This window comes from Burkholderia sp. Ax-1724 (assembly GCF_011752995.1).
GTDB lineage: Bacteria > Pseudomonadota > Gammaproteobacteria > Burkholderiales > Burkholderiaceae > Paraburkholderia.
Genome location: NZ_VWWL01000030.1, coordinates 1 through 57,671, shown reverse-complemented (window position 1 = coordinate 57,671; position 57,671 = coordinate 1). Strand labels below are relative to the sequence as shown.

Genomic DNA, 57,671 nt, shown 5'->3' with positions numbered 1-57,671 from the left:
TCCTGCGCCACGCGCTGACCTTCCGGCGTCGCCAGATCGACGATCACGCTGCGCTTGTTGCGGTTCAATGTCAGGAAATACACCGCGTCATCGCCGAGAAAAGTTTCACCGGTCAGACGCATCGTATCGCCAACCGGCGGCTCGACCTTGATCACGTCCGCCCCGAAATCCGCGAGCAGCATCGTGCCGAAAGGACCATTCATCATCTGAGTAAAGTCGAGGACTTTCATGCCCTCAAGTGCACTGCCCATCTTCCCCTCCTGTTTTCCGTGTGTCCCTGGATGCCATCCCGCTCAAAACCGGTCGCTTCATCATGTGTTCATTTCAATTTATCATTGGATGAACCTTTGACAAATACTGCTCGCTTTGATTCTGTCTGTCAAGGATGGGTAAATCCCTGCTGCGGGGCATCTCACTTCACGGCACAGTTCGTCAAAACCAGCCCGTTGATCCATGGAGAAGACATGAGCATCGATAAACGACATCATCTGCTGCATCCAAGAACCCGGTTTGCACTCGCACATACGATCCAGGCGGTCGGCGACTGGCTCTTCGACGGTCTGGCCTGGACTTCCGCAGCCTGCCATCTGGCGAACTCCATAGGATTCTCCGCCGACGAAGAGCTTGTAGAACGCTATCTGGCAATGCCAGGCTGGAACGACGAGCAATCTCCAGCCCGAACTCACCAGGACAATAGTCGGGGTAAGGCAAGCTAGATTCATGCTTGCAACGCGGCGATACGCTCACCTCAAAACAATAGGATTCCGAATCGCATCCATCGTCATCACGACCCGATGGATACGCTGCGATGCCGCCGTGAACGCAAGCACGCCGCGTGCTTGACGAATGATGAAGCGAACAGGTGTTATCCGGAACGCAAAGTTGGCGGGTTAACGCCGGGCGGAAAAATGCGCCAGGATCCATCGTCATGCTGGAAAAGCATGAACGAAGGTGCCTTCAATACACGCCGGACTCCCGCACATACGCAGCGCGCTTCCCTGCGACTCACGCGCAAGACACGGCTAATCGCCAAAGGCGACAATCCGATCCAGTTATCGATCAAGCCACGCAAACCTCTTTGACGGTTGTCCATCTGAACGCGCCTCACATGCCGGGGACTCGACTCTCCGGTGTGGCGCGGGCACACTGCGATGCTCGCCTTATTTTTTATTTGGTCCATTGACCAATAATAGTGGTCAAAAGACCAATTAACAAGATTTTCGGCGAAGGGGTAAACGATAGGATCACCGCCTTAAAATGCCATGCTGCACCGCATCCAAGCGGTAAGGCCGGCGACATTGGCAAATGAAAGCGGACCTGTCGGTGCTATCTATAATTGGTTTATTGACCAACAAAGTGACGCTCCCTGGAACGATACGAACGCGCTCTCGACCAGCATGCGTGCGTAGCCGGCAATTGAAGAGGATTTGTAATATGAAAGATTTGAAAATTAGTTCAGAGGACCTTGGTGCGAAGGAAGCCGACACCACGCCGAAGCGACGCGGCAATCGGACCACCCGCGTCCCTGATATCCTCGAGACTGCCATCAAGGTATTTGCCGCAGAAGGCAATGCGGGCTTCACGCAACGACGCGTGGCGGCGGATGCCGGCATCCGGCTCGCCACGCTGCAGCATTACTTCGGTAGCCGCGAGTTGCTGCTGCACTCGACGATAGAGGAACTGGCCAAGCGTTATCTGCAACGCTACCGCTTGCTCGCCGCGGATAAAAGCATGGCTCCCGAGGCACGGCTTGAGGCAATTCTGGACGAGACCTTCGCCGCGCTCACCGATCCGAAAAATGTAGTCAGCTCTTTTGCACTCGAATGCTGGTGTCTCGCGGAACATATGGAGTCGGTCAGCGAGTTGATGATGCACGTTAGCGGCGAGTTTCTGAACATATTCGGCGGACTCGTTGCACAGATCAACACCGAGTTGTCTCAGGAAGAATGTCATCTGCGAGGTTCGCTAATCTATTCGCACTGGCAAGGATTGATCGTGTTCCTGCGCCGTGCCAAAGAAAACGCACCTGAGCCAGCGGCGTTCCGCACCGCCACCAAAGTAGTGTGGAAAGCGTTGAGCAAGGCTCCTCATTAATCGGAGGACGATCTGAATGTCAAATTCGACGACTGTGTTGCCTTCGCCAACAGGCGTATTAGTCTGCGCAAGAATTCACTTTTCGACACTCGGCGAGTCACATCCCGGGTTCTTCAGGTACTACGCGTTCGCGTCAACTGCGAGTGGCTTCGATATATGCTGAGCCAGACGCAGTGGCAAACCGAATCTACCGCTACAGCGACACATCCCTATTCCACCGATTTATGCCAGTGCAATATCGAACTGGTGCGGCTGACAGGATGTCTGGCACCGGAATTACAGGGTCAACTCCACGGCCCGACCATTTGCAACGTATGCCGACGTTTCGTCGAACTGTGTCGCGAACTGAAACTCCTGAATCGGATGACTGCTACGAGGTGTGGATTCAACCGAGGGCAGTAAGATCGTTGACGACACAGGACTGTGCCTCTGCTTTATGGCGGCGAAGTCTGAGGGATAGTCTTTGGAAGGACAAGTGCAGCCGCCGCGAAGCCTATCGCTCCGACATCTCCGAACGCAACCCACGTTTCGAGCGATGTTGCGTTCAAAATCAGCCAACTGCCCGCGTAGTATCCCGCTGCGCCACCCAGTGCCCCTGCGGCACTGAACAAGCCAAAGAACGTAGCCTGACTTCCCTCAATAGCCAGCGAGCCCGTCATCGTTTCCAGTGCCGGAAGCATGACTGTTTCAATAACCGTATATCCGGCGATGAACACAAGAAACCCTGCGAGGTTATCGACCGCAGCTACGCTGGTGAAGGCAATTGCAGCCGCCAGATAGGCATACGTGGTCGAGATTGCAGGATTTATCCGGACAAGCCAGCGTTTCGCGGACAGCATGAATACCAGTCCGATTACGCCATTCACAACGTAGACAGCCGATGCCGCGTGCGGACCCGCGAGACGCCCGGCATACAGGGGAAATGCGACATAAAGCTGCGGGAACAGAAAGAACCAGGGAAAGGAAACTACAATCAAGCGCCATAAACCGCGGTGAGTCGCAGCCATGCCCAAGTTTGCCAAAACCGCACGGCGACCCGATGTTTCGAAAGATTCGACCGTTAGCCGCAACACGGTCGCACCCAGCAGGCCAAACAAAAGAGCACTTCCAGCGAATGCGAAACGGGCATCCGGAAAAGGCCCGTCAATACCCCGCTCCTGAGCGAAGCCGCTTCATCGGAACAGTACGGAATCCGGCAGATCGACCCGGAATAGAAGAAATAGTTTTGGGCGTCGTGCATGAGCAACGATCAGGACTGGACGTCCCGCAGACAGCCGACGAACCGAAGCAGACAGTCACCGCGGCCACACCGACACGGGTCGTATCAGAAATCGCCATCGGGGCCAGCCGGATGTGCCTTATACCCTCACGGAATATTTTTCGTATCCGGCAGACTCGCACCTGGTCACCCGCACATCGCCAGAACGACCGCACTGATTCCGCGAACATGAAGGACTGGTGGAACAGCAGGCGTCTCATGGACTCAGGACATGAAATTACCGAACGGAATCGGCCAGCCTTGCCGACTCCCGACAGTCAGCCATCCGCCACGACCGGACCATCGCACAGAATCGTTCCATACCGCGTGCAGACTCGATCCATCTATCTCACAGACTATGTGGCGTCGCTCGCGAACACCCGGACTCCCCGGTGCAGACATATCTGATCAAGCTCGCCGAAAGCGTTTACCGAGGGACATCAGAAACGATATAAAAACAAGGAATCGAATATCAGGGACTTTCGAGTCGGTAGTGGCACGCGCAAACTGGCGCGCACAACGGCGCGCAACGCGGCGTGCCGTTTTCTCCCGAACGACGAGGTGAACCATGAACAGTCCCATCACGATCGGCATCGATCTGGCCAAGGAAGTCTTCGCGATCTGTGTGCTCGACGAGCGCGGTGCTGTCCGCGAGCGACGGGTCTTGCGCCGGGCGGCATTCGAGCGCTGGGCCGCGCAGGCTCCCAGTGGCACCATCGCGATGGAATCGTGCAGCTCCGCCCATCACTGGGGGCGCTGGTTCTCCGCACGCGGCCACACCGTACGCCTGATCGCACCCGAATTCGTCGCCCCGTTTCGCAAAGGCGGCAAGAACGATGCCGCAGATGCCGAAGCTATCGCAGTTGCAGCCCGTCAACCCACGATGCGGTTCGTCACCATCAAGACGGTCGAGCAGCAGGCCATCCTGAGCTGGCATCGTGCCCGCCTGGGATGGATTGAGGAGCGCACCGCACTGATCAATCGCCTGCGGAGACTACTCGCCGAATTTGGCATCGCGCTCGGCCGCTCCCGATCGACACTGCGAGCTGCATTACCCCGACTCACCGACGATGCGCGACTGCCCGCGTCAATCCGGGCACTTCTGCTGGAAGCACGCGAGCAATTCGCAGCGCTCGAGGCCCGCGTCACGCGCTGTGATGCCGAGATTGCCGCGCATCTCGTCGACAATGCCCCGGCCCGGCGCCTGCGGGAACTGCTCGGCATCGGACCGCTTACCGCCAGTGCGCTGGTGGCCACCGTCTCCAATGCGTCCAGCTTCAGGAACGGCCGGCAGTTTGGTGCCTGGCTCGGCCTGACGCCCCAGCAGCACAGCTCCGGTGGCAAGTCCCGACTGGGCAAGGTGACCCGGCACGGTGATGGTTATCTGCGCAGCCTGCTGGTGCAGGGAGCGCGCAGCGCCCTGCAGTCGGCCCTGCGCTGCCTGCCCGACAGGCTCTCCCGTCTCGGGCGCTGGATCGTCGACCTGTTTCACCGCAAGGGCTATCACAGGACGCTTGTCGCGATCGCCAACAAACACGCCCGCATGCTGTGGGCGATGCTGGCTCACGACGAAGCCTACATGCCGAGAAGACGTAGCCAATATGGGGATTGGCGGAAAATCATGACAACCGGAAAAAACTGATTGCGATTGCCCTTTCGATGCCAGGCGCGCACGCAAGTCTTGCACAATTGCATCCGACAGTCTTGGCGTTCCACGCTCATGTTGAGGAGCCACAAAATACGCTGCTCGATCGGCCAAGGATAAATCCGGCTCCCCAGAAGAAACTGCTGCTTGTTGGTACGAAGGATAGCCGCATGGAAATCTGGTTTGAGATGACTTATGTCACGCAAGCGGGGGCGTGTCAGAACCAGACCCTTCTTGCGCGTATCGCGGGAGCACCGACAGTCCCACAGGTGATTTACGACTCTGTTCGGGTGCCGGCAGGACAGACAAATTTTCAGTGCCTCTGGTTCTTGACCGGTATATTCCTAGTCGATGCGGCTGGCAACCGTCGGCGATTCTCCACGCGGAATTTGAACCTGACATTAGTCTTGGGCCAACAGTAAAAAGCGGTGTGGTAGGGATTCGCTCGCAAGGAAGGCGCAATGTTAAGGTTGCGTGGGTTTGTCGGCAATCGGTCGAATTCTCTCCTTCCGACGAGAAATCGCGACTCGCGTGCCAAGGTGTTGGTGGGTATTCAGAAGAGAGTACAACTGTGTCAGCCGATGGAGGCGTTGTAGAAGTTGACTTCGCATTGTCCACAGATGACCACACACCATAGCGGTTTTCTCGGGCATCGGGTAGGTTGTCGCGGTGCTCAAATGATAGTACCCCTGAGCACTGTCGACACTTACTCGAATGTCGCAGTCCTCAGAGTCCAAGCTACCTCGCCAATAGAAAACGGTTTCACAGCCCAAGCACTTCAATAGTCCATGCTCGACCTGTCCGTTGGTCGCGTGGCGTCCATCCGTCCACTCCCACGGTTCATCAAGCGCGCCATGCACGCTGCAGTTCCGTTCCCCCCGCACCTGGCGCACATGCACGGAATTCATATCGGCCATTTTTGGCTCGAATTTGACCCGAGTTTTCGTGGCACATATCGTTCAAGCCATGTCGTACCGATATCGATTCAACGCGCCCCGCTGCCCTGACACCGTCGATGCGGGATATCAACTTCTGTGCACCTCTATGCCATGAACCCTGATGCCGTGAATTCCGAACTGGGCGCGCCGCCGCTCGCCACGAGACGCTCGCGTCGCGCCGCAAGCGGCGTGCGTCGCGCAGTCACCACTGCTGTGCTGGGTCAGATCCTCGAGTGGTACGACTTCTTTCTCTATGGCACGGCAGCCGCCCTCGTGTTCGGCAAGCTGTTTTTTCCCGTCGGCAGCGATCCGCTAACGGGCACGATTGCCGCATTTGGTGGCTTTACCGTAGGCTTCATCGCGCGGCCGATCGGCGGCGTGCTATGCGGGCATATCGGAGATCGCTATGGCCGCAAGGCCGTCATGATGCTCACGCTGCTCACCATGGGTTCCGCCACCGTGCTGATGGGCGTGCTGCCGACGTATCAACAGATTGGCGTCGCCGCGCCCGTCCTGCTCGTGTTGCTGCGCATCCTGCAAGGACTCGCGGCCGGCGGTGAATGGAGCGGCAGCATTCTGCTGATCCATGAAAACGCGCCGCAATCGAAGCGCGGGGCACTCGCCGCCTGGAGTCCAAGCGGCGCCGCGCTCGGTTTCGTCTTGTCGACCGGCGCGTTCCTGCTCGTGCAGAACCTGTCGTCCACTAACTTCCAGAACTGGGGCTGGCGAGTGCCGTTTCTCGGCAGTGCTGCGCTCGTCGCGCTTGGCCTGTGGATGCGTCGCTCGGTCGGCGAGAGTGCAGCCTTCGCCGAGGTGAAAGCGAAGCATCACGAAAGCCGCATGCCAGTGATCGAAGTGCTGAAGCAATGCCCGCGCGAAGTGCTGACCGTATTCGGCCTGCGTTTCGGCGAAGGCGGCGCGTCGTACATCCTGTTCGCGTTTTCCATCGTGTACGGACAGTTTCTTGGCATCAAGTCCAGCTGGATTCTCAGCGGCCTCACCATTTCGATGCTGCTCATGATCCCTGTCTCACTCTTCGTCGGCCACCTGACAGACAGGGTCGGACGCAAGCCGATGTACCTGCTCGGCTCGGTCGCAATCGTACTGGTCGCATGGCCTTACTTTGCTCTACTCAGGTCGGGCGAATACTGGAAAGTCATCGGCGCAATGGTGCTTGCGAACAGCCTCACGATCGGGATTCTTGAAGGCGCACAGCCCGCGTTCATCAGCGAACTGTTGCCGGTGCATCTGCGCTTCTCTGGTCTAGGCATTGGCCGCGAGCTGTCGTCGGTGCTCGGCGGCGGCCTCTCGCCAATGATTGCCACTGCACTGCTCGCTCACTATCGCAGCGCCACGCCCGTCGCGATCTATCTCTGTGCGCTTGGAGTCGTCACCGTCATCGCCACCTTGCTGGCACGCGAAACATATCCCAAAGCCATGCGTATCGCCACGCGTCAGCATGCCGAATGACAACGCCACACACCATTGATCTGGAGGTATCACACATGCAAGCCCTTCAAGCCGATTCAATCGTCGAATCACAGAGCGACTATCCCCAATACGCTGGACCGTTGTCGCTGGACGCGCTGATCGAGGAAATCGAAAGGCGCCGCGACGAGTTCGAGACGCTGTCTCACGTGCCGCGAGACATGATCGCGAAGATGAAGCGCGCGGGCATCTTCCGCGCAAGCACACCCACGCGCTTTGGCGGTGACGCGCTGCCACCGCCGCGCTTTCTGGAGATGCTCGAACGCATCGCCATTGCTGACGGATCGACCGCGTGGGTTGCCGCGTTCGGGTCCGCGAATACCTATCTTGCGTCGCTACCCGTCGAAACGCAGTCGCGCATTTATGCGTCTGGTCCGGATCAGGTTTTCGCGGGCGGCCTCTATCCGCTGCAAAAAGCGGAGCGCGCGCAAGGTGGCTTTCTGGTGTCGGGCCAATGGCGCTTTGCGAGCGGCTGCAAAGGCGCCGACTGGATCGGCGTGGGTATCGGCGGCGAATATGCCAGCGCCGACGGCAAGAACACTGGCAAGCCATTCACAGCGGTGTTTCCCGCGAGCGAAGTCCAGATCGTCGACAACTGGAACGTGGTCGGCATGCAGGGCACTGGCAGTCACGACCTGCGGCTGAAAGACAAATACGTCGATGAGCAATGGACCTTCGTGCGCGGCGGTGCGGCACTGATCGAGGAACCGCTGTATCGCTATCCTGCTGTCGCTTATCAGGCGCAGGTGCATGCGGCCGTGAACATCGGCCTGGCACGCGCCGCGCTCGACCTGCTCGCCGGTATGTCTGGCGTGACGAAAACCACCACGGGCGCGCCGCGTCTCGCCGATCGTGCCTACTATCGCTCGGGGCTCGCGCAGGCGGAAGCGCAACTGCGCAGCGCGCGGGCGTTCTTCTTCGAGTCTGCGCAAGCGTCGTGGCACACGGTGCTCGCAGGCGACCCCGTCATGCCCGCCGAAGCCAATCTGCTGCGCCTCTCGGCGACGCACGCAGCCCACACCTGCGCAGACATCGTGATGCAGGCGTACAAGCTTGCTGGCATCGGCGCGATCTATCGCGAGAACCGTATGCAACGGCTGGTGCGCGATTCGATCGTCGTAACGCAGCACGCGTTCCTCGGTGAAGGGACGTACGACGCTTCGGGCGCGGTGTTCGTCGGTATTCCGCCCGTGACACCTTATCCGTGATCGATCTGACCAGGACCGACAGCCATGACTATGTCTCAGGACGAGCAACGCACGTACTTCCGCAACGCAATGGCTAGCCTCGCGGCAGCCGTCAACATCATCACGACCGACGGTCCGCGCGGGCGCTGCGGCATCACAGCAAGCGCGGTGTGCTCGGTAACCGATTCGCCGCCGACCATGCTTGTCTGCATCAATCAGTCGAGTTACGTGCATGACGTGCTGCACGGCAATGGCAACGTGTGCATCAACGTGCTAGGGGCGCGCGCTCAGGAACTGGCGCGCGTATTCGCGGGCATGACGGGCTGCACGATGGATGAGCGCTTCGAGCAGTGTATGTGGCGCGCGGGCCGTCTCGACGTTCCGCTTCTCGGCGACGCTATCGTCACGCTCGAAGGCCGGATCGCAGACACCAAGACGGTGGGGTCGCATTCGGTGATCTTCGTCCAGATCGAGCATATCGGCCTGAGCGACGACGAAGCCGGCCTCGTCTATTTCGGCAGGCGATTTCATCCGCTCGCCTGCGAGGCGGCATGACGATGCAGCTTTGCCTTTTTCTCATTGGCGCACCTGCCGAGCAGGCCCCGCTCGACGAGCCTGCACTCCGACATGGCGCGGCGACCATCGAAGGCCTGGACAGGCTGATCGTGCACGAACCGACGGGCGCGCGGGTCGACCCGCGCATCGCGCCCGCCGACGATACGCCGTCGTGCATGCTGCAATGGTACTTCGACGACCTCGCGCGCCTCGAAGCCGCGTGCGAGCGTGACGGTCCCGTTCAGCGCGCACTGCAGGCGGCGTCTGTCATACCCGCCGCGCAATCGTTCGCACAGCAGGTCATGGCGGTCCGCACACTCCGCACATCGCAACCAGACGTTACGCAACGGTGCAGCTATCTCGTCGCCTATGAAGGCATCGCGGAGGATTTCAACGCGTGGCTCATGCACTATCTGAAGCATCATCCGCCGTTGATGCTGCAACTGCCCGCGTTGCGCGAACTGGAAATCTACACACGCATCGATAGCACGAGCGGCTTGCCCTTCGCACGAGCCAACGCCATGCAGCGCAACAAGGTCGTTTTCGACGACGAAGCCGCGCTAGCCGACGCCCTGGCGTCGCCCGTCCGCGATGCCATGCGCCGCGATTTCCATGCTTTTCCACCCTTCACCGGTGCGACGCCGCATTTTGCAATGCGCAGCATCTACGGTAATCTCGCGTCACACTGACCGGCAGTCGCGCCCCGCGCGATGCGCCCTTGTTCGCGAGCGAAGCGCATGACCAAGCCGCATCCCGGCATCGCCGATCTGAACCTGCTGCGCGTGTTCCTCGCCATCTGGGATCTGCGCAGCCTGACGTCCGCGGGTGACCGCCTTGGCCTGACACAGCCTGCGGTCAGCCACGCGCTGCGCCGCCTGCGCACGCTCTTCGACGACCCGCTCTTCGTGCGCACGCCCGGCGGTATGGTGCCCACCGATGCCGCGTATCGCCTCTATCCGCCGCTCGCACAGGCTGTGGCGATCATCAACGATGCCGTGCAGCAACTCGCCAGGTTCGATGCCGCCACGGCGCAACGCGTATTCCGCGTGTCGATGTCCGACATGTCGGAGTTCTACTTCCTGCCGCCGCTCGCCGCGATGCTTGATCGCGAAGCGCGTGGCATCCGCATCGAAGTGGTGAACCTCCCCGTCCAATCCGTCAGCGCGGCGATGCGCGCCGGCGAGATCGATCTCGCACTCGGCTACGTGCCGGGACTCGACGCGGGCTGCGTGAGCCAGACCCTGTTCGTCGACCAGCATGTCTGCGTGGTACGCGCGGGCCATCCGTTGCGCAAGGCGAAACCGACGCGTGAAGATCTGGCCGCGCTGCGCTACGTCTACGCAAGCACCAATGCCACGGGTCACCGCATGGTCGAACAATGGCTCGACGAACTCAACCTCAAGCGCGATGTCGTGCTGCGGCTACCGCATTTCGTCGTTGCGCCGGAAATCGTGATGAACACAGACCTCGCGGTGATCTTCCCGAAGAGCATCGCGCGGCGCTTCAACCGCGGCAAGGCGTTCCGAGTGCTGCCACTGCCGTTTGCGCTGCCGCCCATCGAAATCAAGGTGCATTCGCATACGCAGTTTGCGTCCGATCCCGGTATCGCGTGGCTGCGCGAGGCGCTGTTCACCATGTTCCATCAGCCCGACGACTGATGCCGCCTGCCGCGCACGCTTATTTGCCGCACTGATACCCCCTGCTCTTTTCGGCCGATTTGACGCGGCTATCTGTCGAATCGACACTGCCAGACATGCGAAGCCTCCCGAAAGGCACGCCCCACGCTTATTCAGGCGAACAGACATGTCCACGGTTCAATCTTCTACCTCGGCCGAACGCAAGACCGCCATGCCGGATCGCGCGCTCAGACGTATTGTCGTGGCATCGGTCGCGGGCAATGCGATGGAGTGGTACGACTTCTTCGTCTACGGCACGGCTGCCGCGCTCGTTTTCGGGCAACTGTTCTTCCCCGCCAACGCCGACCCGCTGATCGGCACGCTCGGCGCGTTCGCCGCATTTGCGATGGGCTTCGTTGCGCGGCCGCTGGGCGGCATCGTGTTCGGCCACATCGGCGATCGCTACGGACGCCGTGCATCGCTCGTGTGGACGCTGCTCATCATGGGTTTCGCGACCTTCGGCATCGGCCTGTTGCCGACCTACGATCACGTGGGCTTGTGGGCACCCGCCGCACTCGTCGCGCTGCGTCTGCTGCAGGGCATCGCATCGGGCGGCGAATGGGGCGGTGGCGTACTGATAATCAGCGAGAGCGCACCGCCCGAAAAGCGCGGCTATTACGCGGCGTGGAGCCAGCTCGGCGTAGGCGGCGGCTTCGTGTTGTCGGCGGCGGCTTTTCTCGGTGCCCAGTCCCTGCCGCACGACCAGTTCATTGCGTGGGGCTGGCGACTGCCGTTTCTGGCAAGCATCCTGATCTTCGCGATCGGCGTGTACATTCGCCACAGCCTGCCGGAAAGCCGCGACTTCGAGAACGCGGACAAGGCGGGAAAAACTTCGCACATGCCCGTTGTCGAAGTCATCAAGCGGCATCCGAAAGAGATTCTGATGGCGATGGGCCTGCGGGTCGCGGAAAACGGCGGCGCATACATCTTCCTCGCTTTCTCGCTGGTCTACGGCAAGTTCGCCGGCATTCCCAATTCGACAATGCTCATCGGCGTCATGCTAGCAATGATCATCGAAATGATTGCGATGGTGCTGTGGGGGAAACTCTCCGACCGTATCGGCCGCAAACCCGTGTACATGATCGGCGCGGTTTCGCTCGTGGTCATGGCGTTCCCGTTCTTCTGGCTGCTCGACACGCATTCGACGCCGCTCATCTGGCTCGCGCTGGTGCTCGGCACAGCCGTCTGCCATGGCGCGATGATCGGCACGCTGCCCTCGCTCGTCGGCGAGCTGTTCAGCACTGAAGTGCGTTACTCGGGCGTCGCGCTTGGGCATGAAGTGGCGTCGATTTTCGCTGGCGGTCTGTCGCCGCTCATCGCTACCGCGCTGCTGTCGCGCTATCACGCTTACTGGCCCGTGGCCGTGTTCCTCATCATCCTGGGTCTCGTCACGGTCGTCACGCTGAAGTTCACGCACGAAACCCGTCAGCGGTAAATCCCCCACCCTGTTCGGAACGCCGCTCGCGGTCGGCCATTCGATGTCGATCATCAATGCGATTGCGATTGCGATTGCGATTGCGATTGCGATTGCGATCGCGCTGGCGGGCGTGCCGCTTTTAGCCGGATGCCGGCGTTTCCGCGCGAGTCTCGAACGCGAGTCGGTCCATTCCGGCGCGATGGACCACGATATCGTCCACGACACCTGAAATAAACCGCATTGATGGGATCAAGAAATTTTAATCAATTTCTCTTATCGGCAGCACGGCGCTAATCTCGACGCATCATCCCTGTAAAAGTCATTGGAAGGCATCATGCAAGCTCACATTCTCAAGGTCCGCGTCGATGCGCTGTGCGAGGAAGCGCATGGCGTGCGCGCTTTCAGCATCTCCCGTCTCGATGGTCTGCCCTTCGACCGCTACGAACCCGGCGCACATATCGACGTGACGAGTCCGTCAGGCATCACGCGGCAATACTCGCTGTGCGGCGATCCAGAATGCCTCGAATCGCAGATTTTTGCCGTGAAGAAAGAAGAGCAATCGCGCGGCGGGTCTCGTTCGCTGCACGAGGAAGTACGCATCGGCACCGAGTTGTCGGTGGGTGCGCCGAGAAATCTGTTCAAGCTCGACGAAAGCGCGGGCGAGCATGTGCTGATCGGCGCGGGTATCGGCATTACGCCGCTCCTGTCGATGGCGTACCGGCTTGCCGCACGCAACGCGCGCTTTACGCTGCACTATTTCGCACGTAGCGAAACGCACGCGGCCTTCATGTCGCTGCTGACGCGCGCGCCGTTCGACATGCATGTCAAGCTGCATTTCGGCGTGGAGCGCGATGCGCTTCCCGCCGAACTCGATGCCTGTCTGCGAGATGCGGGCAACGACGCGCATGTCTACACGTGCGGTCCGGCACCCTTCATGGACATCGTCGTCGAAACCGCGCAACAACACCTGCCCGCCGAATCGATTCATCTGGAACGCTTCAAGGCCGAGCCTGCGCCTGCCGTGGAAGCGTCGCTCGACAGCTTCGACGTGCAACTCGCCAGCACCGGTCAGACCGTGCATGTCGATGCGACAACATCGATTGTCGACGCGCTCGCTGCGATCGGCATCGAAGTGGATACGTCGTGCGGCGAAGGCGTGTGCGGCACATGCATGGTCGATGTCGTGAGCGGCGAACCCGAGCATCGCGATCATTGCCTGAGCAAGGCGGAACGTGCGAGCAACAGTGTCGTCTGCTGCTGCGTGTCGCGTTCGCGTTCGCCGCTGCTCGTGCTCGATCTCTAGGACTTCGTGAAATTCGCCAGGATGTCGGAGATGAGTCCGCGCATCCAGGCGATGCCTTCGTCGTCGTGAAAGTGCTCGTGCCAGTGCATGGTCACGGCCGCTTTCGGTAATCGAACGGGCAGTGCATAGATACGGAACGCGTCGCCGCGATTGAGGATATGCGCGAGCCGTTCGGGCAGCGTGGCGAGCAGGTCGGTTGCCGCGAGCACGCCGGGCACGGCGACGAAATGCGGCAACGCCAGCGCGATATTGCGCCCCACGCCCTGCGCGCGCAATGCGTCGTCGAGTGCGTTATGACTGTGCTCCAGCGAGCGCACCTGCACGTGCGACGCCGCGAGAAACTGCTCCAGCTTCAGCGTGTTGCCCGCAGGCAGGTCGCGGCGTTTGCGCGTCATGCACACATACGATTCCTCGAACAGCAGGCTATGACGCGTGCGCGGCAGCAACGCAGGCAGATTGCCAAGCGCGAAGTCCAGACGGCTCGAACGCAACGCCTCTTCGATTTCTTCCACCGGCATCGGTTCGACGAGCAGCTTCACGCGTGGCGCGGTGTCCTGCAATGCCGCGCACAAGGCCGGCAGATACGCCATTTCACCGGCATCGGACAGCGAGAGGCGGAACGCGCGCGTGCTCGTCGCGGGATCGAATCGCTCGGCGTAGCGCAGCGCCTGGCGCACGGTATCGAGCGCGCGCCCGACGATTTCAGCGAGTTCCAGCGCAACGGGCGTCGGCTGCATGCCCGCGCGCGTGCGGATGAAAAGCGGGTCGTCGAACAGCGTGCGCAACCTGCCGAGCGAGTAGCTCACGGCGGGCTGCGACAACGCCAGCCGTTCGCCCGCGCGCGTCAGGCTGCGCTCCTCCACGATGGCCTGAAACACACGCAACAGGTTGAGATCGATGTGATCGATAGAGGTCATGGGGACTCGCGTGATATCGGCCGCACTTATCGGGCGACCTGTTTTTAATCGATTTGACACATGATCTGCGCAAAGCGAGACTGATGTCAACGAGAGGATGCGCGGATGCAGCATTGCCTTCCTCATCTGAGCCACTCAACTTCTCCCTACGATCACGATGAGTACGCCGACCTATCAAACCATCGACACGAGCGCGCTGGCGAAGCGCGCGCAAGCCGATCGCATTTCCCCCTCCCTCTACTACGATCCGCAACTGTTCGAAGAAGAACTCGAACGCATCTTCTACAAGACGTGGATCTGGGTCGCGCACGACAGCGAGTTGCCAAAGCCGGGCGACTTCGTGACGACGACCATCGGCCGGCAGCCGGTGATCGTCGTGCGCGACAAGACGGGGGCGGTGAACGTGTTGCAGAACCGCTGCCGTCATCGCGGCGCGACCGTGTGCGAAGAGCACAAGGGCAACGCGAAGGGCTTCACGTGCCCGTATCACAGCTGGTCCTATGCGCTCGACGGCACGCTGCGCGCGCTGCCCTATGGCGACGGCTACGAAGGCGTTTGCGAGAAAGGCGATCTGCCGTTGAAGAAGCTGCGCGTCGGCGTGTACCAGGGTTTGATCTTCGCGAGCTTCAACGAAATCATCGAGCCGCTCGAAGACTTTCTCGGCGGCGCGAAGCCGTGGATCGATCTGTTCATGAAGCAGGGTGCGGGTTATCCGATCAAGGCCAACGGCGAGCACAAGTTCAAGTTCAAGGGCAACTGGAAGATCCAGCTCGAGAATACGACGGACCTGTATCACTTCCCCGTCGTGCACAAGTCGTGGATGAAGTCCATCGACGATGAAACAGCCGCCGTCATCACCAGCTTCATGACGAGCGAAGAGGCGTTCTGCCGCTCGCTCGGCAACGGTCACAGCCTCGCGGTGCTGGTGCCCGAAATCGTCGATCTCGACGAGGACGACGGCGCGCCGCTGCCCGAGCGCTTCAACGAACTGGCCGCGCAACTCGCGCAAAAGCACACACCCGAGGAAGTGCGCCGCATCGTGCGCTCGCTGATGGGCGTCGGCTTCAACCTGAACCTGTTTCCGAATCTCGCGTTGTCGATGGCCTTCTTCCGCGTGCTGCGCCCGATTTCGGCGGAAGAAACGGAGATTCGCCACGTCGCGCTCGCGATGGACGGCGGCCCCGACGAAGCGAACCGCGTGCGCCTGCGCATCCACGAACACTTCCAGGGCCCGTTCGGCTTCGGCAGCCCCGACGACGCCGAAGCATGGGAACGCGTGCAGCGCGGCTCGTATGCCGGCCCCGACGTGCCAATCCTCGTGAACCGCGGCCTCAACCGCGAAACGACCGCGCCGAACGGCGAAAAGACCGCCCACGCAACCGACGAAACTGGCATGCGCGAAGCCTACAGGCAATGGCGCGCCATGATGGAGCAAGCATGATGGACGACCGCAACGCACTCTTTTCCGACCAGACCTTCGCGCGCGCAATCGGGTTCATCTGGCGCGAAGCCGAGCTTCTGGACCAGCGCGACTATCGCGCGTGGCTGGAACTGTGGGACCCGAAGGGCCTCTACGTGGTACCGATCGATCCGAACACGACCGACTACGCAGCGACGCTGAACTACGCGTTCGACGATCAGCACATGCGCGAGTTGCGCGTGCAGCGCATGACGTCGGGCTATTCGGCGTCGGCATCCGATGCCGCCCGCACGGTGCGCACGGTGTCGCGCTTCACGCGCTCGTCGGACAGCGCGAATCTCGTCGAGGTGAAGTCGTCGCAGATCATCATCGCGTACAAGCGCGGCCTGTCGACGATCTTCGCTGCCGATCTCACGCACAAGATCAGCATGGCGGACGGCGAGCCACGGCTCGTCGAGAAAGTCATCAGACTGATCAATTCGACGGAAGCGCTGAACGCCATCGGCTTTCTGCTGTGACATTCCAGCGCGCGTCGGCGCACGTATCGCGCACCTCTGCGAGACGGCCGCTGCCGTGCTCGATGTGCCTTTTGGCGTCGACACGCGTGATGATCAAGGACATTCCGAACACGGATTTCGGCCTCGGCGGCAAGACCGCCCGCGCGTCAGGCCGATAACGGGATCATGGAATCAGGCACGCGGCGACAGCGGCAGAGCGAAGCGGCAATCGAGCCCGCCCGCCTCCGCGCGCTGCGCCCAGATACGTCCGTCGTGCCGCGACACGATGTTCCGGCACAGCGACAAGCCGATACCGTTGCCGCCTTCCTTCGACGACGAAAAGCCGTCGAACAGGCGTCCAAGCGCATCGGCGGACACGCCCGGACCGTTGTCGATCACATGCAGTTCCGCGAAGCCGCCGTTGCGCGATGTGGCGAGCGTGATGACGCCATGCGTCGTCGCGTTCAGCGCTTCGACCGCATTGAACGCGAGATTGAGTATCACCTGCCCGATCAGCACGCGCTCGCAACGCACGGGCAACGCCTCCTCGCATTGCGTGATGTTCACGGTTACGCCGTCGTCGCGCGCGCGCAACTGGATAAAGTACGCGACCTCCGCCAGCACGTCGCGCAGGTCCGACTGCGTTTCGATCGGATCACGCTTCACGACGAATTCGCGCACGCTTTTGATGATGTGCGCAGCGTGTTCCGCTTGCCGGTCCGCCTCGCGCAAACCCCACACCGCGCTGTCGGTTGCGTTCTGGCCGATCCGCTGGATCGCGCCTTCGATGAAATTGCGCACCGCCGCGAGCGGCTGACTCAGCTCATGCGCGATCGACATCGCCATTTCGCCCATTGTGTTGTAGCGTCCCGCGTATTCGAGCGTGCGCGCTTCCTCGCGGCGCGCTTCTTCCATCGCGACTTCGTCGCTGACATCGCGAAAGTGCACGAGCACGCCGTTCAGTTCGTCATCGATCTCGACGCGCCTGCTCGTGATGCGCAGCCATCGCACCGCGCCGTCGCGGCGCGCGATCCGATAACGCTGCGCCGACGTGGATTCATGCCGGGTCGCGCCGCGCAGTTGCGCAATCAGGCGGTCGCGGTCTTCACGCGTGCAGTAGTCCGACGCGGCACCGAGCGGCTCGCCGGCATCGACGCCGAGCACGCGCCGCCCCGACTCGCTGATATACGCGAGCCTGCCGCGCGGCGTGACGACGGCCACGCCCTCTCCGAGATCCTGCATGTATTCGCGAAGACGCGTCTCATAGCTGCGCAGCTTTTGCCGCATCGCTTCTTCTTCGCTGATGTCGCGAAACTGCACCATGACCACCGGATGCTGCGGCAAAGGCACATACGTGGCGACCGCTTCGGACAGCATGTCGACGCCGCTGCGCGAGCGGTAACACCATTCATATGTCTGCGGCCCTTGCATGATCGAGCGATCCATCGCGCTGACGGCGATGTCCCGCCGATACCGCGCGTCTTCGCGTGTCATGTGATGCGCCTTCAGCGGCAGCAGTTCTTCGAGCGCATAGCCGAGCGCGGCGCACGCCGCCCGATTGGCCCAGACGATGGTTTTCGTCTGCGCCTCGTGCAGCAGCACGCACTGGTTCAGCGCATCCAGCAGCAAGTGGAAGTCGGCGTCGGCAGGATAGGTCATGGCAGATCGGACGAAAAGCGGTTGACTCAAACCATAACACCGCCGCCCGCGCGCATCGCTAAAGATTTCTTTACTCCGGCGTGGCTTCTTCCCAATTGTTCCCGCTTCTTTGCGCTTCTAGACTGGCATCACTGCCTGTGAACGGCATGCCCCACTTACTCTCATCGACAGAAAAAAGGAGACGCTCATGTCGCTTGCCGCCGCCATCGAGACACAAGACAGCACCCTCACACTCGACGATGTGATCTCCGAAATCGCACAGCGTCGCGAGGAATTCGAACGCCTGTCGCATGTGCCGCGCGATGTCGTCGAGAAGCTCAAGCAGGCCGGCATCTATCGCGCGGCAACGCCGAAACGCTTCGGCGGCGATGCGCGCGCACCGGGAGAATTTCTTGCGCTGATCGAACGTATCGCAAGCGCGGATGGTTCCGCTGCGTGGGTCGCGAGCTTCGGTTCGGCGAATCTTTATCTCGCCGCGTTGCCGCTCGCGACGCAAGCGGAAATCTACGCGAACGGTCCCGATCAGGTTTTCGCGGGCGGCCTCTTCCCCGTACAGAACGCGACGCCCGAAGCGAATGGTTATCGCGTCAACGGGACGTGGAAATTCGCGAGCGGCTGCAAGGGCGCGGACTGGCTCGGCGTCGGCATCGGCACGGGCAAACCGGGCGAAGCACCGGGCAAACCGCGTACGGCAGTGTTCAGGCCGCGGCAGGTCGAGATCGTCGAGAACTGGAACGTGGTCGGCATGCAGGGCACGGGCAGTCACGATCTGCGCGTGACGGACCAGTTCGTGCCGGAAGACTGGACCTTCGTGCGCGGCGGCGCACCAACTGTCGATGAACCGCTGTACCGCTACCCGACCGTCGCCTATGCCGCGCAGGTGCTTGCCGTCGTGAACCTGGGACTCGCGCGCGCGGCGCTCGATGTCGCGAACCACATGGCGGGCGGCCGCAAGACGACGACGGGCGCGCCGCAGCTCGCGGACCGCGCGTACTACCGCATCGAACTCGCAAAGGCGGAAGCGCAGCTGCGTTCGGCGCGCGCGTTCTTCTACGAAGCGACCGATAGCGTGTGGCAATCCATTCTCGCCGGCAACGACGTGACGCCCGATCAGGTCAGCCTGCTGCGCCTGTCCGCAACGCAGATCGCGCGTGACGGCGCCGAAGTGGTGAACCGCGCGTACCGGCTCGGCGGCACGACGGCGATCTATCGCAATCATCCGTTGCAGCGGCTAGTGCGCGACGCGATGGTCGTCACGCAGCACGCGTTTCTCGGCGAAGGCAACTACGACGGCGCGGGCGCGGTATTCGTCGGCGTTCAGCCGATCCCCGGCTATCTGTAATTGCTACCGGCACATTCATCGAACCCGAAAGGACAAAAATGACCGATACCCGAAACCTGCCGTTGCGCGTGCTGTTCTGCTGCGGCGTCACGCAGAATTTTTTCGACCTGCCGCGCGAGCAGATCGATGAAGTATGGCAAGCGTACGGCAAGATGCTCAATGCCGTCGAAGCGATGGACAACGTGCGCGTGCTCGGCGTGATGGACGACGACCGGCTCGTCGTGGGCAATGCGGACGGCGCGCCGTGGACTTTTTACATCATGGCCGATGTCGCGGACTTCGACACGGCTGTCGCCGTCTGCAATCTGTTTCGCACGACGCCCGTGGGCGAATACAACCTGTGGCGCTACGGCAAGATCGAAGCGCGCGTGGGCCGCGCGCTGACTGTTCCGCCTGCGGTCGCGAACCATGCCTGACGTGATGACAGACACGATCATCGGACGCCTGCGCGCGCTCGAAGCGCAGAACGCGGTGCGCAAGACCATCGCGCGATACATGGCGCTGTGCGACGTGCCCGCTCGCGGACTCGAAGGCGAATCGCTCGCGGCCCTCTTCAGCGACGACGCCGTGTGGGAAGGCATTGGCCCGCAGTACGCGGACAAGTTCGGCCGCCTGCAAAGGCCAGCGGATATCGTCGCGATGCTACAGCGCTACCTGCCGCCCACACCGCACTTCGCGACCAATGTGCACTTCCTGACGAGCGAACACATCGACGTGAACGGCGAGACCGCGAAAGGCCGCTGGATCATGTTGCAAGCGTCGGGTTATGTCGATGCGAAAGCGGAACTCATCGCGGCGCGGCTCGAAGTGGATTTCGTGCCGTCGCCACACGACGACAGCATCTGGCTCATCCGGCACTTTCGCACCGAGCGTCTATTCGACGCGCCGTGGCACGTCAATCCCGCCCAAGGAGTCCGCACATGAGCGCCTTCCTGCAAACGTTCGATCTCATCGCGCACGCGCGCCCCGATGCGCCGACGATCGCGATCAAGGACAGCATCGATATCGCCGGTTTTCCGACGACGGCGGCCAGCCGCGCACTCGCTGATGCGCCGCCCGCGGCGCGCCACGCCGACGTCGTACAGCGGCTGCTTGATGCGGGCTGGCGCATCACGGGGAAAACCAACATGCACGAGCTTGCGTTCGGCATGACCGGTATCAACGATCTTTGCGGCACGCCGCGCAATCCGCAGGACGCGGCGCGCATTCCGGGCGGATCGTCGAGCGGTTCGGCGTCGGCCGTTGGCCTCGGTCTCGTCGATGCCGCGCTCGGCACGGATACGGGCGGCTCGGTGCGCGGTCCCGCTGCGTGTTGCGGCGTGATCGGCCTGAAGCCCACGTTCGGGCGCGTATCGCGCGAAGGCGTCGCGCCGGGCGAAACCACGCTCGATTGCGTCGGGCCGTTCGCGCGCGACATGACGACGATCATCGACGTGATGCTCGCGATCGATCTGTCGTTTCAGACCGGCCACGCGCGACGCGATACGGCAAACCTGCGCATCGCGTTGTCCCATGTCGAAGCCGACGACGAGATCACGCGCGCGGTCGCGACGGCTGTGACCCGCAGTGGTCTAGCTTCGCATGGCGTCCGGCTCGAATCGATGCACGACGCGTTCACGGCAGGACTCGCCGTGATCAATGCGGAGACGTGGCGCGCGTTCGGCCATCTCGTCGCGAGCGGCAAGCTCGGCGCGGATATCGAAGCGCGTCTGCGCGCAGCCGCGAATACGGCAACCGCCGATCTCGAATCCGCCGAACGCATCCGGCGTGCGTTCACGGACGAAGTCGATCGCGCGCTGGACGATGCGGACGTGCTCGTTTTGCCGACCATGCCTTCGCTGCCGATCACGATCGAAGCGGCTCGCGCGGGCACATCGGTAATCGCAATGTCGTCGCTGATCCGGCCATTCAATCTGAGCGGGCATCCGGCGCTGTCGTTGCCGGTGCAAATCGAAGGCACACAGCTGAAGGCCGGATTACAGATCGTCGGCCGCAAGGGCGAAGACGAAACGGTATGCGCCGTCGCCGCACATCTCGAATCGATGCTCGCGCCCAGCGCACCGAACCCATAAAGAGGACACACGTCATGTCGAAAAGAGTCGTGCTGGTGACGGGCGCCGCGCGAGGCCTTGGCGAAACCGTCGCGCGCCGCTTCCATCACGCGGGCTACAAGGTCGCGTTGGGCGACTTCGCGTTCGACGCCGCGCAGGCGCTCGCGCGCGAACTGAGCAGCGACGGATCGAGCGCATACGCGATCAGGCTTGATGTCACGTCGAAGGCCGATTTCGAAGCCGCGCGCGATACCTTGCTCGACCGCTGGGGCGCAATCGATGCGCTCGTGAATAATGCGGGCACATCGAAAGTGGTGCCCGTGATGGAGATCACCGCCGAGCAGTTCGATCAGGTGATCGATGTGAATCTGCGCAGCGTGCTGTTCGGCTGTCAGGTGTTCGGCCAGCACTTCGCGGCGCAAGGTGCGGGACGTATCGTGAACATTGCATCGCTTGCGGGACAAAACGGCGGCTCGGCGACGGGCGCGCATTACGCGGCGGCGAAAGGCGGCGCGATCACGCTCACGAAGGTTTTCGCGCGCGATCTCGCGGCGCACGGCGTGACCGTCAACGCTATTTCTCCGGGTCCGCTCGACCTGCCCATCGTGCACGAGAGCGTGCCCGCCGACAGGCTGGAAAAGGTCATCGCGGGGATTCCCGTGGGACGCCTGGGTTCCGCGAGCTATATCGCGGATGTCGCCGTGCTCCTCGCTTCCGCCGATGCGTATTTCGCCAACGGCGCGTGCTGGGACGTCAACGGCGGGCTCTTCATGCGTTGATGGTCAATCGCCCCGCTCGTCCGGCGCGTTCCACACCTGGAGCACGTCGCGCACGAGCGTGGCGATCGAAGCCGCACCCAGTTTTTCCTTGATGCTCGCGCGATGCACATCGACCGTCTTCACGCTGATCGACAGTTCCGTGGAAATCACCTTGCTCGGCTTGCCTTCGATCAGGCCGCGCAAGACTTCCTTCTCGCGCGCGGTGAGCGAGTCGAGACGTTCGCGCAGTTCGCGCTGACGCACGTCTTTCACGTGACGCTGCGACGCAAGCTTCAGCGCGCGCTGAACGCGTTCGAGCATCTGCTGCGAGTTATATGGTTTTTCGACGAAGTCGATCGCGCCCTGCTGCAACGCGCGTACCGACATCGGAATGTCGCCGTGGCCGCTGACGAAGATGATCGGCAAGGTTGCGCCACGGCGATTGAGCGCGTCCTGCACGTCGAAACCGCTTGCCTCGGGCATGCGCACGTCGAGCACGAGACAGGCGGGCACGTTCACGTCGAACGCATTCAGAAAGTCCGCCGCGCTCACGAAGCCTTGCGACCGGATGCCGACCGATTCCAGCAGCCACGCAAGCGAGGTACGCATGCCGTTGTCGTCATCGACGATATAGACGAGTGGAGTGGCATCAGTCATTGCGTGCGTTATTCCAGGCGCTGTGGAAATGGGAGATCGGTCTTTCGACGGTCGATCATAACCGAGCAAAAAGACGTACGCCAACGTACTTTTTAAACGAATCAAGCTGGAGACACTTCTATCATGTCCACCCAAACCACGCCCGTTCATACCGAACCCGATCCGCTGCGCCAGCAGTTCCGAATGGCAATGGCGCATCTTGGCGCAGCCGTCAACGTCATCACGACTGCCGGCCCACACGGCCGATGCGGCATCACGGCGAGCGCAGTCTGCTCCGTCACCGATACGCCACCGACGCTGCTCGTCTGCCTGAACCGTTCCAGCGCGATGCATTCCATCTTCGATGGCAATCGCCAGGTCTGCATCAACGTGCTGCCCGCGAGCCTGGAGAGCATCGCGCGACACTTCGCGGGCATGACGGGAATGCCAATGGAAGAACGTTTCCGGCTGCCTGTCTGGGATCAGGACGAAGGCGGCGTGCCCGTTCTGCGCGGCGCGCTCGCGAGCCTGAAAGGCCGTATCGCCGAGGCAAAGGATGTCGGCTCGCACGCCGTGATGTTCGTCGAAACGACGGAAATCAAGGTGCGCAGCGACGGCGACAGCCTGATTTATTTCGACCGGAATTTTCATCGCGTGCCGCGCACGTGGAAGGCGTGGTCGGCTGAGTGAATCAGGAACCTGCGAGGCGCCGCGACGAGGGTTGATGGATCAATCGGATTGTGTGGCGAATGCCGACTTGCAACGAGACCTGTTTGTCTGTGGTCGAGGGCGATGCATAGTATGGCCCTGCGGGTCATATTGCTGTCATTCGCAAACCGGTGCCTGTGAATGTCTGCCATCGCTGTCGATGAATGAGTCTCACCAACCCTGAGCAGCCAGTGGACGCGTACCGATGGGTGTCTGAAATACACAGGCGATGGCGACGCTCATCCCTTGAATACTATCGACGCAAGATACTGACGACCCAATCCCGAAACCAGCGGTTTGCCTCGTCGCCATCGTACAGCTCATGCCAATGTATGGTCGACTCGAAATGAGGAATGTCGACGGGCAGAGGGTAGATCGAAAACTGCCCCGACTCATTGAATACCTCGGCGACGCCCCGTGGCAATGTCACCATCCAGTCGGTGCGCATCAGAATCTGCGGAACGACCGTGAAATGGGGCACCCGCAGCGCAATTCGGTGGTACAGCCCGTTGACTCGCAACGTCTCTTCGATCAGGAGATGACTGCTGTCGATCGACGCCACCGCGACGTGTGACATCCCTTGAAACTGATCACGCGTGATCCGACGCACCGGAAGCCCGCGCCGTTTGCGCGTCATGCAAGCGTATTCCTCGTTGAACAGCAGAGCGTACTTCGTCACAGGCTTGAGTGTCGGCAAATTGCCAATTGCAAAATCCAGCTGACGCAGTCGCATTTTCTCTTCGACGCTGGATAGCGGCGCAGGCTCCATCGCGATCCGCATGCGCGGCGCGAGTTGCTGCAACTTTTCGCAAATGACCGGCAGAAAGACCTGCGCCCTTACATCGGACATTGATAGACGATACTCGCGTGAACTCGTCGCCGGGTCAAACGGCTCGCCGTGACGGAACGCCTCTCGCGCTGCCGCGAGTGCCCGTCCGACCGGTTCAACTAACCGCTCGGCTGCCGTGGTGGCCATCATCCCGTCTGACGTCCGAACGAATAGCGGGGCGTCGAACAGTGCGCGCAGCCGTCCCAGCGCATAGCTGGTCGCCGGTTGCGACAAAGCCAGACACTGTCTGATTGCTAGAGATGCGGGTTTATCCGACTCGCCGCTCTTCCCGCCGACACGGCAACCGGCGCCGTGATATCGGAAAACGCTGAACTTGTGGCCTGAACAACGACATTAGTGCTGGCGCTTCGTCGTGATAGATGCCGCGCGCGGATCGATCAACGCGCCATCAGTTCTCCTCGAAGTAATGCCCAAACTTAACCTGCTTCGTACGAATATAACGCTCGTTCTCCTCGCGCATCGGAATCGCCAGCGCAACACGCTCGCACACCGGAATGCCGTGCTTCGACAGCGTGTGGAACTTCTCCGGATTGTTGCTCATGAGCCGCACCGACGTGACCTTGAGCGTGCGCAGAATGCCCGCGGCCGAATCGTATTCGCGTGAATCGTCGGGCAGGCCGAGATCGAGGTTGGCTTCGACCGTATCGCGTCCCTGCTCCTGCAGCGCATACGCGCGAATCTTGTTCGACAGGCCGATGCCGCGCCCTTCATGTCCGCGCAGATAGAGCAGCACGCCGCAGCCTTCAGCCGCGATATAGCGCAGCGCGAGGTCGAGTTGCTCGCCGCAGTCGCAGCGATAGGAGCCGAGCACGTCGCCGGTGAGGCACTCCGAATGCAGGCGCGTCAACACGGACGACTTGTTGGCGACATCGCCCATCACGAGCGCGAGATGTTCGGCGCCGCTGTCGACCACGCGAAACACATAGGAAGTGAACGTGCCGTAGCGCGTGGGAAGCGTGGCGGTGGCGTCGAGAACGACGCATTCGCTGGTGATGACGCCGTCCGCTGCGGGCGATGGATCGTGAGACGTGAGCATGGCGTTAAACAGTGGTGCTGACATGAACCCGAACGAGCCGGGGATAAGGTGTGGACTGCGAGTTTACCGCTAATCCGCATGACATACGCGGATGCCCCTTCGCAACCGCGGGACGCGACCCGAAGCGGCATCGCGCGGCGGCACGACGGCGCGCCTGCAGAAGAGGCAGCGAGACCGCCAGCGGGACGCGCACGCCTGCATCCGCGCACGCGCTTGCCACGCCGGTCCGCCGTGCATCGTGTGACCCGCCACATGTATTCCCGGTGTACCGCCACGGTGCGTCGGGCCTATACTGGAATGGCCTGTCCCTCACGACGGCGCGCCAGTTCGGCGTGCTGCATTGCGAAACGGAGCCGCTCCATGACAAGCGTTGCACAACTTCTTAAAACGAAACCGAACAACACCGGCGTCTATACGATCGGCGCCGACGATTCTGTCTACGAGGCGGTCCGGCTGATGGCCGAAAAGGGCATCGGCGCGCTGGTGGTGACGGACGGCGACAGCATCGCCGGCATCGTCACGGAGCGCGACTATGCGCGCAAGGTGGTGCTGATGGATCGCTCGTCGAAGGAGACGCCGGTGCGCGACATCATGAGCAAGGCGGTGCGCTTCGTGCGCCCCAACCAGACGACCGAGGAATGCATGGCGCTGATGACCGAGCGGCGCATGCGCCATCTGCCGGTGATCGAGAACGAACGCCTCATCGGCATGGTGTCGATCGGCGACCTCGTGAAGAACATCATCGCGGAACAGCAGTTCACGATTCAGCAGCTCGAGTTCTATATTCACGGCGAACGGCCTTGAGGTCATAACGAAGTCAGGCACCGAAGCGAACCTCGGCGCGAACGCAAAAAAAGCCCAAACCTCGAAAAGCCTGGGCCAAGCTACCTTGCGGCAGCGGAGGTTCCTTCAAACAGGAACACAACGCACGAACGGCACGCCGGGTAGCTCGTACGTGCGTTGCGCTGGACTGGAACACTTCGTGGTCGAGACTGTGTGCGCCGCGCGGGTCGCGATGCGCACGCGTCGTGCTGTCCGCTCGACGGAGCGCCGGCTTTGGGCCGGGTCTACGGCAACGACCAGGCTTGAGGCGCAGCGCTCAAAAACGAGTCGCACACACTCCGGCAGGGATCATTCGCGAGGACAGGCCATGTTCGCCGGCCCCGTGCGCGCCCCGCCGCCACGCATCCAATCCATGAGTTGCCCAATCAGTTACCGAAATAGATGCCGTGCGGGCCACCCGTCGTCTGAAGCGCGGCGCCCGACTGCGACGAACCGCTCGCCGGCGCGCCATAGCCGCTCGTATCGGCGACCGGCTGGGTCTGCGTCTGCGCGAGAGCCGGGTTTTGCGCTTGCACGCGCTGTTCGGCGGCTTGCACGTCTTGGGGATAGTTCGAGTCGTTCGACGTCACCGGGTTATAGCCCGCGTGTTCCAGCTGGATCAGTTCGCTGCGCACTTGCGCGCGGGTGACGGGCTGGTCGCCCGATTGAGCGAACGAAACGACCGGTGCGGCGAAAAGGGCTGCAATGGCAACTGCCTTGAAGAGCGATTTCATGATGACCTACCTCCAATCTGGTTTTGTCTGCCTCGCCACGCCACGCTGTCGTGGAAGCGATTGACTTCAGTCTAGTCATCACGCTTTCGAGGGAAAACCCTTAATTTCGAGATAGATAATTGTTTTCGTCGCAACAATGATTTCGAATTGACTGGAACCTGTGCGAGAACATGAGCCGCGTAGCAATAATGACTGGAAACCGGGTGTTTGCGTCTGATGTTTCCGCAATACGTCTGATCTGAGGAAGTTTTGCCGGCGCGCGCCGCCTGATCGGCCGGAACCGGTGCCCGCGCGTCCGGCAATTTCATGCGCCCGAATGCGGGATCAACAGCAACTTGCGCGGACCGCTAACGAACGCGCTGCCCGGTTCGAAAAACCGCAGCGGCCGATGCATCTCGCGCGACAGTCCGATGCGCGTCGTCACGCCGATCGGCGCGTCGCCGCTCTCCATCACACCGATCCACAACCCTCGCCCCGTGCAGAGATCGCGGCCGTCGAACGCCTGGCCGATGCCGAGCGCCGTCGTCAGCCGGCCGGGTCCGCGCGCGAGATCGCGCAGCGGCACGCCGGGGCGGCGCGCTTCCATCAGCGGGAGTCCTTCGAGCGGCTCGATCGCGCGCAGCAAGATGCCAGCGCCAACCTCCTCGGCCTCGGCGGACATGTTGAGCATGTAGGAGACACCATAGGTCAGCCGCACATACGCATGGCCGCGCGCGAGAAACATCGAACCGTTGTACGGACGGCGGCCGATAAACGCATGACTCGTCGAATCGCCGAGCGGGTACGCCTCGGTCTCGACGATGCGGCCGCTCATACGCCCCTCGGGCAGGTCGTGCACGAGATATTTGCCGACCATGAAGCGCGCGAGTTCGACCGTGTCGACGGGCAGATCGTCGCGGCGCAGCGGCCGGATCGGAAGAGGCGCGGTTCGCATGGATGCCGTCGTCCTGAAACGTGTCGCGAGGAGCTTGCAGCATGGGGGAAAACCGCCCGCAGGTCCAACGCCCCGCCGCCATGGCGGCGCGCCGCCCGGCCGATCCGTTGTGTCAAAGCCTCATTTTCTCGGCCCATCGGGGCCGCACGAGGTCAACATGGCACTAATTGTTGTATTGTGTGCCTTCGGGCTGGCATCCAGCCTGTTCGGGCCCGTGCGCCGCGCGGGCTGCCCAGCCCGGCCATCCGGCTCAAAGCATTTGCGCGGCGGCCGTACCCGTTCCATCCGGATCGAATCCCGCTGTACCCATTGGTGTGACCGGTGTCCCCATTCGGGAACGATGTACCTACGACAACAGGAGAACTCGCATGAAAGCATTTCCGGCAATGAAGGTGATCGGCGGCGCGCTGGTCGTTCTGGCCTCCCTCAATGCATACGCGCAAAACAACGACGCAGCGGCCTCGGCGGCAGCACCCGCGGCAGCGGCGGCCTCGGCGCCGACCGCCAAGCAGACTCGCCAGGCTAACCGCGCGATGCAGCGCAAGATCCGTGCGGCGCTCGCGCACACCAAGGGCCTGACGGTCAGCAACATCACCGTGCGCGCACGCGGTGGCGACATCACGCTGGCCGGCTCGGTGCCCGAGGCAGCGCAGGTCGATCTCGCGACGACGGCCGCGAAGAGCGTGGCAGGCGTGACGTCGGTGCGCAACGCGCTGACGATCCGCGCAATCGGCCAGTAAGAGAAGTCGCCGTAGAGGTAGACAAACACGCCGGCGCCGATGTCCGAACCGCATCGACGCCGGCCTGCTGTTTGTCGCGGGCCCGGCACGCCGTTCGCGGCAGCCTTGCCGGCTAAGGTTAATATCCGCCCCGCCTGTTCCAGCCGTTTTCGAGTCCAGCGGTGCGCTTCGACGGTGCGTCCGCCATCCTGTTTGCAACGCCCGGCGCATGCTGTAACGCACGAGCAGTCCTTCCACGGCACAATGATTTCCCACTGGGCGGCACCCTGCGTCCATGGCTGCGCCGCGTCCGCTCCATTGCGCGCTCAGCCGTGCGACCATGCTCGGCCCAGGCAGCACGATCCCTTATAATTTAATGGCTTGAAGCGCTTTATTAAGATATTGCTTCAGCTTTGCCGAGCACAGTGAAAATCCGGCGATGCCGCTTCGCCCCGTCATCCACCCGCGTCAAAAGGAAGCCCGAATGACCTCACCCACGACCGTTTTACCGCGCTGGACCGTTGTCGTGCCATTCGTCGGCTGGATCGTGCTCGGCGCCGCCTATGCGCTTCCCGGCAATGCGCTGCTGCTCTCGCTGGTCGGCGTGGCGCTGTGCGCGGCGGTGTTCGCCGCCGTGCACCATGCGGAAGTGGTCGCGCATCGCGTCGGCGAGCCGTTCGGCACGCTCGTGCTCGCCGTTGCCGTCACCGTGATCGAAGTCGCGCTGATCGTCTCGGTCATGCTCACGTCCGGTCCCGAAAAAGCAGGACTTGCGCGCGACACCGTGTTCGCGGCCGTGATGATCGTCTGCAACGGGATCGTCGGACTGTGTCTGCTGGTGGGCGGCATTCGCCATCTCGAACAGGACTTCCAGAGCCGCGGCGCGGCGGCCGCGCTCGCGGTGCTCGCGTCGCTGTCGGTGCTGACGCTCGTCATGCCGAACTTCACGACCACGAGCGCGGGTCCGGTCCTGTCGCCGTCGCAACTGGCGTTCGCGGGCGCTTCGTCGCTCGTGCTGTATGGCGTGTTCGTGTTCGTGCAGACCGTGCGCCATCGCGATTACTTCCTCGCCGGCGTGCCCGACGAAGACGTTCACGCCGAGCCGCCGAGCGCGCGCCTCGCGGCGATCAGCGGCGCGCTGCTGGTCGTGAGCCTCGTCGCCGTGGTGCTGCTCGCGAAGGTGTTGTCGCCGGTCGTCGAATCCGCGGTGCTCAACGCGGGCGCGCCGCCGGCCGTGGTCGGGATCGTGATCGCAGCGCTGGTGCTGTTGCCCGAAGGGCTTGCGGCGCTGCGCGCGGCGCGCGGCGATCGTCTGCAGACCAGTCTGAACCTCGCGCTCGGCTCGGCGCTCGCGAGCATCGGCCTGACCATTCCGACCGTGGCCGGCGTGTTCCTGTACATCGGCCAGCCTATCGTGCTCGGCATCAACGGCAAGGAAATGGTGCTGCTCGCGCTCACGCTCGTGGTCGGCACGCTGACGCTCAGCACCGGACGCACGACGATCCTGCAAGGCGCCGTGCATTTGTCGCTGTTCGCTGCGTATCTGTTTCTGTCGTTCGCGCCTTGATCGGTGCGGGGTGCGCCGTGGCGTGCGCTGCGGGGTGCACCGTGCGGTGCATCAGGCACGTTGCGCCCGTCGAGTGCGCCAGCGGCGCCACGCGCGCCATGAGTCGGGAGCGGGCGGCATGTGAAGCGGCCCGCCTCACCTGACCGCCACGTCCCTCACTCTGGCGATCAGCGCGCCGCCTGCGTCGACTTGCGCAGCTTCGCGACCTCGGCCGCGCCCACCGCCGGTGCGCCGTTGTTCCAGCCCGCGCGCACGAAGCTCAGGACGTCGGCGATCTGCTGGTCGTTCAGCACCGCCGCGAAACTGGGCATCGGGAACGGCGACGGCACGCCGTCGATCACCAGATCGCCGGTACCGTTCAACGTTACGTTGATGAGCGACGACGCGTCCTTCGCGAGCACGTTCGGATTGCCCGCGAGCGGCGCGAGCATCGGCGCGAAGCCCTGTCCGTCGACGCCGTGGCAGTGCATGCAATATGCCGTATAGACGCGCGCGCCGGCATCGTTGGCGGGACGATCGAGCGATACTTTGGTCGCTTGGGCATCGTACGTATAAAGCGGCGCGCCGCTGCCGCCCGCCGGCGGCAACGACTTCAGATACGTCGAAACCGCCGCGATATCGGTGTCGGTCATGCCTTGCGTGCTGTTGTTGATTACGCTCGTCATCGCGCCGAACGCCGTCGCATGGCGATTCGCACCGGTCTTCAGAAAGGTGCGCAGATCCTCGTCGCTCCAGCGCCCGAGCCCCTCGTTGTGCTCGCCGGTCAGGTTCGACGCGAACCAGCCGTCGAGCAGCGCGCCGCTCAGGAAGCCGCTGCCGCTTTCGTCGAGCGCGCTCTCCTGGAACGCGACGCCGCGCGGCGTATGGCAGGAGCCGCAATGCCCGAGCCCCTGCACGAGATACGCGCCGCGATTCCACGCTACGTCCTTGCCCGGCTTGTCGCGATAGGCGCTCTTTTCCAGAAACACCATGTTCCAGAGCTTCAGCGGCCAGCGCATGTTCAACGGCCACTTGATGTCTGGCTCCCGGTTCGCCTGTTGCACCGGTGCGACGCCGTGCATGAAGAACGCGTAAAGCGCCTTCGCGTCGTCGTCGTTGACCTTCGCATAGGACGGATACGGCATCGCCGGATACAGGTTGTGGCCGTCCTGCGCGACGCCTTCGCGCAGCGCCCGCACGAAGTCGCCTTCCGTGTAGCCACCGATGCCGGTCTGCGCGTCGGGCGTGATGTTGGTGGTGTAGATGCGGCCCATCGGCGTGTTCATCGGCAGACCGCCCGCGAACGGCTTGCCCTTCGGCGCCGTGTGGCAGGCCGCGCAATCGCCGAGCTGCGCGAGATAGGCGCCGCGCTGCACGAGCGCCTGATCGGCCGATGACGTAGCTGCCATTGACGTTACCGCCGCCGTTGCCGCATTGGCCGGCACCTGCGCGAGCAACGGCAACGCGACGCACAACGCCGCGCCAAGACCCTTCAAAGTGATTTTCATGTCGGGCTCCTTGGCGTCACGCGCTTTGCAGTTGACGGCCCACCGGCAACTGCCGCAGCCGCTTGCCGGTGGCCGCGTAGATCGCATTGGCCAGCGCGGGCGCGAGCGCCGCCGTGCCCGGCTCGCCGATGCCGCCGGGCGCCTCGCCGCTCTTCACGATATGCACGTCGATTGGCGGTGTCTCGTTGATGCGCAGCATCCGGTAGTCGGTGAAGTTGTTCTGCTCGACGCGGCCGTCCTTGATCGTGATCTCGCTATAAAGCGCCGCCGTGATGCCGAAGATGATGCCACCCTGCACCTGCGCCTCGATCGTGTTCGGATTGACGACCATGCCGCAATCGACCGCACACGTGATGCGCTTGACGGACACCTCGCCCTGGTCGACGGCGACGTCGACGACGATCGAGAAGAAGCTGCCGAACGCATGCATGACCGAGACGCCGCGCCCCTGCCCTTGCGGCAGCGCGCTGCCCCAGTTCGCGGCCTGCGCGGCGGTATTGAGCACGTTCAGCGCGCGCGGCGATTTGCCGAGCAGGCTGCGCCGGTACTGCACCGGATCGATCTTCGCGTGCGCGGCGAGTTCGTCGATGAAGCTCTCCACCACGAACGTGCCGCGCGTCGGCCCGACGCCGCGCCAGAACGCAGTGGGCACCGCTTGCGGTTCCTCGCGCACGTAATCGACGAGCTGGTTCGGCAGGTCGTACGGCAGATCGGCGGCAACTTCCACCGCGTCGGGATCGAGCCCGTTCCTGAACGCGGGCGGCGCGAAGCGCGCCATGATCGACGAGCCGGCAATGCGATGCTGCCACGCGACCGGCTTGCCGTTCGCGTCGAGCCCGGCCGAGATCGTGTCGTAGTAGTACGGCCGGTACATGTCGTGCTGGATGTCTTCCTCGCGCGTCCACAGCACCTTCACGGGCGCCGACACCTGTTTGGCGACCTTGACCGCCTGCGTGACCATATCGGTTTCGAGCCGCCGGCCGAAGCCGCCGCCGATCAGATGGTTGTGCACGATGATCCTGTCGGCGGGCAAACCGGTGACGGCCACCGCCGCATCGACGACGCGCGTCGGCACCTGCGAGCCGAGCCAGATTTCGCACGCATCGGCGCGCACGTGGACCGTGCAGTTGACCGGCTCCATCGTCGCGTGCGCGAGAAACGGCTGCTGGTAGACCGCATCGACGCGCGACTTCGCATCGCCGAACGCGCGGCCCACGTCGCCGTCCTTGCGCGCGACCGCGCCGCTGCGTTGCGAGGCCGCCGCGAGATCGTCGACGATCGTCTTCATCGACACCTGTGCGCCCGCGCCCTCGTTCCACTTGATGTCGAGCGCCTGCACGCCGCGCTTGGCAGCCCATGTGTGGTCGCCGATCACCGCCACCGCGTTGTCAACCTTGATGATCTCGCGCACGCCGGGGATCGTCTTCGCATGCGTATCGTCAACGCTCGCGAGCGTGCCGCCGAACACCGGGCAATTCGCGATCGCCGCGTAGACCATGCCGGGCAGGCGCACGTCGAGCCCGAACAGCGCGGTGCCGTCCACTTTCTCGGGCGAATCGAGCCGCTTCGCGGGCGTGCCGATCAGCCTGAAATCCTTCGGCTCCTTGAGCGGCACGTTCTGCGGAACCGGCAGCGCGGACGCGGCCTGCGCAAGCTGACCATAGCTCGCGCTGCGCTTGCTGGCCGCGTGAATCACATGGCCCGCCTGCGCGTGGCAACTGGCCGGATCGACCTGCCATTGCCGCGCGGCCGCGTTGACGAGCATCACGCGCGCGGTCGCGCCCGCGCGGCGCATCGGCTCCCACGCGAAACGGATCGACGTGGAGCCGCCCGTGAGCTGGCCGCCGAGCAGCGGGTCGCCGAAGAGCTTTTCGTTGGGCGGCGCGTGATCGAGCGTGACCGCGTCGAGCGGCACTTCGAGTTCTTCGGCGATCAGCATCGGAATCGACGTATAGACGCCCTGGCCCATCTCGACCTTCGGCATCACGAGCGTGACCTTGCCCGCGGTGTCGATCTGGATGAACGCGTTCGGCGCGAACACGCCGCTTTGCGGCGCCTCGTTCGCGTCGCCGCCGATCACGCTCCTGCCGGTCTTCTGATCCTGGCTCGAAGCCGGCATGCTGAAGCCGAGTAGCAGACCGCCGCCGGCCGCGGCGCCGACCGTCACGCCGAATTTGAGGAAGCTGCGCCGCGAGATGCCGCGCGCGGGCTGCGTATCGTCGTTCGACGGCTGCGCGCCGTTCTGTGCATCGAGCAATCCCTGGGACATGTCAGGCTCCCTTCGCGGCATGCTTGATCGCCGCGCGGATGCGGTTGTAGGTCCCGCAGCGGCAGATGTTGCCGGCCATCGCGGCGTCGATGTCGGCGTCGCTCGGGTTGGGATTGCTCGCGAGCAGCGAGGCGGCCGACATCACCTGCCCCGACTGACAGTAGCCGCATTGCACGACGTCGAGTTCGCGCCAGGCCTCCTGCACTTTCTGTCCTGCCGGCGTGGCGCCGACCGCTTCGATCGTGACGACCTTGCGCTCGCCGACGGCGGCCGCCGGGAACACGCACGAGCGCACCGCGACGCCGTCGAGATGCACGGTGCATGCGCCGCATTGAGCGATGCCGCAACCGAACTTGGTGCCGGTCAGGCCGACGAGATCGCGCAAGACCCACAGCAGGGGCATGTCGGGGGGTGCGTCGACGGTATGGGTTTGGCCGTTGATATTGAACGTTGTCATGCGCGGCTCCGGTGGAATTTATAGTGTGGGATTCAGGCTGTTTATTCAGGCTGCTTATTCATACTGTTTAGACAGCGGCACCGCATCGGAACGCAAAGACTCGCCGCGTTTGTTCGACACGCCGGGCTAATCACGCGATGCTGGTCGGTCCTGATGAAGCATGTGCCGCTAACAGTCCGGCTGATTGTAGTCGTGAGAAACGAAGTTTGCTTCGCAGGTGTGCAGCGCGCCTCGTGCGCAAGTATCGCGCATCAATTCCGAGACGTATCTCGATATAGGCTGCGATACATGTCCCGATGCCTATATCGAAGCCCATGCCGATGCTTGTCCCGATGCCTGTCTCGAAGCCCATGCCGATGCACGGACCCACGCCCGGCAACGGGATGCAATCAATGCGTTACCATCGACGCATCTACCTGCTAGCGTTAGAGCGGGAAGCGGCGCGCGGTATCGTGACGCCGCCCGTGATGCGTATTGCGACGCGCTATTGCGTCGAGCCAACCGATCCGAAGGAGCCGCCGATGAACGACCCGCAATGCACTCAATTCCTCGCGGACATTCGCAAGCCGCTGCTTGCGCTGCACAAGGCGATTCTCGATCACGAGCGCGCGGCGTACGAAAAAGAATTCGGCCCGGTGACGCCGGCGGCGTTTCTGCAGGTGCTCATCAACGGCTCGGGGTTTCGCTGGCTCACGCCGCTTTCGACGGTGATCGCGAGCGTCGACGAAATTCTCGACGACGAGGAAGCCGATGCGGGCGACCGCCTTGCGGCCGCGGAAGCCCTGGTCGGCCTGTTCTCGCCCGATCAGCCGAACAATGCGTTTCTGCCGCGTTATCTGCCGTTGTTGCAGGCCGATCCGGCGATCCTGCATTACCACGGCCAGGTGGCGCAATTGCTGCGCGGCGTGCAGGCGAAGTAGGTGCGGCTGCGGCCGTGTGATTGCCGGGTTGTTCCCGGCAGCGTATCGGACGGGAGTCGTGTGTTTGAGGCACGCGTTTGACGGGTTTGATCGGCGCGTTGCTTTGCCCGTTGCTTCACCTGTCGATTCGCGCGATGGTGCGTGATCGCGAATGACCTGATGACGAACGCACGGCCGGCTCCTGTATTTCCTCACCGTTGCAGGAGCGGCGTCGGGTCGTGAATACGTGTTTCATTCGCCGCATGACGGTTGCACGCGAATGATGTCTGGGTGGCGAATAGCCTGGATTGCCTTCTATCTCCGGCACAAATACACCTTGCTCGAAGGCATTCCTCGTTCGATTCGCAAGAATGCGGGCGCGCGCCACCACGGTTCGCTCGATCAAACGCTTTCGTGCCTGCGCCGTGCAAGGAAATTACCTGGCTTTGCTGACTAAAACCAGGGTGAGCTTTTGCGGGAAGCGTTCGAAGCCGGTTGCGGCGAGCGGCTAACAGGCTTTCGCCATGTCTGGCATAGCGAAAGCCGATACAACAACAGACTCGACGCTAACCGCGCGCCTGCGGCAGATACGGCAACGGATCGACCGGCTTGCCGTCGTGGCGCACCTCGAAACCCACCGACACCCGCGAGTTGCTTTCGTCGCCCATTTCGGCAATCTGCTGTCCCTTGCGCACGACGTCGCCCATCTTGACCAGCAGCTTGCGGTTATGCGAGTACGCCGTCAGAAAGTCCTTGTTGTGCTGCACGATGATGAGACTGCCGTAGCCGTTCAGTCCCGTGCCCGCATACATGACCTTGCCGTCGGCGGCAGCGCGCACCGGGTCGCCGGGCTTGCCGCCGATTTCGATACCGCGCGTTTCGCCCGGCTGGAACGCTTCGACGACGCTGCCCGACGCAGGCCATGCGAGCGTCACGCTGCTCGCGTGCCGGCGCGTCTCCTGCGTGACTTCGCGGACCTCGGCGGCATCGGGAACCGGCGCTGCGGACTGCGCTAGCGCCTGAGCAGAGGCTGGCGCCGAAGCCTGCGCCGACGTTTGCGGCAGCGCCGCCCCCGCCGACGCCACACCCGCCGCGGACCTCGCAGCCGCCGCATTAGCCTGCTTCACCGCCCCCACCGTTTCCGGCGACGCGACATGCAGCACCTGCCCCGGCCTCAACCGCGACGACGGCTTCATGCCATTCCACGCCTGCAACTGCCTGACGCTCACATGATGATGCTGCGCGATGCGCGCGAGCGTGTCGCCATGCTTGACGCGATAAACGAGCGGCGGCGCTTTTTTCAGCGACGTGCTCTGGTTGGCGTCGATGGTCAGCGCCGCAGACGCCGCGCCATCGGCCGCCACGCCCGTTACCGCCGTATTCGCCGCCGGCACGCCGGAGGCGGCCGTCGCACCCGACGCCGCGCCGTTCTGCGCGTTCTGCTGCCCGACGTTCGCACAACCGCTGACTGCCAGCGCAACCCACACGCCGGCGAGACTGGCCAGTCTCGTTCTGTCGAAACGTTTTTTCATCCTGTTCGACTCCTGCCTTGTTCATGGACGGACCGGATGTCGCCATGCCGCAGCGCTGCGCGCGATCTCGTGCCGCGCGGCCTCATCTGCGGCACGGCGAGACCGCCTCGTACGGCGTTCATCCCATGCCCGGCCGGCCCGTTCCAATCGCTGCCGAAGGCCGGTCATGTCCGGACTCCAGACATCAAAACCGCGCAACTCCAGCGAAACAGATCGGATCGGGACCGGATTGCCGATCAAAATTCCGGCGAAATTGTAAAGTGACTTTTAACGAAAACGCCCCGCTTCGAACACTCTGATACAACCGTTACCAGCCGGATTCCCGCCCATGGCCTACCGATTCGGCGGAAGCGGATAGCCGACGCGGCTGGAAGCGGAAACGCCGCCGTCCGGTGAACGATTCGCGTTTATTTAACATTTGTCATATCGGCAGGCATGCCCGGAACTTGAATTGCCGGGCATCGCGGCTGCGGACCGGGGTGGAATACGCGCCGTTAAAAGAGCGGACCCACGCCCGGTCCAGGGATAGAAATAAGGAATAAGGAGATAAAGACAAGACAGAAATAGAGATTTCGCTGCGCCTGCTCGCCGCAAACAAAACCGCCAGGCTCCGGCAACCTCGCGCCCTGGCGGAAAAGGCAGAAGAAAAAACCGCGTTACACCAACCAATAACGCGCAGCGTGAAAACGCTAGAACTTATGCCGGATAGCCGCGCGCACGACGACCTGCTTCGACGTCGACGAGGGCGACTGCGTGCCCGGAATAAACGCGTAGTCGAGAATCGACAGCGTGGAGTCGCCCGTCAGTTGCTGATACTCGCCCTGCAGATAAACGTCAGTGCGCTTGGACAGGTTGTAATCCGCCATCAGCCCGAACGTATGGATGCGCGGCTTCACGCCGCCGTTCGACGCGTCGTAGGTTTCCATCGTGTAGACGTACTGCGCGCCGACGAACAGCATCGGCGAAATCTGATACTTGCCGTTCACCTCGAAGTTCTGATACTTGAGCGAGTTCAGCAGCACGCCCGGCGGCGTCACGGGAACCAGCGGCACGAGCGGCGCGATGCCGAGATAGCCATTGCCGGTCGGATCGAGATAGTTCGAGTTGCTGTAGACGAAGCCAGCCGTCGCCGGGCCGAACGTATAGGTCATGCCGCCGCCGAACACGCGCATGCGCGTCGCGACGAAACCGGCGTCGTTGGCGGTGATCGCGCCGTTCGAGCCGTTGCCCGGGTTGTCGGCCTGCAGATACGCCGCCGCGACGAGCAGGCCGCCATACGCGTACTGCCCGCCGAAACTGTAGGCGCGATTGTTCGCGAAGCCGGTGTCGTTGCTGAAGCTGTAGGTGCCGCCGAACTGGAAGCCGCCAATCGACGGGCTCGTGTACTTGACCGTGTTGTCGAGGCGGAACGTGTTGTCGGTGTTGTCGTTGTCGTACGGGTGCGAGAACAGCTCGCCGGCCCAGCTGCCGTTGGCCGTGGTCTGCGCCAGATAGTCGACGACCGAATCGTACTGACGGCCGAACGTCAACGTGCCGTACGGCACCGAACTCAGGCCGACGAACGCCTGGCGGCCGAACAGGCGGCCGCCCTGTTCGAGCCGTCCGGAATTCAGGTCGAAGCCGTTTTCAAGCTGGAAGATTGCCTTGAGACCGCCGCCCAGTTCCTCGAAACCCCTGAGGCCCCAGCGGCTGCCCTGCGCCAGCCCGCTCGCCAGTTCGTAGACATGGCCGCGGCCGGCATTGTTGGTGTAGTTGATGCCTTCGTCGATCACGCCATAGAGCGTGACGCTGGTTTGCGCGCGCGCAGGCACGACGAAAGCGGCGGACGCAGCAATGGAGACAGCCAGCGCGAACACTTGCCTGTTCATGATGATCTCCCTGCACTTCGAGTAACAGGACAACTCGATCCGGTCGCTTTGTTCTTGATTGATGCTTGTTCTCGATGCCCCGGGCAGTTCTGCCGACTGCTCCGTTCACCTGCGCGTTCCGGAAATCGTCACACGACGGCGGCTGGCCGTCCATGAGAGGAAGCGCCGATGATCGAGAATGTTGCTAATTCTCCACTCGGTGTGCTTGCCCCTTTTTTCGTCAGCGGGGTTCGGGTAAGCGACGGCGCGCGTGGCGCGTGAGCACGGCGAAGATGAGTCGCCGATAAGGGGCCGCCGATGCGGTAATCCGCATGGCGCCGTACCGTTCCCAACAGCTTTGTCACAGAAAGAAATATAATCGGGCGCCTTTGCTGCGACGCAGCGGAACTCCGCGCCGCACCGGGGGTCAGGTTTACAGTCCGTTGACACGGCGCTCCGCCGCCGGTCGAGCGCGGCAACGCGGGGCGCGGACTGGGCGCATGAAGAGCGCAGCCCGCCGCGACACCCCACCCCATACTAAAAACGCCGTGTGAGACACCCGCCCCGCTGGATCAGCGTGGCCGTCTCACGGGGCTGCTTTTGACGCAAACAATGCAACAATCCTCGTCCCGTCTGATCGAACTCGATTTTTTCCGCGGACTCGTGCTGCTGATCATCGTCGTCGATCATATTGGCGGCAGCATTCTGTCGCGCGTCACGCTGCATGCGTATGCGCTGTGCGATGCCGCCGAAGTGTTCGTGTTCCTCGGCGGCTTCGCGACCGCCACGGCCTATGCCGCACTCGCCGAGCGGCGCAGCGAAACGATCGCGCGCGGCCGCTTCCTGCGGCGCTCGTTCGAGATCTACCGCGCGTTTCTCGTCACCGCCGGGCTCATGCTGCTCGTGAGCGCGGTGCTCACCGCATTCAGCATCGACGGGCCGAATCTCGCCACCACCGACCTCGACGACCTCATCGACACCCCGCTCGCCGCGCTGCGCGACATCCTGCTGCTGCGCCGCCAGCCGTATCTCGCCTCGGTGCTGCCGATGTATGCGTTCTTCGCGCTGCTCGTACCGGCCATCCTGCCGCTCGCGCGCCGCCAGCCGTGGCTGCTGCTCGCCGGCAGCGTCGCGCTGTGGGCCGGCGCCCCGGCGATCGGCCAATACCTGCCCTCGGCACCCGACATGCACTGGGACTTCAACCCGTTCGCGTGGCAGCTGATGTTCGTGCTCGGCGTGCTCGCGCGCTGCCAGCCGGTTTATCAGCGCGTGAGCGCGCACCGGCTCGGCTGGCTCGTCAGCCTGTGCGCGCTCGCGGTGGTCGCGGGCGCCGCCTACTACAAGCTCGTTCTCGAGCATGCGCCGCTGCCCGGCAGCCTCAAGCAGAACCTGTCCTACCTGCGCGCCGGCAACTTCCTCGCGATCGCGTGGCTCACCGCGAATCTGATCCAGCTCGGCTGGGCGAAAAAGCTCGCCCGCCGGCTGCCGTGGATCGGCCTGATCGGACGTCAGGGCTTGCTGTGCTTTATCGCCGGCGCGGTGATTTCGCTCGTGATCGACTCGGTGCTGTATGCCGCCACCGACGGCTATCTGAACTATCCGCTCGGCCTGCTCGCCGATGCGGCGGCCGTCGGCGCGCTGTTCGCGGTCGGGCTTGGCGTCGAGCCGCTCAAGCGCTATGTCGGCCGGCTCGTCGCGACGCGGCTCGGCACGCCGTCCTGAGCGCGCCAGCCGCGTCGGACGTAGATCGACACGCCTCGCATCCGCCTCAAATCCGGTACCAATGCTGATAGCATGACGGCCGGCGCGCGAACCGCGCGCCGGTCTCCCACCCTGACATGCGTCGACTCTTTAGCCTCGCCCTCGTTGTGCTTTCCGTCGCTGTCGGCACGCCGGCGTTCGCGAGCACGGTCGCGAACCGCAGCTTCCATTCGAATACGCTCGGCCGCGACTGGAACTACACGATCTATCTGCCTGGCGCCTATCGCTCGGACGGCCCGCGCCTGCCGGTGCTCTACCTGCTGCACGGCAATAACGGCGACGCCAACGACTGGCTCACCCAAGGCCATCTGCAAGGCACGGCCGACACGCTGATCGAGCGCAAGGACATCCCGCCCGTCGTGATCGTGATGCCGCAAGGCGGCACGGACTGGTACGTCGACCGCAAGGAAAAAATGGAGACCGCGTTCTTCGACGATCTGCTGCCCGAGATCGAAACGCACTACGCGGTCGCGACGCAGCGTAGCGGCCGGATGATCGGCGGCGTCTCGATGGGCGGCTTCGGCGCGCTACGCTACGCGCTCACGCAGCCGGAGCTGTTCTGCGGCGCGCTGCTGCTGAGCCCCGCGATCTATGCCAACGAGCCGCCGCGCGCGTCGGCGGCGCGGCGCGTCGGCGTGTTCGGCGAGCGGCAGTTCGATCCGCGCATCTGGCACGAGCTCAACTATCCGGCGCAGTGGGACCGCTATATGAGCCGGCCGTACCGCCTGCCGATGTTCATCGCATCCGGCGACGACGACCTCGACATCCAGGCCGACGCCTCGGTGCTGTACACCCATCTGCGGCTCGCGGGCAATCCGGCGGCGCTGCGCATCATCGACGGCGGGCATACGTGGGACGTATGGAGCGCACTGCTGCCCGCCGCGCTCAAATACACGCTCGGCTGCGTGAGCGTGAAACCGCCGCCGGTCGAGCGTCCGCTCGATCACCCATCGATGCATCGGCCTTGAGCCGCGCGCCGGCACGGCGCGAACAGCGGACCGCGCGCCGTGCCGTCCGGTTCGCGGGCGGCACGGCGCGCAAAACACGCGCTACTGCACGAGATCGGTCCACAGCACCATCAGCACCGTCATCAGCGCGGGGCCGATGAAAATGCCGAGCAGCCCGAACGTCTCCGCCCCGCCGAGGATGCCGAACAGCACGAGCAGGAACGGCAGGCGCGTCGAGTTGCCGATCAGCACCGGCCGCACGAAATGCTCGGCGACGAACACGACGATCGAGCCGAATACGGCGAGCCCGATCGCGCCGGCAACCGAGCCTTGCGCGAGCAGCCACAGCGCCGCGAGGCCGAACGTGATCGGCGCGCAGAACGGCAGCATCGCGGCGATCGCCGTGACGAAGCCGAGCAGCGCCGCATGCGGCAGGCCGGTCACGAAATAGGCGACGCCGAGCAGCAGGCCCTCGCCAAGCCCCACCACGACCAGCCCCGCCACCGTGCCGCGCACGGCGGTCGCCATGTGCTGGACGAGGTTCGCGCCGCTCTCGCCGAAACCGCGCCGCACGGCCTTCAGCAGCGAGCCCGACAGACGCGGCCCCGCCTGGACAATCACGAACAGCGTAACGAGCGTGAAGCCGAACACCATCGCCGCATGCACGGCGCGCGCGCCGAAATGGCGGCCGAGCGTCATCACCGTGCCGCTGTGCAGCCCCTTGATCGCGGCGGAATCGCGCAGCGGCTGCGCGAGATTGGCCTGCCACCACGCGGCGATCTGCTGCGCGCCGAACGGCAGACGCTCGACGAAGCCCGGCAGCGCGATGCCGCGCTCCTGGACGCCGCGGAACCAGTCGCTCAGTTCGCGCGCCTCGTGCAGCGCCTGGGCGACGCCGAGCCCGACCGGCAGCAGCACGAGCAGCGCGATCACGACGGTAAATACGGCGGCGAGCAGCGTCATGCGCCCCTTGAACCAGCGGCTGCCCGCCACCCGGTGCAGCAGCGGCCACAGCGCGATCGCGACGACGCCCGCCCACGCGACCGCCACGATGAAATCGCGCACGACCCACAGCGCGAGCAGCACGAGCCCGCTATACAGCACGAGCGAGGCGGCCTTCTGTTTTTTCAGACGCTCCGGAGTGGGCGACGACGCATCGGGAGCAGGAGGAGGTACTGCGGGTGGCCTTGAAATCATGTGAACTCTGGTTTTCCTGAGGGGGTGCGCGCGAGCCGACCCGAAAATTTCAAACCCGCTAAACTGGCGGCTCGGTCCCCCATCGACCCTCACATCTTAAAGGAAGCGCCGGCGCTCCTTGCGGGTGGCCGCATCGTCGCATTGACGGCAATACAGCGTTGCAAAAATTCACACTATTAAAAAATTACATAAAAAAGCGCCCAACGTCCGTCATTTCAACCAATCGTACGACTGGCTTACGATTATTTCTGTTTAGAGAACAGAGTTTCAACCGCGGCACAATGGCTCTTGGGCGCGCACCAGTCTACATTCGGCACTCCACAATACGGAGCCGATGATGACCGTAGAGTCCATCCTTCTTGACGCTACCAATGGCGTGCGCATCGAAATTCTCGAGAGCTCCGACACGACGCTGGTCATCCGCTGGGTTGAGCCTGGACGCTGCCACTATGGCGAGCAACGCTGGCGGCGCAGGTCGGCGCATACCTCGGGGACTTGCGCGGTGTCGCATCGCAAGATTCGCCGCGGCGACGCGGTATTCAAGCCCGCCGAGCGGCCGGCACCGTCGAATGCGGCCGCGATGATCTGCGCCGAAATCCTCGAACCGATTCTCGAAGCCGCCTGACGACCGGGCTGGCGCGGCGGCCGCGCCGCTTGTTTGACGCTTGCGCGGCTTTTGTGCCGCTTGTGACGCTAGCGCGGCTAGTGCCGCTTTTTGCCGCCTGTGCCGATACATGCCCGTTGCGGTTTGGCGCGAGCGCCGGGGTGCGCTCGCCCGCTGCGATTTGCGCGACTTGCGCACCTCGGCTTCCAGCCTGCCCCGACTGCCTTTGCTGTCCTTGCGCGCACGGCACGCGCAAGCGCGGCCCACGACGCCCGGCAGCGCCGAACGCGCCGCAGCCCCGGGTCGCTCCCCGTCGATTGCAGCCCCGCGCCCCGTGCGTTAAGGTGGACTCGTTGCGCCCGCTCCCGCACGCCGGCCTGCTGCCCGGCACCTGAGTGCGCGCCGTCCACCCACCGCGCCGCGCCCGCCGCGACGCCGTTTGAGGGCCGATCATGGCAGAAGACACGCCGCACACCCCCACGATCCCGGCAGCGTCCGCCTCGCCCACGCCATCGCCGATCGCGGGCACGCCGATCGCCCCGCAGCAGTTCTCGCTCGACGTGCTGCTCGAAAAATACGCGAAAGGCGACGAACAATCGGCCGACGACGTCTTTCGCCGCGTCGCGCGCGGCGTCGCCGAGGCCGAGCCGCCGGAACTGCGCGCGCCGGTCGAGGCGCTGTTCGTGGACAACCTGCGGCACGGCGCGCTCGGCGCGGGCCGCATCATGAGCGCGGCGGGCAGCGGTATCGCCGCGACGCTGATCAACTGCTTCGTGCAGCCGGTCGGCGACTCGATTCAGGGCGTCGACGAGCAGGGACTGCCGGGCATCTACGTGGCGCTGCTGCAGGCGGCCGAAACGATGCGGCGCGGCGGCGGCGTCGGCTACAACTTCTCGGCGATCCGGCCCAAGGGCGCGCGCGTTCATACGACCAGTTCGTCGGCATCGGGCCCGTGCAGCTACATGGACGTGTTCGACGCCTCGTGCCGCACGGTCGAAAGCGCGGGCTCGCGGCGCGGCGCGCAGATGGCCGTGCTCGACTGCGACCACCCCGACCTGCTCGAATTCATCGAGGCCAAGCATTCGAAGGGGCGCTGGAACAACTTCAACGTGTCGGTCGGCGTGACCGACGCATTCATGCGCGCGGTCGAAAACGACGAGCCGTGGCAGCTGGTCCATCGCGCGGAGCCGTCGCCGGCACTGCGCGCGGCCGGCGACGTGCGGCGGCGCGAGGACGGCCTGTGGGTCTACGGCGAGCACCCGGCGCGCGCGATCTGGGAGCGCATCATGCGCTCGACCTACGACGTCGCCGAGCCCGGCATCGTGTTCATCTCGCGCATGAACGAGGACAACAATCTGCGCGCCGTCGAAACGATCCGCGCGACCAATCCGTGCGGCGAGCAGCCGCTGCCCGCCTACGGCTGCTGCAACCTCGGGCCGCTCAACCTGACGCGCTTCGTCGTCGATCCGTTCGCGCAGTTGCAGGGCCGTGAGCCGTCGTTCGACTGGGACGGCCTCGCGCAACGCACGCGCACCCAGGTGCGTTTTCTCGACGACGTGCTCGACGTCACGCTCTGGCCGCTGCCGCAGCAATACGACGAATCGCGCGCGAAACGGCGCATCGGCGTCGGCTTCACCGGGCTCGGCGACACGCTCGTGATGCTCGGGCTGCGCTACAACGCGCAGGAGGGCCGCGACTTCGCGGCGCGCATCGCACGGCTCATGCGCGACGAGGCGTACCGCGCGTCGGTCGAACTCGCGAAGGAGCGCGGTGCGTTCCCGTTGTTCGACGCCGCGCGCTATCTCGAAGCGGGCACCTTCGCGTCGCGCCTGCCCGACGACGTCCAGCAGGCGATCCGCCGCGACGGCATCCGCAACAGCCATCTGCTGTCGATCGCGCCGACCGGCACCGTGAGCCTCGCATTCGCGGACAACGCCTCGAACGGCATCGAGCCGGCCTTCTCGTGGACCTACAAGCGCATGAAGGTGATGGCCGACGGCGGCCGCGAATCGTTCGACGTCGAGGACTACGCGTACCGGCTCTACCGCGAGCTCGGCGGCGACGTGAACCGGCTGCCCGACTACTTCGTCAGCGCATTGCAGATGTCGGCGCGCGACCATCTCGAGATGATGGCGGCGGTGCAGCCGTACGTCGACACGTCGATCTCGAAGACCGTCAACGTGCCCGCCGACTATCCGTTCGACGCGTTCGAAAGCCTCTATTTCGACGCATGGAAAAGCGGCCTGAAGGGCCTCGCCACCTATCGCCCGAACGACACGCTCGGCGCGGTGCTGAGCGTCGCGCCCGTGCAGGCCGACGACACGCTCGCCGACAGTGATCTCGACCCGCTGCGGATCGCGATGGATCACCGGCCGAAGGGCGAGTTGCCGGCAGTCATCGAGAAGGTCGAGTATCTGACCCAGGCGGGCAAGAAGTCGCTGTACGTCGCGGTGTCGTTCATCGAGGTGACGGGACGCCTCGGCGGCGAGGACGTGACGATCGAGCGGCCGATCGAGTTCTTCATCCCGACCGGTCAGCGCGACGAGTCGCAGCAATGGATCACGGCGACGATGCGCTCGCTGTCGCTCGCCGCGCGCGGCGGCTTCGTCGCGCGCAATCTGCAGGACATGCGCAAGGTGTCGTGGGATCGCGGCCAGGTGCGGCTGGGCGACGTGCAGCGTCTCGACGGCCATCGCGCGCCGCGCTGGCACGATTCGGAAGTGGCCGCGCTCGCGTTTGCGATCCAGCAGATTCTGTATCGGCGCGGCTTTCTCGACGCCGAAGGCAATCAGGTGCCGTCGCGGCTGCTCGCGCGCTTGCCGCGCGGGCAGATGAAAACGGACACGGCGTTATCGGCCGATTTCGGCATGCGCGCCCATCCCGAAGACGGCGCGGACGCGCTGCTGCAACCGGCCAGCGCCCAAGGGCTGCAGACGATGCTCGGACGCAAATGCGGTTCGTGCGGCGCGAATGCGGTGATTCGCAAGGACGGCTGCGATTTCTGCACGGCGTGCGGCGAGGTGGGGGCCTGCGGGTAAGGCCGCAGAGGGCCAGCGGAGTTGCCCAAGGCCGCCAGCATTGCCCGGAACCACGGGGCCGCCCAAGGCCCCCGAATCACCCCCGCCCCACCGAACCAGATCGGCCCTACTTGCCCAGCGCCGCCGACACGCCGGCCAGCCAGGTCGCGGCCGGCATCACGCTCTTCGGGTCCCAGCTATCGGGCGCATCCAGGCGCGTCTGCAATTGATCCTCGTTGAACTGCCACACCACGACCTTGGGCGCGTGCTGCGCGAACGAGGGGTTCGCCACCGTATCGAGGAACGTCTTCCACGGCCCGATGTTGCCGGGATTCCAGGCCAGCCCCACCGGCACGCCGAGCGCATTCGAGAGCTTCTGCGGATAGCCGAGATACGGCTGCACGAAGCTGTTGCCGATCACCTCGACCTGCGCCGGTCCGCTGTCGAGCAGGCCGTCGGCCGCTTCCGGCTGCTTGCGCACGGTGTAGATGTCGCGCCCGATGCGCTTGCGGTCCTCGGGCGACATGAAGTTCGTCGCGAGATCGCCATAGCGCCGCTCGTTGGTCCAGTCGCCGAGCACGCTGCCGCCGCCGGTGGCTGGCACGGCGAACTTGCCGCGGATCAGCGCGGCCGTCGCATCGGCCGAGGCTTCCGCCGCCCACGCGGTCCAGTGGTAGTCGGCGCGATAGAACGCGCTCTGGCGGTCGTGCTCGACGGATTGCAGCGCGGGCCGATCGTCGAACGTGACGATGCCGGCTGCCGCGAACATGCCGAGCAGGTCGCCGTAGCGCGACTGAACCTGCGGCGACAACCTGACGTCGGCCGGAAGACGCTGCGGGTAGAACACCGACTTGGCCGGCACCACCATCACGACGAGTTCGACGTGCTTCGCCGCCAGCGCATCCTTCGCCTCGCGGATCAGCTTGACGTTAGCCTCGATCTGCGGACGGTCGACCTTGTCGGTGCTTTCCCAGCCCGGGAAAAGCCAGCCGTCCTGCCCCTCGATCACCGACGCCGCAGCCCGCGCCGCGCCGCAGTGAATCGACGCGGCGAGCGCCGCGAAGGCCAGCACGGCGGTCCAGCCGCGCGGCGTGGCCCGGTTCGGTGAAGCACGATTTTTCATCGGAAATCCTGTCGGGTTGTCATGGTTGCGCCAGATAGGCGTTTTCATCGTCGGTAAGCGGTTGGTAGAGCGAGCGCAGCGGCCACTCCCAGATCAGCAGCCGCACACCCTGGAGCCGCTCGGGGTGATGCCGCAGCAGTTCGATCGCGCTGCCGGCAAAGCCGCTGCCCACGCGGCTTTGCTGCGCGATCTCCTGTTTCATCGCGAGTTGCAGATAGTCGGCAAAGCCGGAATTGAGCGAATACGACGAGCCGGCCAGCACGACCGTCGGCGCGGCCACGTCGTCGAGCAGCCCGCCGCCGTGGTGTATGTCGAGCGTTTCGTCGTGGTCGAGGTCGGGCCGCGGCGCGAACGGCGGCACGTTGCCGGCCAGCCCGGCGAGACGCGTCAGATCGCCGATGCGCGCCCCGGAACGAGCCGCCACGCTCAGGCGCATCGTGACGTCGCCGGCCGGCACGTACGCCAGCGCCGCGGCCGCCACGCGGTGGGCGGCGAACTTCGCGCCGTCGCGATTCCAGTGCGTGTCGGTGCGCCAGTAACCGGGCGCGACCCAGCCGTCATGCAGATCGACCTGGCGCAGTGCCAGGCCCGCGCTCGCCTGCTGCCAGGCGAGCCTTCGGCCGCGCGCCTGGCGCGACACCGGCAGCCCGCACAGCCCGCTTGCCGCCTGCTCGGCCTTGTCCGGCACCGGCACGCTCACGACGGCGATGCCGCGCCGTGCGAGATCGGCCGCGAGCTTGCGCGCGAGCGCCACGCGCCGTTCGAGGTTGTGCTCGCCGCCGGGCGTTTCGACCAGTTCCTCGGTCAGAAACAGCCAGCCGGGGCAGCCGCTGCGCACCTGCGGATCGGCATCGCCCGTCACCGCGTAAAGCACGCCGTTGAAGACGCGCCGCACGGCGGGCGCCGGCGCGGCGAGCTCTTCCACGCGCCGGTCCAGCGCCTGCGTTGCGGCGCCGTCGCGCCACGATGCTTGCCGCAGCAGCCGCCCAAGCGCGTCGGCCTCGCCGCTCAGGCGCCAGGCGAGCAGGAGAGCGCCGCCCATGACGACGATCAGAAAGGCCATCGTGTTGAACTTGCGCATCGCGGTCAGAACTGGAAATAGAGAAACGGGACCACGGTGCGTCCTTGCAGCACGCACACCGAGACCAGCCACAGCGGCACCGCCAGATAGCGCAGCAGCGCCTGGCCGCGCGCGTGCCCCGCCGGCCAGGCGGCGGGCAGATAGACGAGCGCGATGCCGCCCAGCAGACAGGCGAGCTGGTTGGGCCGCAGCGCGGCGGCGAACGCGCTCGACATCGCCCAGCCATGCGCGCCGCCGAGCGCCGCCAGCATCGTCGACACTTCGCCCCAACTGTCGGCGCGAAACAGCAGCCAGCCCGCCATCACGAACAGCAGCGTGACGGCATGGCCCGCCCAGAACGGCAGCGCCGGCCCGCGGCGCGCGCGCCACAGCCGTTCGGCCGCGAGACCCGCGCCATGCCACAGGCCCCACACCATGAAGGTCCAGCTCGCGCCATGCCACAGGCCGCCGAGCGCCATCGTAACCAGCAGATTCACGCAGCCGCGCGGCAGGCTTTGGCGACTGCCACCGAGCGGAATGTACAGATAGTCGCGCAGCCAGCTCGACAGGCTGATATGCCAGCGCCGCCAGAACGCCGAGAGCGAGCCGGCCAGATAAGGCGCGTCGAAATTCTCGGGAAAGCGCAGCCCCACCATCAGGCCGAGGCCGATCGCCATGCTGCTGTAGGCGCAGAAGTCGAAATACAGCTGCAACGCATAGGCGAGCACCGTCAGCGCGGCGTCGGCCGCGCTCGGCGACGTCAGCTGATAACCGCTCGTCACGAGCGGCGCCAGCGTGTCCGCGAGCAGGATCTTCTGCGCGAAGCCGAGCATGAACCGCTCGACGCCGACCGCGAACTCCGCGGCATGAAACGCGCGCCGGCGCAACCGCTCGGCCACCCATTCGTAGCGGACGACGGGTCCCGCCACGAGGTGGCCGAACATCGACTGATAGGTCGCATAGCTAACGAAGCTCGGCTCGGCGGCGACGGTGCCGCGATAGACATCGACCGCATACGAAATCGCGCCGAACACGAAGAACGAGAGTCCGATCGGCAGCACGACGGCCTGCCATGCGCCGGTCGGCACGCCGATCGAGCGTGCCGTGTCATGCAGCAGGTTCGCGTACTTGAACCAGACCAGCGCGAGCAGCGGCCACGCGATGCCGGCGAGCAGCGCCCAGCGCCGTTGCCGTGCCCCGGCGCGCTGTATCAGCAAGCCCGTGCCCCACGACCAGAGCGCGATCGAGACGATCAGCGGCAGGAAGTCGGGACGCCACCACGCATAGAAAATCCAGCTGAATCCGAGCAGCGTCAGATTGCGCCAGCGCGCACCGACGAGCGCATAGGCCAGCAGGAAGAGCGGCAGGAAAACGAACAGGAAGCTGATGCTCGCGAAGACCATAGGCGTGCGGGCCGGCGCTCAGTGGCAGGCCGAGTACGGCTCGGTGGCGTCGGTCTGGATCACGAGGCGCGGCGCGGCGGCCGCGCCGAGCAGAAACACGCTCGCATGATCGCCCGACTTCAGCGTGGGCAGCGCCACCGGCGCCGTGCTTCCGCTCGCCTCGCAGCGCCCTTGCAGCCGAGCCTGCACGGGATTGATGACGCGCTTGCGGGTGTCGCCGCTCGTCACGCGATCGAACACCGTCGCGCCGTTCTCGATCTCGAGCGCGCCGTTGCAGTCCGGCGCGAGGTTGTAGAAGCGCAGTTCCGCCTTCAGGTCGTCGCGCCCGTCGCTGGCGTCGGCGATCAGCTTCGGCTGGCCCGCCGCCGTCAGCACCACCGTGTTGAAGGTGCCCGGCTTGACGTCGAAGCGCCCGAGCGCGTGCCCGTCGGCCTTGATCTCGACGCCGGCGGCGGCATCGACGACCCGGTAATCGGTGCTCACCCTGCGCTTCGGATCGAGCGTGTCGCGCTTGCCCGCGAACTCGACGCTGACGGCCTTCGCCGACGGATTCACCACGCGCAGGTAGCTGGAGCCGGCCGGCGCCTGCGGCGCATAGAGCCGCGCGATCTCCTGGGCGGACGCGGCCGGCCCCCAGGCCAGCGCGAGTGCGCCTGCGAAAAGCGCCGCGGCCATGACGGCCATGGCGGCGCCAGTCTTCGGGCGGCGTGCGCCCGCGGACAATGTAGGGTTCTTGACCATCATCGAGTTATCCCCGTTTCGTTCAGTAGTTGAAGACGCTGCGAATGAACCAGCCCTTCGCGCGTTCGTCGCCGGCCACGCGCAGGCGGTATTGCACCGACAGGTCCAGGTACGAGCGCGGCGCATGATAGCGGTCCTCGCGCAGCCAGGTGCGCAGGTTGAGGCCGACGCCCGCGCCGACGGCCCACGGTCTCGTGTAGACGTTGTTGTAGTCCGCCGCGGCCACGGCGTGCGGCGTCAGCATCGTGTGGCCGAGCCACGTATCGGGCAGGCGGAAGCTGCGGCCCGCGTCGAGTTCCGACGTGAGGTAGCGCGTGTTCGCCACGAGGTAGTAGCCGGTCTCGGCATAGAGCTGGACGTTGTTCCAGCTCGGCTTGTCGACGCGCAGGTCGCCGCCCGTGCCCCACGAGTAGCCGAGCCGCGCGAGCCAGTCGCTTTGCGCCGCCGAGCCGATCGCCTGCTGCCGCTCGAAGGCGGCCACGATGTTTTGCGAGGCAAACGGCTTCCAGCGCACGCCGAAGGCGGAGAGCAGGCTCGGCCAGCCGGTCGGCGAGGTGCCGGTGAAGCTGTCGCCCGTCACCGTGTCGGTGGACGTGGTCGGCGCGCTATACGGCGTGCCGATGAGCCGCGCATAGAGATCGACCCAGGTGCCGTTGCGCTCGAGCGCGGCCGGCCGCCACCAGGCCTCGGCGCCGATCTGCAGGTTGTCGCCGACCAGCGCCGACTGGTTCTGGCCCGCCTGCATGTTGTTGCTGCCGCGATAGGTCAGCGCCACATAGGCGCCCCAGCGGCGCTCCAGCTCGGACACCGCGCGGCGCGTCTCGTAGAGGCTTTGCGGCGTGAGGTCGAGCGCGCCAGCATCGGCGGCGTCGATGGCGCGCCGGAAATAGCCGGCCGCGAGCGGACGCTGGTCGGCATTGACGGCCGTGAAGGCCGCATCGCGCAGCGCCGTTGCGGGCAGCTTGCCGGCCGCGTCGAGCGCGCCGAACGCTTGGGCCGCTTGTGAGGACGCGCCCGACACCGCGAGCAGATACGCGTAGTCCAGTTCGGGCGCGGCATCCTTGAGCGCCGCGCGCGCCTGCTTCGCCTCGTCGTGGCGGCCGGCCGCGTCGAGCGCGTCGGCCAGCACGCGCCGGTACATGTCGCGCTTCGGCGCGGCAGCGACCAGTTGGCGCGCGAGCGTCAAAGCCGTCGCGTCGTCGCCCTTTGCGAGCGCCGCGAAAATGGCCGGGACCATCGCATCGGCCGCATTGTCGGCGGGACGCGCGGTACACACCGTGCCGTAAGGCGTGAGCCGGCAATCGAGGAACGGCGCCTGCAACCGCGGGCGGTCCGCGCGATGCCGGTAGTACGCGATCAGGCTGCGCCGCCAGGCCGCTTCGGCGTCGCCGGCCGGCAGCGGCTGCAACGCGCCGCTGGCGAATGCCGCATCGCCCTCGGCCAGCGCCGCATCGGCGACGTAGAGCCGGACGTTGCGCAGATCGTCGTCGCCGAGTGCACCGTTCTTGACGGCTTTCGTGTAGTCGTCGCGCGCTGCGCGGTAGTGGCCCTGCATCTGGCGCAAGTGGCCGCGCAGCAGCAGCGGCACCGCGTCCTCGTCGTCGACCTGGATCGCCGCGCTCGCGGCGGCTTCCGCTTCGGCGTAACGCTGCTCGCGCGTCAACGCGTCGATCAGCAGGAGCCGGTAGGACATTACATCGGGCGCATTCGCAATCGCCTCGGCGATCGCTTTTTCCGCCCGTTGGGGATCGTTGTCGGCCAGCGCGGCGTAGGCTTCGCGCGCGGGCTCCTGCGCAAGCTGGCGGCGCACGGCGTCGCGCCGGCCTTCCAGTTCCCGGTCGGGTCCACCGACCTGCAGGGCCGCGTCGAACAGGCCGAGCGCCTCGCGCGGATGGGCGTTCGCGGCGGCGCGATAGGCCGCCTCGGCCAGCGTTCTTGCCGGCTTTTCCGGCGCGATCGGCGAGCACGCTGGTTCGGTGCCGTTGACTCCGCAATGCAGAAGCGGCGGTTCGAGCGCGGGCCGCGCGGACGCGTCTCCTGTTGCGAGCCATTGCGCGAACCGGCGCCATTGTTGCGCCTCGGCGTCGCTGTCGGGAAACGCTTCGAGAACCTTGAGCGCGGCAGCCGTGTCGCCGGCGCTCAGTTCGGCGCGGGCCACGAGCAGACGCAGCGCGCGCAGTTGTTCAACGCCGTGCGAGTCGTCCACCACGTCCGTCAGGTCCGCCACGCTCGCCAGCGCCTCGTCGTAGTCCGCCCGCGCTTCGTCGTAACGGCCGTCACGCTGCAGCAGATAGCCATGCTGCAGATGGATCATCGAAGCCGCGGCGCCGGCGCTCGCCAGCGCGTCGCGGCTTGCGCGCGAGGCCGCCGCGTCGTCGCGCAGGCGCAGCAGCAAGTCGATCTGCAACAGCCGGTATGACGACGCGCCCGGTGCCAACTCCACAGCGTCGCCAGCGGCGCGCGAGGCACCCGCCACGTCGCCGCTCGCAAGCAGATCGAGCGCGCGAGCCGCAAGATCGACGGCGCGCCGAGGTTCCGTCTTGCCGGGCGCGGCGGGACGGGCACGGCCGGTGGCCTCGCCCGATGCGACGCGCGGCTGGACTCGCCGCGCTTTCCGCGCGGCCTCGGCCTGCGCGAGCAGCGTGTGCAGCCGCGCCACGTCCGGACGCAGGCGGACCGCTTCGCGAGCGTCGCGCGCCGCCGCGTCATAGTCGCCGCGCGCGTATTCGTCGTAAGCCTGCTGCGCGATCCGATAGGCGCTGCCCGCGAGCGGCAGCGGCAAGGTCTCGTCGGCGCGGGACTCCGCGCATGCCGCGAACAGCGCGGCGCACAGGATGGAAACAGCCGTTGGTCGAGGAAAGCGCACGATCACTTCAGCACGCTCTCCACCAGTTCGGGCGACACATAGTGAGGTCCGTCGAAGACATAAGTACGAAAACCGCGATAGGCCGCCAATTGAGGCTTGAGCTCGGCGGCCGTCGCGGCGCGAAAAGGACGGCCCACGTCGGGCCGGAACGCTTCGGCGATGATCCGCACGCGGGCCGCGCCGAGCCTGGCCGCCAGCGCGTCGGCATAGTCGCGGGCCACGCGGGGTTCGCGGGCATACACGCCGACGCCGTCCTGGAACAGCACGCCGACGTCGGGCGGCAGCCAGCTGTCGAGCCAGGCCGCGAGCGCCGGCCCGCCGATGTTCGAGCGGTCGTAGACGCTGATCCACAACGGCCTCGGCAAACGCATCAGCAACGGCGCGAGTTGTGGCGCGTCGCGCCAGCCCGGATCGACTTCGACCGGGAAGTACCAGCCCTCGACGTGCAGCGGCGGCACGGCGGCGGCGAGCTTCAGCGATTGCTCCGCGAGTTCCGCCGCGTCGGCGCGCGCCGCGCGCTCGTCGAAGCGGCCCGCGAGGCCGACCAGCACATGGCTCGCCCACGGTTCGCGCGCGATGCGCGGCCAGTCGGGCAGGCTCGGCGCTTCGCGCAAACCGGTGCCGCCGACGAAGGCCGTGTCGTCCACCGCGGTCCACTGGATCAGCAGATCGGTGACCCCCAGCCGTTCCCAGTCGCCGTGCGGGTTCACGTGCGCGTTGTCGGGCTGCCACGCGATGCCGTCGGCATACACGGCCGGCGGGGCCTCGCAGCCGGCGAGCAGGCAGGCGCCGAGCACCGCGGCTGCGGCCCAGGCACGGCGCAGCCGCCGGCCGGCGGCGCGCGCGCGAATCGCGACAGGGCTCATGTGACGGGCACCCCCGCCTCGCGCGCGCGGACCTGCGCCGCGATCGCATCGTTGAGCGCGCGGCTGCTGATTACGCCGCGCGCCACCATGAAGTCGCCGATACGGCCGTCGCGGTCCGGGCGATAGAGGTTCAGCGCCGCGTTGAAGCGCTCGCGCGTTACGTGGCCGAGTTCGATCAGCAGATCGCCGAGCAGCGGAACACGCGCGGCGGCCGGCTCCAGCGCTTCGGGCGTGCCGCGCAGCAGGCGCAGGCCCGTCACGACGTCGCTTTCGCGCGCGATGTGCTGCGTGACCGGCTGCCCGAGCGCCTCGGCAAGCTCCGCCAGCGTCGGCTCGGGCAGCGGGCTCGCGGTAAGGAGGATCGCGCGGCCGGCCGCGTCGGTGCCCTGCACCAGCACGCGATGACGGATCGACGCATCAACTGGCAGACGCGCGCGATCGGCGTCGAGCTGGCGCAAATCGAGCGCCGCATGCGGCAGGTCGGCCTGGAACGCGATCGCTTCGGCGAGCGTTTCCTCGTCGAGCCAGCCTTTGGCCATCAGCACGCGGCCGAGCGGCGCTTCGCGCGCGTACCAGTCGTCGAGCGCATGCGCGAGCTGCTGCTCGTCGATCGCCCGCCACGACAGCAGCAGCTCGCCGAGCCGCTGGCGGCGGCCGCCCGTCAGGCCGTCCGCGGTCGGAAAATCGTGCATGGTCTTGTCCCACGCGAGCCGCTTGCCCGTCGCGAGGTGGACGAGAAACAGCCGCCACGCACGCGACACGGCCAGAAAATTGACGAAGTTGCCGACCACCATGCGCGGAATCGACATCGCGCCGTGCTCCCAGCCGTACAGCCGCGTCACGAAGTAGACGCGCTGCACGACGCGCAGCAGCAGCGCCACGGCATTGAGCCCGAGCACGACGTGCATCCACGTGGAATTGACGAACGGCGACGGCAGCAGCGCCACGGGTAGCCCCAGCGCGCTGGCGCCCATGAACAGCAGGAACTGGATCAGCAGCGCATAGGCGGCCATGCTGACGAACGCGGTCACGATCCCCTTGCGGTCGCGAAACAGCAGGTAGCGGTGGGCGAGCGAGCCGCTCCAGCCGGTGTGCTGCCAGCCCTGCAAGCCGATGCCGAGGGCCCAGCGCGCGCGCTGGCGGTAGGCGGTGCGCAGCGTGTCGGGGAAGAACTCGCGCACGCACAGCGGCATCGTGATGGTGACCTCGCGCGGCTTGCCCAAACCGAACCACGTCGCGCGGCGGGAGCGGAACTGCACCGGAAAGCGCGCGAAGATCGACTGCATGCCGAGCCTGGCAAGCCGCGCGCCGACGTCATAGTCCTCGGTCAGGCTGTCGGTGTTGAAGGGCTGGTTCTGCGTGCTCTCGGCCAGCGCGAGCAGCGCGCGCCGCGAAAAACAGGTGCCCACGCCCGCCGACGGCACCGCGCCCGCGAGACTCTCGCGCACCACGAGGTCCTTCGCGTGCCACTCGGCGAACTCGTCCATGTAGGTGCCGGCCACGAGTTCGTACCAGTGCCGCTCCAGCGAGGCAACCGGCAGCTGGATCATGTCCTTGCGCGGCAGCAGGTAATTGAAGAACTTCAGCTCGACCGGATGCAGCACGTCCTCGCTGTCGTGCAGCACGACGCCCGCGAATTCGATCCCCGCCTCGCGCTCGTGGCGAAAGATCGCCTGGATCACCCAGTTCAGGCAGTCGGCCTTGCAGGTGGGTCCGTCGTGCGGCACCTCGACGCGGTGCAGTTGCCGGTAGCGGCGGCGCATGCGCTCCACTTCCGCAATGGTCTGCGCGTCGTTGCGATAGGTGCCGACGAACACCATGTAGTTGCGGTAGTCGAGCACGCGCACCATGTCCTCGATCATGGCGGCGATCACGTCGTATTCGAGCCATGCCGGCACCATGATCGCGAGCGGCTGCTCCTCGCGCGCCTGCAACTGCCCGACCGTGAGCGGCCGGTAGGCGCGCTTGACCGTCGCGGCGCGCCACGCCTCGCGCGCCCAGTACCACAGATCGATGAACAGGTCGTCGAGCGCGGACAGCAGGATCAGCACCGCGACGAAGCCCGCGCAGTACTGCAGCAGTTCGAAATACTGCGCGGCGTAGTACCCGGAATACAGACCCATGGCGCGCGGACTCACTCGCCGGCGGGCCGGCGCGCCTTGCGGCGGCGCACGAAGGCGGCCAGCAGCAGCAGCGCGACGAACCCGGCCACCACGACGGCGGGCACGAACCAGATGAGCCACTGGCGCGTCCACGGCGTGGCGGCGCTGCCCGTCTGCGGCGCCAGATCGCCTTCGTGGATGGTATCGAGCTGCTTGAGCACGCCGCTGCGGTCGATCACGGCGACGTCGCCGTGCGAAAGCTGGAAGGCCGTCGGCAGCGGCGGCGCATGGGCGCCGACGCTGCGGTAGACCACGCCTGCCGTGCCGCCCGCATGCTCGACGTCGATCACGCCGACTTCGGCCAGGTTGGCGACGCCGCTCACGTCGTAAAGCATCGCACCGCGCGGGCCGGTAATGGTCAGGCGGCCGTCCGCGATGCGCACGTGCGACTTCGGATCGGCCAGCGGCACGTCGATGGCGAGAAACGCGCCGGCGGGCGCCGCTGCTTGTCCGTCCGGGCTCACATTCAGCGCCGCGCGTTGCGGCGCGACGCCGGCCGCGTTGGCCAGACGCGCCACGCGCGGCAGCGTCGCCGTCGCGTCGGCGAGATACGACGCCGGCACGACCAGCGTCGCGCCTTGCGCGAAACGCCCCACCATGCCGGTGAAGGTGTCGTCGCCGTCGGCGCGCGCGAGCGTCAGATGACTGCCGGGCAGAACCGCGGCCGGATAGCCCTGCGCCATCGCGCAGCCGCTGCCGGGCTGGCGCTGGAACGTCACGCGCAGCACGTTGCGGGCCGCGAGCGCGGCGCGCGGAATGTGAGCGGTGACGCGCTGTGCGCGGCCGCCGGCGTCCAGCAGCTGTGCGCCGATCAGCACGTCGTTGAAATAGATCGATGCGACCGGCCTCGCGCCGTCGCTATTGGGCGCGCCCGCGAGATCCAGCACCACGGCGTCGGGCAGACGGCCCGCGCCCGCCACCGCGCCGAGGTCGAAGGCGGCGCTCCACGACGCCTGGGCGTACACGTCGAGTGTCGCCGGTTCGCCGCCGAGCGCGGAAAGCGCGACGACGTCGGCCCGGCCGTTGATGCTGCTGTCGATGCCGTGCACGACGAGCTGGTTCGATACGTTGATCGTGCGCCAGGCCTGCGCAAGCACGCCGATGGCCTGGCTGTCGCCGACCGCGATCGCGGCCTGTCCGCCGACGCGCACGAGGCGCGCTTCGCCGGCCGCGAGCGGCGCGACGAGCGGCCCGGCGACGCGCTTGCGCCATGCGTCGAACG

Annotated in this window: 49 protein-coding genes and 2 pseudogenes (1 of these 51 running past the window's edge); 28 read left to right on the top strand and 23 right to left on the bottom strand. The window is 64.9% G+C overall.

The window, feature by feature from the left end; translation table 11 throughout:
* Window positions 1-251, bottom strand: partial view of a CoA transferase gene (locus F3J19_RS28675; RefSeq protein WP_167049228.1) — the 5' end (the start) only. Its footprint begins 943 nt before the window's first position; only the first 251 of its 1,194 coding nucleotides appear in the window; it begins with the start codon at window positions 249-251; its stop codon lies off the left edge, out of view.
* 213 nt (window positions 252-464) lie between these two features.
* On the opposite strand from F3J19_RS28675, the gene F3J19_RS28670 reads away from it, so the two are divergent.
* Entirely contained in the window at window positions 465-716 is a 252-nt protein-coding gene (locus tag F3J19_RS28670) for a hypothetical protein (protein ID WP_167049226.1), read from the top strand.
* Window positions 717-1,434: 718 nt separating this feature from the next.
* Window positions 1,435-2,094: a TetR/AcrR family transcriptional regulator gene (locus tag F3J19_RS28665; protein WP_167049224.1), complete on the top strand. Its 660-nt coding sequence runs from the start codon at window positions 1,435-1,437 to the stop codon at window positions 2,092-2,094.
* A 434-nt stretch (window positions 2,095-2,528) separates the two neighbouring features.
* Here the strand turns inward: F3J19_RS28665 and F3J19_RS28660 are convergent, their stop codons facing one another.
* Entirely contained in the window at window positions 2,529-3,191 is a 663-nt protein-coding gene (locus tag F3J19_RS28660; RefSeq protein WP_167049222.1) for an MFS transporter, read from the bottom strand.
* Between the two features lie 729 nt (window positions 3,192-3,920).
* Here F3J19_RS28660 and F3J19_RS28655 point away from each other — a divergent pair.
* The 9 genes from F3J19_RS28655 (at window position 3,921) to F3J19_RS28615 (ending at window position 13,561) form a co-directional block, all read left to right on the top strand.
* A complete protein-coding gene (locus F3J19_RS28655) occupies window positions 3,921-4,994 on the top strand; it encodes an IS110 family transposase (protein WP_167049220.1) in 1,074 nt (357 codons plus the stop codon).
* A 1,052-nt stretch (window positions 4,995-6,046) separates the two neighbouring features.
* Window positions 6,047-7,405 carry an MFS transporter gene (locus F3J19_RS28650; RefSeq protein ID WP_167049218.1) on the top strand — a complete coding sequence of 453 codons (1,359 nt, stop codon included), beginning with the start codon at window positions 6,047-6,049 and terminating at the stop codon, window positions 7,403-7,405.
* 35 nt (window positions 7,406-7,440) lie between these two features.
* Complete coding sequence (locus tag F3J19_RS28645) at window positions 7,441-8,631, top strand: acyl-CoA dehydrogenase family protein (RefSeq protein WP_167049216.1); 1,191 nt, start codon at window positions 7,441-7,443, stop codon at window positions 8,629-8,631.
* Window positions 8,632-8,661: 30 nt separating this feature from the next.
* Window positions 8,662-9,165: a 4-hydroxyphenylacetate 3-monooxygenase, reductase component gene (hpaC, locus tag F3J19_RS28640; protein WP_167049265.1), complete on the top strand. Its 504-nt coding sequence runs from the start codon at window positions 8,662-8,664 to the stop codon at window positions 9,163-9,165.
* A gap of 2 nt (window positions 9,166-9,167) precedes the next feature.
* Window positions 9,168-9,854 carry an EthD family reductase gene (locus tag F3J19_RS28635; RefSeq protein ID WP_167049263.1) on the top strand — a complete coding sequence of 229 codons (687 nt, stop codon included), beginning with the start codon at window positions 9,168-9,170 and terminating at the stop codon, window positions 9,852-9,854.
* Window positions 9,855-9,902: 48 nt separating this feature from the next.
* On the top strand, window positions 9,903-10,823 hold the full coding sequence (locus F3J19_RS28630) for a LysR family transcriptional regulator (protein ID WP_167049214.1): 921 nt from the start codon (window positions 9,903-9,905) through the stop codon (window positions 10,821-10,823).
* Between the two features lie 145 nt (window positions 10,824-10,968).
* On the top strand, window positions 10,969-12,276 hold the full coding sequence (locus F3J19_RS28625) for an MFS transporter (protein ID WP_167049208.1): 1,308 nt from the start codon (window positions 10,969-10,971) through the stop codon (window positions 12,274-12,276).
* A gap of 43 nt (window positions 12,277-12,319) precedes the next feature.
* The gene (locus F3J19_RS28620; RefSeq protein WP_167049206.1) at window positions 12,320-12,487 is read left to right on the top strand and encodes a hypothetical protein; all 168 of its coding nucleotides are present in this window, start codon (window positions 12,320-12,322) and stop codon (window positions 12,485-12,487) included.
* Between the two features lie 105 nt (window positions 12,488-12,592).
* Window positions 12,593-13,561: a PDR/VanB family oxidoreductase gene (locus F3J19_RS28615; RefSeq protein WP_167049204.1), complete on the top strand. Its 969-nt coding sequence runs from the start codon at window positions 12,593-12,595 to the stop codon at window positions 13,559-13,561.
* Here F3J19_RS28615 and F3J19_RS28610 read toward each other — a convergent pair.
* Complete coding sequence (locus tag F3J19_RS28610; protein ID WP_167049202.1) at window positions 13,558-14,478, bottom strand: LysR family transcriptional regulator; 921 nt, start codon at window positions 14,476-14,478, stop codon at window positions 13,558-13,560. The genes F3J19_RS28615 and F3J19_RS28610 overlap by 4 nt on opposite strands.
* Window positions 14,479-14,635: 157 nt before the next feature.
* Between F3J19_RS28610 and F3J19_RS28605 the strand changes: the two genes are divergently transcribed.
* The 3 genes and pseudogenes from F3J19_RS28605 to F3J19_RS32855 form a co-directional block, all read left to right on the top strand.
* The gene (locus F3J19_RS28605) at window positions 14,636-15,919 is read left to right on the top strand and encodes an aromatic ring-hydroxylating dioxygenase subunit alpha (RefSeq protein WP_167049200.1); all 1,284 of its coding nucleotides are present in this window, start codon (window positions 14,636-14,638) and stop codon (window positions 15,917-15,919) included.
* A complete protein-coding gene (locus F3J19_RS28600; protein ID WP_167049198.1) occupies window positions 15,916-16,416 on the top strand; it encodes an aromatic-ring-hydroxylating dioxygenase subunit beta in 501 nt (166 codons plus the stop codon). Before F3J19_RS28605 ends, F3J19_RS28600 begins: the two co-directional genes overlap by 4 nt.
* Before the next feature lie 19 nt (window positions 16,417-16,435).
* A pseudogene (locus F3J19_RS32855) lies at window positions 16,436-16,574 on the top strand (4-oxalocrotonate tautomerase); the annotation flags it as partial.
* A 13-nt stretch (window positions 16,575-16,587) separates the two neighbouring features.
* Here F3J19_RS32855 and F3J19_RS28590 read toward each other — a convergent pair.
* Window positions 16,588-18,054, bottom strand: coding sequence for an ATP-binding protein (locus F3J19_RS28590; protein WP_167049196.1), 1,467 nt, complete (start codon window positions 18,052-18,054; stop codon window positions 16,588-16,590).
* Window positions 18,055-18,241: 187 nt separating this feature from the next.
* Here F3J19_RS28590 and F3J19_RS28585 point away from each other — a divergent pair, with 187 nt between their 5' ends.
* Genes F3J19_RS28585 through F3J19_RS28565 form a run of 5 tightly spaced genes read left to right on the top strand, consistent with a single transcriptional unit; the run spans window position 18,242 to window position 22,226 of the window.
* On the top strand, window positions 18,242-19,396 hold the full coding sequence (locus F3J19_RS28585; protein ID WP_167049194.1) for an acyl-CoA dehydrogenase family protein: 1,155 nt from the start codon (window positions 18,242-18,244) through the stop codon (window positions 19,394-19,396).
* A gap of 38 nt (window positions 19,397-19,434) precedes the next feature.
* Window positions 19,435-19,812 (top strand): hypothetical protein, encoded by a 378-nt coding sequence (locus tag F3J19_RS28580; protein WP_167049192.1) that lies wholly within the window; start codon window positions 19,435-19,437, stop codon window positions 19,810-19,812.
* Window positions 19,813-19,816: 4 nt separating this feature from the next.
* The gene (locus tag F3J19_RS28575; protein WP_167049190.1) at window positions 19,817-20,320 is read left to right on the top strand and encodes a nuclear transport factor 2 family protein; all 504 of its coding nucleotides are present in this window, start codon (window positions 19,817-19,819) and stop codon (window positions 20,318-20,320) included.
* Window positions 20,317-21,468 (top strand): amidase, encoded by a 1,152-nt coding sequence (locus tag F3J19_RS28570; protein ID WP_167049188.1) that lies wholly within the window; start codon window positions 20,317-20,319, stop codon window positions 21,466-21,468. Before F3J19_RS28575 ends, F3J19_RS28570 begins: the two co-directional genes overlap by 4 nt.
* Window positions 21,469-21,482: 14 nt before the next feature.
* Window positions 21,483-22,226 carry an SDR family oxidoreductase gene (locus F3J19_RS28565; protein ID WP_167049186.1) on the top strand — a complete coding sequence of 248 codons (744 nt, stop codon included), beginning with the start codon at window positions 21,483-21,485 and terminating at the stop codon, window positions 22,224-22,226.
* Window positions 22,227-22,229: 3 nt separating this feature from the next.
* Here F3J19_RS28565 and F3J19_RS28560 read toward each other — a convergent pair whose 3' ends face one another.
* Entirely contained in the window at window positions 22,230-22,862 is a 633-nt protein-coding gene (locus tag F3J19_RS28560; RefSeq protein WP_167049184.1) for a response regulator, read from the bottom strand.
* A 123-nt stretch (window positions 22,863-22,985) separates the two neighbouring features.
* Between F3J19_RS28560 and hpaC (F3J19_RS28555) the strand changes: the two genes are divergently transcribed.
* Window positions 22,986-23,531, top strand: coding sequence for a 4-hydroxyphenylacetate 3-monooxygenase, reductase component (gene hpaC / locus F3J19_RS28555; RefSeq protein ID WP_167049182.1), 546 nt, complete (start codon window positions 22,986-22,988; stop codon window positions 23,529-23,531).
* Between the two features lie 271 nt (window positions 23,532-23,802).
* Here hpaC (F3J19_RS28555) and F3J19_RS28550 read toward each other — a convergent pair whose 3' ends face one another.
* Both F3J19_RS28550 and ribA read right to left on the bottom strand, forming a co-directional pair.
* Complete coding sequence (locus F3J19_RS28550; protein WP_275692084.1) at window positions 23,803-24,612, bottom strand: LysR family transcriptional regulator; 810 nt, start codon at window positions 24,610-24,612, stop codon at window positions 23,803-23,805.
* 175 nt (window positions 24,613-24,787) lie between these two features.
* A complete protein-coding gene (ribA, locus tag F3J19_RS28545; protein WP_167049259.1) occupies window positions 24,788-25,435 on the bottom strand; it encodes a GTP cyclohydrolase II in 648 nt (215 codons plus the stop codon).
* A 360-nt stretch (window positions 25,436-25,795) separates the two neighbouring features.
* Between ribA and F3J19_RS28540 the strand changes: the two genes are divergently transcribed.
* On the top strand, window positions 25,796-26,239 hold the full coding sequence (locus tag F3J19_RS28540; RefSeq protein WP_167049180.1) for a CBS domain-containing protein: 444 nt from the start codon (window positions 25,796-25,798) through the stop codon (window positions 26,237-26,239).
* A 404-nt stretch (window positions 26,240-26,643) separates the two neighbouring features.
* On the opposite strand, the gene F3J19_RS28535 is transcribed toward F3J19_RS28540, so the two are convergent.
* Entirely contained in the window at window positions 26,644-26,991 is a 348-nt protein-coding gene (locus F3J19_RS28535) for a DUF4148 domain-containing protein (protein ID WP_167049178.1), read from the bottom strand.
* A 304-nt stretch (window positions 26,992-27,295) separates the two neighbouring features.
* Window positions 27,296-27,925 (bottom strand): DNA-3-methyladenine glycosylase, encoded by a 630-nt coding sequence (locus F3J19_RS28530; RefSeq protein ID WP_167049176.1) that lies wholly within the window; start codon window positions 27,923-27,925, stop codon window positions 27,296-27,298.
* A 368-nt stretch (window positions 27,926-28,293) separates the two neighbouring features.
* Here F3J19_RS28530 and F3J19_RS28525 point away from each other — a divergent pair, with 368 nt between their 5' ends.
* Entirely contained in the window at window positions 28,294-28,665 is a 372-nt protein-coding gene (locus F3J19_RS28525; RefSeq protein WP_167049174.1) for a BON domain-containing protein, read from the top strand.
* Window positions 28,666-29,128: 463 nt separating this feature from the next.
* Window positions 29,129-30,211 (top strand): ionic transporter y4hA, encoded by a 1,083-nt coding sequence (locus F3J19_RS28520; protein WP_167049171.1) that lies wholly within the window; start codon window positions 29,129-29,131, stop codon window positions 30,209-30,211.
* A gap of 167 nt (window positions 30,212-30,378) precedes the next feature.
* On the opposite strand, the gene F3J19_RS28515 is transcribed toward F3J19_RS28520, so the two are convergent.
* The 3 genes from F3J19_RS28515 to F3J19_RS28505 are packed head-to-tail and all read right to left on the bottom strand — an operon-like array spanning window position 30,379 to window position 34,424.
* Window positions 30,379-31,698, bottom strand: a complete 1,320-nt coding sequence (locus F3J19_RS28515) for a cytochrome c (RefSeq protein WP_167049169.1) — start codon at window positions 31,696-31,698, stop codon at window positions 30,379-30,381.
* Window positions 31,699-31,714: 16 nt separating this feature from the next.
* The gene (locus F3J19_RS28510) at window positions 31,715-33,967 is read right to left on the bottom strand and encodes a xanthine dehydrogenase family protein molybdopterin-binding subunit (RefSeq protein ID WP_167049167.1); all 2,253 of its coding nucleotides are present in this window, start codon (window positions 33,965-33,967) and stop codon (window positions 31,715-31,717) included.
* Between the two features lies 1 nt (window position 33,968).
* Window positions 33,969-34,424, bottom strand: a complete 456-nt coding sequence (locus F3J19_RS28505) for a (2Fe-2S)-binding protein (RefSeq protein WP_167049165.1) — start codon at window positions 34,422-34,424, stop codon at window positions 33,969-33,971.
* 521 nt (window positions 34,425-34,945) lie between these two features.
* Between F3J19_RS28505 and F3J19_RS28500 the strand changes: the two genes are divergently transcribed.
* A complete protein-coding gene (locus F3J19_RS28500) occupies window positions 34,946-35,344 on the top strand; it encodes a hypothetical protein (protein ID WP_167049257.1) in 399 nt (132 codons plus the stop codon).
* 545 nt (window positions 35,345-35,889) lie between these two features.
* Here F3J19_RS28500 and F3J19_RS28495 read toward each other — a convergent pair.
* Together F3J19_RS28495 and F3J19_RS28490 are read right to left on the bottom strand one after the other, a co-directional pair.
* A complete protein-coding gene (locus F3J19_RS28495; protein ID WP_167049163.1) occupies window positions 35,890-36,855 on the bottom strand; it encodes a peptidoglycan DD-metalloendopeptidase family protein in 966 nt (321 codons plus the stop codon).
* Window positions 36,856-37,544: 689 nt separating this feature from the next.
* A complete protein-coding gene (locus tag F3J19_RS28490) occupies window positions 37,545-38,723 on the bottom strand; it encodes a porin (protein WP_167049161.1) in 1,179 nt (392 codons plus the stop codon).
* A 591-nt stretch (window positions 38,724-39,314) separates the two neighbouring features.
* Between F3J19_RS28490 and F3J19_RS28485 the strand changes: the two genes are divergently transcribed.
* Window positions 39,315-40,424: an OpgC domain-containing protein gene (locus F3J19_RS28485; protein ID WP_167049159.1), complete on the top strand. Its 1,110-nt coding sequence runs from the start codon at window positions 39,315-39,317 to the stop codon at window positions 40,422-40,424.
* 116 nt (window positions 40,425-40,540) lie between these two features.
* The gene (locus F3J19_RS28480; protein ID WP_167049157.1) at window positions 40,541-41,431 is read left to right on the top strand and encodes an alpha/beta hydrolase-fold protein; all 891 of its coding nucleotides are present in this window, start codon (window positions 40,541-40,543) and stop codon (window positions 41,429-41,431) included.
* Window positions 41,432-41,512: 81 nt separating this feature from the next.
* On the opposite strand, the gene F3J19_RS28475 is transcribed toward F3J19_RS28480, so the two are convergent.
* Window positions 41,513-42,607, bottom strand: coding sequence for an AI-2E family transporter (locus tag F3J19_RS28475; RefSeq protein WP_167049155.1), 1,095 nt, complete (start codon window positions 42,605-42,607; stop codon window positions 41,513-41,515).
* A 337-nt stretch (window positions 42,608-42,944) separates the two neighbouring features.
* On the opposite strand from F3J19_RS28475, the gene F3J19_RS28470 reads away from it, so the two are divergent.
* Entirely contained in the window at window positions 42,945-43,232 is a 288-nt protein-coding gene (locus tag F3J19_RS28470; RefSeq protein WP_167049255.1) for a DUF3331 domain-containing protein, read from the top strand.
* Between the two features lie 431 nt (window positions 43,233-43,663).
* A complete protein-coding gene (locus F3J19_RS28465) occupies window positions 43,664-46,249 on the top strand; it encodes an adenosylcobalamin-dependent ribonucleoside-diphosphate reductase (RefSeq protein WP_167049152.1) in 2,586 nt (861 codons plus the stop codon).
* Window positions 46,250-46,355: 106 nt separating this feature from the next.
* Here F3J19_RS28465 and F3J19_RS28460 read toward each other — a convergent pair whose 3' ends face one another.
* The 8 genes and pseudogenes from F3J19_RS28460 to F3J19_RS28425 form a co-directional block, all read right to left on the bottom strand.
* Complete coding sequence (locus F3J19_RS28460) at window positions 46,356-47,351, bottom strand: twin-arginine translocation pathway signal (RefSeq protein ID WP_167049150.1); 996 nt, start codon at window positions 47,349-47,351, stop codon at window positions 46,356-46,358.
* A 19-nt stretch (window positions 47,352-47,370) separates the two neighbouring features.
* Window positions 47,371-48,432: a hypothetical protein gene (locus tag F3J19_RS28455; RefSeq protein ID WP_167049148.1), complete on the bottom strand. Its 1,062-nt coding sequence runs from the start codon at window positions 48,430-48,432 to the stop codon at window positions 47,371-47,373.
* 5 nt (window positions 48,433-48,437) lie between these two features.
* Entirely contained in the window at window positions 48,438-49,814 is a 1,377-nt protein-coding gene (locus F3J19_RS28450; RefSeq protein ID WP_167049146.1) for an MBOAT family protein, read from the bottom strand.
* Between the two features lie 18 nt (window positions 49,815-49,832).
* Window positions 49,833-50,558: an alginate O-acetyltransferase AlgF gene (locus tag F3J19_RS28445; RefSeq protein ID WP_167049144.1), complete on the bottom strand. Its 726-nt coding sequence runs from the start codon at window positions 50,556-50,558 to the stop codon at window positions 49,833-49,835.
* 19 nt (window positions 50,559-50,577) lie between these two features.
* Window positions 50,578-53,421 (bottom strand): bacteriophage N4 adsorption protein A, encoded by a 2,844-nt coding sequence (locus tag F3J19_RS33120; protein WP_167049142.1) that lies wholly within the window; start codon window positions 53,419-53,421, stop codon window positions 50,578-50,580.
* A gap of 2 nt (window positions 53,422-53,423) precedes the next feature.
* Window positions 53,424-54,287: a hypothetical protein gene (locus F3J19_RS28435; RefSeq protein ID WP_240159295.1), complete on the bottom strand. Its 864-nt coding sequence runs from the start codon at window positions 54,285-54,287 to the stop codon at window positions 53,424-53,426.
* Window positions 54,284-56,410 carry a glycosyl transferase family protein gene (locus F3J19_RS28430; RefSeq protein ID WP_167049140.1) on the bottom strand — a complete coding sequence of 709 codons (2,127 nt, stop codon included), beginning with the start codon at window positions 56,408-56,410 and terminating at the stop codon, window positions 54,284-54,286. The genes F3J19_RS28435 and F3J19_RS28430 overlap by 4 nt, the downstream gene beginning before the upstream one ends.
* 11 nt (window positions 56,411-56,421) lie before the next feature.
* Window positions 56,422-57,671 (bottom strand): annotated as a pseudogene (locus tag F3J19_RS28425) (cellulose synthase); the annotation flags it as partial.

Bases quoted from the DNA above. Each gene is read 5' to 3' on its own strand.
- F3J19_RS28510 (WP_167049167.1), bottom strand. From the start codon at position 33,967: ATGTCCCAGGGATTGCTCGATGCACAGAACGGCGCGCAGCCGTCGAAC.
- F3J19_RS28610 (WP_167049202.1), bottom strand. From the start codon at position 14,478: ATGACCTCTATCGATCACATCGATCTCAACCTGTTGCGTGTGTTTCAG.
- F3J19_RS28590 (WP_167049196.1), bottom strand. From the start codon at position 18,054: ATGACCTATCCTGCCGACGCCGACTTCCACTTGCTGCTGGATGCGCTG.
- F3J19_RS28620 (WP_167049206.1), top strand. From the start codon at position 12,320: ATGTCGATCATCAATGCGATTGCGATTGCGATTGCGATTGCGATTGCG.
- F3J19_RS28450 (WP_167049146.1), bottom strand. From the start codon at position 49,814: ATGGTCTTCGCGAGCATCAGCTTCCTGTTCGTTTTCCTGCCGCTCTTC.
- F3J19_RS28480 (WP_167049157.1), top strand. From the start codon at position 40,541: ATGCGTCGACTCTTTAGCCTCGCCCTCGTTGTGCTTTCCGTCGCTGTC.
- F3J19_RS28645 (WP_167049216.1), top strand. From the start codon at position 7,441: ATGCAAGCCCTTCAAGCCGATTCAATCGTCGAATCACAGAGCGACTAT.
- F3J19_RS28445 (WP_167049144.1), bottom strand. From the start codon at position 50,558: ATGATGGTCAAGAACCCTACATTGTCCGCGGGCGCACGCCGCCCGAAG.
- F3J19_RS28525 (WP_167049174.1), top strand. From the start codon at position 28,294: ATGAAAGCATTTCCGGCAATGAAGGTGATCGGCGGCGCGCTGGTCGTT.
- F3J19_RS28495 (WP_167049163.1), bottom strand. From the start codon at position 36,855: ATGAAAAAACGTTTCGACAGAACGAGACTGGCCAGTCTCGCCGGCGTG.
- hpaC (WP_167049182.1), top strand. From the start codon at position 22,986: ATGTCCACCCAAACCACGCCCGTTCATACCGAACCCGATCCGCTGCGC.
- F3J19_RS28625 (WP_167049208.1), top strand. From the start codon at position 10,969: ATGTCCACGGTTCAATCTTCTACCTCGGCCGAACGCAAGACCGCCATG.
- F3J19_RS28430 (WP_167049140.1), bottom strand. From the start codon at position 56,410: ATGGGTCTGTATTCCGGGTACTACGCCGCGCAGTATTTCGAACTGCTG.
- F3J19_RS28600 (WP_167049198.1), top strand. From the start codon at position 15,916: ATGATGGACGACCGCAACGCACTCTTTTCCGACCAGACCTTCGCGCGC.
- F3J19_RS28535 (WP_167049178.1), bottom strand. From the start codon at position 26,991: ATGAAATCGCTCTTCAAGGCAGTTGCCATTGCAGCCCTTTTCGCCGCA.
- F3J19_RS28565 (WP_167049186.1), top strand. From the start codon at position 21,483: ATGTCGAAAAGAGTCGTGCTGGTGACGGGCGCCGCGCGAGGCCTTGGC.
- F3J19_RS28500 (WP_167049257.1), top strand. From the start codon at position 34,946: ATGAACGACCCGCAATGCACTCAATTCCTCGCGGACATTCGCAAGCCG.
- F3J19_RS28465 (WP_167049152.1), top strand. From the start codon at position 43,664: ATGGCAGAAGACACGCCGCACACCCCCACGATCCCGGCAGCGTCCGCC.
- hpaC (WP_167049265.1), top strand. From the start codon at position 8,662: ATGTCTCAGGACGAGCAACGCACGTACTTCCGCAACGCAATGGCTAGC.
- F3J19_RS28540 (WP_167049180.1), top strand. From the start codon at position 25,796: ATGACAAGCGTTGCACAACTTCTTAAAACGAAACCGAACAACACCGGC.
- F3J19_RS28655 (WP_167049220.1), top strand. From the start codon at position 3,921: ATGAACAGTCCCATCACGATCGGCATCGATCTGGCCAAGGAAGTCTTC.
- F3J19_RS28575 (WP_167049190.1), top strand. From the start codon at position 19,817: ATGACAGACACGATCATCGGACGCCTGCGCGCGCTCGAAGCGCAGAAC.
- F3J19_RS28665 (WP_167049224.1), top strand. From the start codon at position 1,435: ATGAAAGATTTGAAAATTAGTTCAGAGGACCTTGGTGCGAAGGAAGCC.
- F3J19_RS28460 (WP_167049150.1), bottom strand. From the start codon at position 47,351: ATGAAAAATCGTGCTTCACCGAACCGGGCCACGCCGCGCGGCTGGACC.
- F3J19_RS28605 (WP_167049200.1), top strand. From the start codon at position 14,636: ATGAGTACGCCGACCTATCAAACCATCGACACGAGCGCGCTGGCGAAG.
- F3J19_RS28570 (WP_167049188.1), top strand. From the start codon at position 20,317: ATGAGCGCCTTCCTGCAAACGTTCGATCTCATCGCGCACGCGCGCCCC.
- F3J19_RS28435 (WP_240159295.1), bottom strand. From the start codon at position 54,287: ATGAGCCCTGTCGCGATTCGCGCGCGCGCCGCCGGCCGGCGGCTGCGC.
- F3J19_RS28455 (WP_167049148.1), bottom strand. From the start codon at position 48,432: ATGCGCAAGTTCAACACGATGGCCTTTCTGATCGTCGTCATGGGCGGC.
- F3J19_RS28515 (WP_167049169.1), bottom strand. From the start codon at position 31,698: ATGAAAATCACTTTGAAGGGTCTTGGCGCGGCGTTGTGCGTCGCGTTG.
- F3J19_RS28490 (WP_167049161.1), bottom strand. From the start codon at position 38,723: ATGAACAGGCAAGTGTTCGCGCTGGCTGTCTCCATTGCTGCGTCCGCC.
- ribA (WP_167049259.1), bottom strand. From the start codon at position 25,435: ATGCTCACGTCTCACGATCCATCGCCCGCAGCGGACGGCGTCATCACC.
- F3J19_RS28635 (WP_167049263.1), top strand. From the start codon at position 9,168: ATGCAGCTTTGCCTTTTTCTCATTGGCGCACCTGCCGAGCAGGCCCCG.
- F3J19_RS28585 (WP_167049194.1), top strand. From the start codon at position 18,242: ATGTCGCTTGCCGCCGCCATCGAGACACAAGACAGCACCCTCACACTC.
- F3J19_RS28470 (WP_167049255.1), top strand. From the start codon at position 42,945: ATGACCGTAGAGTCCATCCTTCTTGACGCTACCAATGGCGTGCGCATC.
- F3J19_RS28560 (WP_167049184.1), bottom strand. From the start codon at position 22,862: ATGACTGATGCCACTCCACTCGTCTATATCGTCGATGACGACAACGGC.
- F3J19_RS28505 (WP_167049165.1), bottom strand. From the start codon at position 34,424: ATGACAACGTTCAATATCAACGGCCAAACCCATACCGTCGACGCACCC.
- F3J19_RS28485 (WP_167049159.1), top strand. From the start codon at position 39,315: ATGCAACAATCCTCGTCCCGTCTGATCGAACTCGATTTTTTCCGCGGA.
- F3J19_RS28650 (WP_167049218.1), top strand. From the start codon at position 6,047: ATGAACCCTGATGCCGTGAATTCCGAACTGGGCGCGCCGCCGCTCGCC.
- F3J19_RS28670 (WP_167049226.1), top strand. From the start codon at position 465: ATGAGCATCGATAAACGACATCATCTGCTGCATCCAAGAACCCGGTTT.
- F3J19_RS28520 (WP_167049171.1), top strand. From the start codon at position 29,129: ATGACCTCACCCACGACCGTTTTACCGCGCTGGACCGTTGTCGTGCCA.
- F3J19_RS28475 (WP_167049155.1), bottom strand. From the start codon at position 42,607: ATGATTTCAAGGCCACCCGCAGTACCTCCTCCTGCTCCCGATGCGTCG.
- F3J19_RS28580 (WP_167049192.1), top strand. From the start codon at position 19,435: ATGACCGATACCCGAAACCTGCCGTTGCGCGTGCTGTTCTGCTGCGGC.
- F3J19_RS28630 (WP_167049214.1), top strand. From the start codon at position 9,903: ATGACCAAGCCGCATCCCGGCATCGCCGATCTGAACCTGCTGCGCGTG.
- F3J19_RS28615 (WP_167049204.1), top strand. From the start codon at position 12,593: ATGCAAGCTCACATTCTCAAGGTCCGCGTCGATGCGCTGTGCGAGGAA.
- F3J19_RS28530 (WP_167049176.1), bottom strand. From the start codon at position 27,925: ATGCGAACCGCGCCTCTTCCGATCCGGCCGCTGCGCCGCGACGATCTG.